The organism is Salinicoccus luteus DSM 17002, from assembly GCF_000712035.1.
GTDB lineage: Bacteria > Bacillota > Bacilli > Staphylococcales > Salinicoccaceae > Salinicoccus > Salinicoccus luteus.
The window spans coordinates 285,153-342,823 of record NZ_JONV01000008.1 but is presented as its reverse complement, the minus strand read 5'-3'; the positions used below and the strand labels follow the sequence as shown (position 1 = coordinate 342,823).

Here is a 57,671-nt window from a genome sequence, read left to right as displayed (position 1 = left end):
ACTCTTATAATACTACCTTACTTCTCAAAACTATTCAAGCGTTAATTTTACACTTTCGAATATTTTTTTGAAATAAAATGTTTTGTTGTCTGTATCGGCTGTTGGTGTGTTCCTCAAATCAGCGACTTTCATATCATACCAAGTTGGCTGTTCGGTGTCAACGACTTTCGAAAACTTTTTTAAATCTTTTCGTTTGCGTATGTTGTTCACCAAATGCTAAATATTAGATTATCATAAATGCTATAACTTGTATATAATGAATTTCAGAGGTGAAATGTTTTATGAAGAAACCAGGAAACAAAATACTGCGTATCCGTGGCTATGCACTGGCCCTGATCTTTATAGGTATGGGAACAATGTATCTCGGCGTATTCTTCAGGGAATACCAATGGGTTTTCAGCATCTTCCTTCTTATAGGACTGCTGCCGATCCTTCTGAGCTTCGTCATCTATTTCTGGGTGGGCTTGATCAGTACGCGTGCAGTTACTGTACAGTGTCCGAATTGTGAGAAGCATACGAAGATATTGGGACATGTCGATTTTTGCCAGCACTGCAAGGAACCGTTGACCATCGACAAGGAGCTGGAGGGGGAGGAATTCTCCCTGGACTATAATGTGGAACACCGCAGGAAAAAGGCAATCGAAGAAAAAGAATCTGAACAGAAAAAATGAGCAGGGGTCCACTCCCCTGCTCATTTTTTCTTTTTGGGCTATTCCGCTTTGCGGCACTCCGGACAGACACCATAGATTTCAAGCCTGTGATGACTGACATCGTACGAGGTGACTGACCCTGCAAGATGTTCCACTTCCTCCAGGCCGGGATAGTGGAAATCCGTGATCTTCCCGCATTCACTGCAGATGATATGATAGTGCGTGTCCGTAATGAAGTCGAAACGGCTTGAAGCATCTCCGTAGGTGAGCTCTTTTACAAATCCCGTTTCTTTGAAGAGTTTCAAGTTATTATATATAGTGGCCACACTCATATTTGGATATTCATTAGAAAGCGCCTTGAAAATATCATCAGCAGTCGGATGTTCTTCTGTTTCTATCATGTACCTGAGCACTGCTTTTCTCTGTGGCGTAATACGAACACCGGTCTTTTTCAGCGCATTGATCGATTCAGTGAACTGGTCATGGGCATCCATCATCTTCATATTGATACCTTCCTTCTATAGCAGACTACTGTAATATAGATATTGTACTTTGTACTGAAATTGTTTGTCAAATCACTTTCCATCAATATCCTTTTTTATTATCGATGATATTCATCATCGATTCCTTTTCTTCCATATACTGCAGATTGTGGGCGAAGATTTCGAACCCCCGCTTCAAGTACCCTTCCGTCTTCGATGACGCGTGTGGTGTAATCGTCAGGTTGTCATACGTATAGAAGATATGATCCGACGGCAGGGGCTCCTCATTGAATACATCAAGTATCATATGGCGGATCATGCCCTCTTCAAGGACATGGGATATCGTTTCATCCGTCATGACGTCTCCACGCCCGATATTGACGAATACTGCTGTCTCTTTCATTCTACCAAAAATCCCGGCATCAAGCAGTCCTCGCGTCTTATCGGTGCTCGGCAGAATATTGATGACGATATCCGCTTCACCGATGTGCCCCTCCAGCTCACTGATTGCATAAGTATGGTCGAAGGCTTCCACCTCGTGTCCCGTAGTGTTGTAGCCGGCGACTTGTGTACCGAATGCCTGAAGCACTTTCGCCAGGTGCGAACCGATGCTGCCGGTACCGAGAATGTGCACGACCTTATCATATATCTCCTCTGTCTTCGCATTCTTCCTCCAGTGGGCATTTTCCTGATCCACCTTCAGCTGATGGAAATCCTTATAGAAATCGAGCAGCAGACCGACCGTATACTCGGTCATCTGTATCTTGTGTATGCCTTTGGCATTTGTAATATGCACGTGCTCAAGTGCTTCCAGCGGCAGATCATCGAGCCCCGCACTCATGACCATCATCCATTTGAGGTTCTTGAACAGGCGGACGTCCTCCGAATCAAAATTGGAACCGTAGGTGATGAATATCTCACACCATTCCTTGTCCGCTTCCGTAAGATCTCGTGTCTTTGAAAAACGGTACTCCATATCCGGGTAGTGCTGATTGATGTGTTCGATCATATGCGGCTTCAGATTGACTGTCGATAGTATATTCCTCATCTATGCTTCCTCTTCCAGATGGGACTTCAATTCATCAATGTGGTCCTTGGCCTTGACGTTGTCCCACCTTTTCAGGATATTGCCGTCTTCATCGACCAGGAATGTCGTCCTGACGATGCCTTTCGACTCCTTGCCGAAAACCTTCTTCATCCTATAGACCCCGAGTGCTTCTGCGAGCTTGAAGTCCTCATCGACCAGAAGATCGAAATTCAGGTTGTTCTTCTCGATGAAGTTCTTATGCTTCCTCTTTGAATCTCCGTTTACACCATACACCTTTACGCCGAGTTCATTCAGATGATTCATATTGTCCCTTAGATCACACGCCTGGGTCGTGCACCCTGGTGTATTGTCCTTCGGATAGAAGTAGATCACCGTCTTTCCTTCGAAGTCCTTATTGCCTACTTTCTCCCCATCCTGGTTTTCCAATTCAAATTCCGGAAATTTCTCCATTTGTCTGCCTCCTTGGTTGTATATGTATATATTGATAATACCCAAGTTTATCCCTGCTCTCAATAGAAGGATCTTCCTTAATTATGTTCCCGGGATGTGGTAGAATACTCATTGTGAAAAATTACTGACTAAAGGATGGGAAATATGTACAGTCATGAAAAATCTCAAACACTTCAAACTCAGGCAGAAGATGTGATCCTCGGTGGAGTGAATTCCCCTTCCCGATCATATAAAGCTGTGGGTGGCGGCGCTCCGGTAGTCATGGACAGGGGCGAAGGCGCCCATTTCTTCGATGTGGACGGCAACCGCTACATCGACTACCTGGCAGCCTACGGCCCGATCATCACCGGACACGCCCACCCCCGCATCCACGAAGCGATTGCAGAACAGAGCAGCAAGGGCATCCTGTACGGTGCGCCGACGGAGCTTGAAATCAGTTTCGCAAACAAGATCAGGGATGCGATTCCTTCACTCGAACGCGTCAGATTCGTCAACTCCGGCACCGAAGCCGTAATGACGACGATCAGGGTGGCAAGGGCATATACATCCAGAAACAAGATACTCAAATTTGAAGGATGCTACCACGGCCACTCCGACCTTGTGCTCGTTGCAGCCGGTAGTGGCCCATCCCAGCTTGGCACACCCGATTCCGCAGGCGTGCCGAAAGGGGTCGCAGAGGACGTCATCACTGTGCCTTTCAATAATCTGGAGGACTTCAAAACGGCCATTTCCCACTTTGGTGATGAAATAGCAGCTGTCCTCGTCGAACCGATCGTCGGCAACTTCGGCATCGTGGAGCCCATGGAGGGCTTTTTGGAGGCAGTAAATGACATTGCGCATGATAACGGCTCCCTCGTTATCTACGATGAGGTCATCACTGCGTTCCGCTTCATGTATGGAGGCGCCCAGAACCTTCTCGGTGTTGAACCGGACCTGACTGCCCTCGGCAAAATCATAGGGGGCGGCACACCGATCGGTGCCTACGGCGGCCGCAGGGATATCATGGAAAGCGTCGCTCCGCTCGGCCCCGCCTACCAGGCCGGCACCATGGCGGGGAACCCGCTCAGCATGGCAGCGGGCATCGCCTGTCTTGAAGTGCTTGAGAAACCTGGTGTATATACCGAACTGGACCGTCTCGGCGCCATGCTCGAAGATGGCTTGATGAAACTGATAAATAAATATAGTATTAAGGCAACGATAAACCGCCTCGTCGGTGCGTTGACAATCTATTTCACAGATGAAGAGGTCACGAACTATACAATGGCCGAGGCAAGTGACGGCGAGGCATTCTCAAAATTCTTCAATGGGCTGATCAGACGCGGCATCAACATCGCTCCGTCAAAATATGAAGCCTGGTTCCTGACGACGGAGCATACTGAAGAAGACATCAGGGAAACATTGTCCATTGTGGAGGAAGTATTCAAAAATGAATTTTAGGAGATGGTGCCGTGCGATTTGGTGCTAGAGTATTCAAAACCGGTGTAACAGTCATACTTACATTATTCATCACCAACCTGCTTGGGCTTGAGCCTTCGCTCATCGCAGCCATCGCTGCGGTATTTGCCCTGCAGCCGAATGTCCACCGGTCTGTCATGCGGACATGGGAGCAGTTCCAGGGCAACGCGCTCGGTGCCGTATCGGCCATCACCATGGTGCTGCTCTTCGGCAACAATGTCATCGTCATCGGACTGACCGTCATTCTGGTGCTCGCCATACTGCTGTTCTTTAATCTGCAGAGCGTCTCCACACTGGCTGTCGTGACGATGATTGCAATCATGGACGCCCCGACACTCATGGAAAATTCTACGACCATGGACTTCCTGGAAGCGGCCGGCATCCGGTTTTCACTCGTCATGATCGGTGTGCTGTCGTCCCTCGTGGTGAACCTGCTGTTCATTCCACCGAAGTACGAAACGAAGATGTATCACAACTGCTTCAACATCACGAGTGACATATTCAAATGGATCCGGCTCGAACTGAACGCCGTCAGCGAATACCAGGTCGTCAAAAAGGATATCGAATCGCTGCGGACACGCGTCGTCACCCTGGAGACGATGTATCTGTGGTACCGGGAGGAGAAGAACTACTTCAAGCGGAGCAGCTTTGCCGACGCACGGCGCAAGATCCTGTTCAGACATCTGATCGCCTCGACCCGACGGGCATTTGAACTGCTGAGGAAGCTGAACCGGTATGAAAATGACTATAATCATCTGGATGATGATTTCAAGTATCGCATCCGGCATGAGATGGATCAGCTCATGGCCTACCATGAACAGATCTTCATGAAGATCACTGAAAAGATCAGGCCCGAGGCCGCATTTGAAACCTATGATAACGACGAGCAATTCGAGCATTCCATGATGGATGATTTCGTCCGCCTCTATTATGAAGCGGATACCCTGGAAGAGAAGATCCAATATGAGAATATACTGGAATTCATCTCATCCATACACGAATATTCCAATTCATTGGACCGCCTCGACCGGCTCGCTTCAAGCTTCTTCCGCTTCCACGCGGATAAGAACAAGATCAACATACAGGACGAGACACTCGATATATAAAAACAGGTGCAGGGAAATTCCCTGCACCTGTTTTATTTCCAGCCGTTGTTGTCCGCCGGCCTGCCCCGGAACCTGCTGACATGCGGGTTGCCTTTGACGATGAAGCGGTATGGATAATCCACTGCTTCCTTTTTGTTGTCGATGCCTATCCTTTTCGTCTCTTCGATTTCGAGCGGGATCCTGCCGGGCCTAAGAGTCAGGATGCCGTTGTTCAGTTCCATGCCATTGTGCAGTTCACGACGGATGCCGAGGGACTTGGTCAGCTTGCCCGGGCCATCCGTGAGGCCGGTCTCCCGGCCCCGCCTTTCAACCATGATTTCCCTGCCGGCATGGGGTTCGATGCCCCGGATGAGGATACCTTCCGGATGTGCCTTATCCTTCGTCAATATATTCATGCAGTGATGGCCGTGCATCGTATAGACATACAGGTGGCCGAAGTCGTTGAACATCATGCTGTTCTTCTTATTCTTCCTGCCGCCGAATGTATGTGCAGCCCGGTCATCCACCCCAAGATATGCTTCCACTTCTGTAATGAATCCGCTTGTTTTAACACCGTCGATACAAGTGATGATTTCGACACCGAGCAGTTTTCGGGCAGCGCCCAGTGTATCATCAGCCAAAAATCCTATGTCCAATGTATCAGCCATGATGACACCCTTCACTTATAGATTCTGGATACTATAGAGTTTATAGTATTCCCCTTTTTTCTTCATCAATTCAGCATGCGGCCCGGATTCCCGGATCTGTCCATCCACCATGACGAATATGCGGTCCGCATGGGTGATTGTCGAAAGGCGGTGCGCGACGACGATCGTCGTCCGGTTCTCGGAGAGCTCGAGCAATGTGTCCTGTATGATGCTCTCACTCTCGAGGTCGAGTGCACTCGTCGCTTCATCAAGGATCAGAATCGGCGGGTTCTTCAGGAAGACGCGTGCAATCGCAATCCGCTGCTTCTGCCCGCCCGAGAGTTTGACGCCGCGCTCGCCGACCTCGGTATCATAGCCCTCCGGAAGTTCCATGATGAAATCATGGGCGTTTGCCCGTTTGGCAGCCCCTATCATTTCCTCTTCCGTCGCTTCCGGGCGGGCAAGCAGGATGTTTTCCCTGATTGTGTCGGAGAACAGGATGTTATCCTGCATGACGAGTCCGACATTATTCCTCAGGGATTCAATCGTATAGTCCCTGATATCTGTCCCATCGAGCATGACTTTCCCCGAAGTGACGTCGTAGAACCTTGGGATGAGCGTCACAAGGGTGGACTTCCCACCTCCGCTCATTCCGACGAATGCGACGGTCTCTCCACTCTTGACGTCAAAATTGATATGTTTCAGCGCACTGGTGTCTTCACCGTTGTACCCGAACCCGACATCCCTGAATTCGATGTTGCCGTCAGTATGTCTGAGTTCGCGCGCACCCGGCCGGTCTTTGACATCGTATTTCTCATCGAACAAATCGAACACCCTGTCCATCGACGCGATGCTCTGCGTCAGCGTCGTGGAGGAGGAGACCAGGCGGCGCAGTGGCCCGTACAGCCTGTCGAGATAGGCGATGAATGCAGCCAGCGTCCCGACGGTCAGGTTGCCCTGGATGACCTGGTAGGCGCCATAGCCGACCACGAGCAATGGACCGATATCGGTGATCGTATTGACGACCGAGAAGCTTCTTGCGGTCCACTTGGCGTGGTCTGTCGCCTTGTTCAGGAAATTGCCGTTGCGTTTATTGAAGTGCTCTGCAGCGTGGCTTTCCACAGCAAAGCTTTTGATGACATTGATGCCCTGTATGCGCTCATGCAGGAAGCCCTGGACTTCCGCAAGTGCCTGGGACCTCTCCCTGGTGAGGCTGCGCAGTCTCCCGAAGAAATACCATACGCCGAAAATATAGAATGGAAAGACGATGATAGATACCAGCGTCAGTTCCCCATTCAGCGAGAACATGATGGCAAGCGCGATGATGATCGTCACCAGGTCGAGCCATATGTTCATCAGCCCTGTCATGATGAAATCCTTCGTCTGCTCCACATCATTGATGACACGGGAGATGATCTCCCCCACTTTGCTGTTCGAATAGAACTTCGCACTCAGCATCTGCAAGTGCCCGTACATCTTCTTCCTTATGTCATAGAGTATCTTGTTGCTCGTCCACTGGGCCAGATACTGCCTGAAGTATTCGACAGGCGGCCTGATGATGACGAATATGAAGGAGAAAATCAGGAGTACCTGGATCAGCATGTTTATCCTGTCTTCTGTCGTCAGCCCATCGGGCATAATGATGTCATCGATCGTATACTTGATCAGAAGCGGCAGCAGCAACGGGATGCCGAATTTCAGTATGCCGATGATGATCGTCAGGATGATCAGCCATTTATACGGTTTGACGAATTGCATATAACGTCTAATCACAAAAAAACTTCCTTTTCTTACATAAAAAACAATCAACCGGTTAAGTTGATTGATTTTTAGTATGATTTGTAATCATTATTGAAACGGCCCTGCCAGACTTTAATGAAGTCGGGAGCAAACGGCCCCTTTTTCCTTTCGATCCATTGCTGAAGCACATCCACATTATGCCTGAGTATCTTGTCGATATCCTCCGGATATTTCATCCGGCTCTTGTGAAGCTTGTATTCATCTTCATCAAGCAGATGATACTTGCCGTCCGGATAGACTTTGATATCCAGGTCGTAGTCGATATATTTCAATGCTTCTTCATCATAGAGGAAAGGCGATGACAGATTGCAGTAGTAGTATACCCCGTCTTCCCTGAACATGCAGATGACGTTGAACCAGTAATCGACATGGAAATAGACGATTGCCGGTTCCCGGGTGACCCAGGTGCGCCCATCACTTTCCGTGACGAGTGTCCGGTTGTTCCCTCCGATGACGACATGGTCCGTCCCTTTCAGGATGGTCGTCTCGGACCACACCCGGTGAATGCTTCCGTCATGCTTATAGCTCTGTATCTTGACCTTGCTGCCTTCTTTCGGTATGGATTCCAAACCCATATTCCACACCACCTTTAAAATAATACTTTTATATTATATCATAGGTGGGAATATATTCACATTCTTTCGCCCGGGACTTCAAATTGTTCGTATATCCTCTGCATTGCCCTGCTCATCGGCAGGTTTCCCACATCCTCCAGCGATATGAAATCAGGATGCCGGTCCCGGGTATGGAGCACATATCCCTCCATGTACCATACCTGATGGGTGAACACATGCTTCCCGCTGCCGATGTGCACTCCGGATGTATCGATGGACAGCCCGAGATCCTCCTCTATCGCCTCGACCGATGTATCCACATCATACTTGGGCAGTTCATACATGCCCTGGAGCAGTGTGCCCTCCTGCTTCCTCAGCAGGATCTCGTTCCGGTCATTCAGGATGAAGTACACATTATAATAGATTTCGTTCTTCCTCTTCGCCTTCTTCTTCACCGGCAGCTCCGATACGATGTTTCGGCTGTAGGCCTCGCAATGCTCCTGCACCGGACACATGATGCATTTGGGCGCCCGCGGGGTGCAGATGGTCGCTCCAAGTTCCATCAGTGCCTGGTTGAAGTCACCCGCCTCAAGCGGAATGATCTCCTCTATCCGTTTCTTGATGTCCTTTTGGACAGAAGCCTTCGTCATGTCCCGATCGTCAGCATCAAGCCGAGAGATGACACGCAAAACATTTCCATCCACTGCAGCAAGCAGGTGGTTGAAGGCAATGCTCTGCACTGCACCGCCAATATAGGGACCCACCCCCTTCAGACTGAAGAACGTCTCCGGACGCTCGGGAACGATGGAATTATAGTTGTCCCTGACCTCTTTCACAGCAGCCTGGAAATTACGGATCCTGTTGTAGTATCCGAGCCCTTCCCAGTCCTTGAGCAGCGCCTCTTCATCCGCTTCTGCAAGGCTGTCTATATCCGGATATTTTGTTACAAATTTCTCGTAATAGGGTATAACAGTAGTGACCTGGGTCTGCTGGAGCATCACCTCGCTCAGCCATATCCGATACGGGTCACTTGTCTGCCGCCATGGCAGCGTTCTTTTGTTGGACTGGTACCAGGCCAACAGGTTATGATTGAATTCTGAACTTTCCAGCATGAATGACACCTTCCTCTGCTTGATTATTCCACTTGAACGGGGAGAATGAACATGGATACTTTAACACATACATTAATGGGGGGTACAATCGTCGGTCTTGCTGCCATCGATCCTTCCATCGACCCCATTTCCGTCGGTTTCATTACAACTGTAGTCGGTGCTTCGCTTGTACCTGATATAGATACGGTCATGAAAATGAGAAACAATGCAGTCTACATTACGCATCATCGGGGCATCACCCACTCGCTCCCGTTTACATTCTTCATCTGGCCGGTACTGCTCACGGCACTCAGTGTGCTGCTGTTCGACCTGCCTGCACTGAATATGTACCTGTGGATCCAGTTTGCGGTCTTCCTGCATGTATTTGTGGACATATTCAACTCGTACGGCACCCAGGCCCTTCGACCTATCAGCCATACATGGATCCAGCTCAGCGTCATCAACACGGTGGATGTGCCGATCATCGTCATGCATGTACTCTACTTCGTCCTATGGTATTTCGGGGCGGCGCCGGTGCCGCTGTTCATCGCCCTCTACATGGTGCTCTTCATATACTATACGATACGGTTCATCATGCAGCGCTCCATTACGGCAAGGGTCGACAGGCGGCTGCCGAATGAATATGTAACACGCACATTCTGCATGCCGACCATCCATTTCTTCGAATGGCGTATTGTTGTAGTGACGCAGACCGCCTATTATGTCGGACGCAGTTTCCGCGGGAACATCATATTCTATGACCGCTTCAACAAAAGCGGTCCGTTGGATGAGGAGAAGTTCCAGAGCATCAAGGAAGACCCGAACTTCAAGGCCTTCACCTTCTTCTCATCGATATACACCTATGAAACGCAGGAGATATCCGAAGACCAGGAGGAGATCCGGTATATCGACCTGAGATACCTAAAGGAAGGCCACTATCCATTCGTGTGCATCATGCTGTTGGACAAGAATACCAACGAAGTGCTGCACAGCTACACGGGATGGGTCTTCTCGGAAAGCAAGCTTCAGAAGAAGCTGCTCGACAGCTGACAGAAAGACAAAGCGACTGGGCTATGCGCCCGGCCGCTTTTTTAGGTGGTGGTATATCGAAAGCTTCATTTTGCTGTAGTATTCGAACATCCACAGGTAGAGCAGGATGATCTGTGCGAAAAACAGTATGTCATGTGGCAGACGGTTGATATTCCACGAGATGTGCACCGAGTTTGCCTGGAGGCCGTTGATGACATAGTAGAACGGATTCAGGCTGAGCAGGTGCTGCATCCACGGGACAAGATTCTCGGGCAGATACAGAACCGGCACCGAGATCACCAGTATGATGAACACGAAAATATTCACTGTTCCAATCCTGTCCATCTTCACTGAAAGGTATATCAGTGTAAAGGGAATGATCAGGAGTATACCGAGCAGTACATAGTACAGCAGGGTGAATATGTCTATCAGCCAATCATCGACGACCAGTGCGGTGAGTGCACTGTACAGCACGACATACATGAGGAAGATGAAAGTCTGGAATATGATCGTTGGAAGTATCCGCATATACAGTGGTATGTAGTTCACCTTGAGGACGGAATCCTTATAGAATGCCGTATTCTTGTTCAGCACGGTCATGCTGAACAGCCATACGGATGCCATCAGCCCCACCATTGTATACAGGTACTCCATGACGCCCCCGGCATCCATCAGCGGCATCGACACAAGCAGGAATACGAGCCCGATCGTATAGATCAGAAGCGGTGTCAGGTTGTGTGTGGAAAAATAGGCCGTCTGTTTGAAGAAGTGGCGGAACAGATATTTCATTTTGTAATTCATAGCACCTCTCCTAACGCTGTATATATAGCCATGTCTGATTTGATGCATCGAGGATCATATAACCATTTGGCAGCCTGAATATCGCATCTTCTGTCTCTATGCCAAAAACCTCGTACATGCCCTCTATATTCCGGGCTGGGAAAGACATCGAGAATATAAGACCGTCCCTGAACTGGTACGAGATCGGTATGCCTGAGAGTTCAGCATGCCTGGCACTTGAGGCGGACAGGTTCATGTTATCAGTCACTGCACCCGACTCCCTGTTCATGAACATTGAGTAATAGAGATAGTTGTTCTCGAACACTTCATCAGTGTAGGGCAATAGCGCCTCCAGCGTCGTCTCAGGGTACAGGCTTGCCGGGTTGAAGTAGATGAAGGAGGAACCATCCATCTCCACTGTCGCACCGCCGTCTACGATGGTGTATGTCCCATCCTCCCTGTCACTCACCTGGAGGAGCGACATGTATGGATGGCTTTCCCCATTGACCTCAAGGCTCCCTTCGGTGTTTACAGCGTAGGCGATCCGGTCATCCTCTTCCGTCTCCGGGACGGCGACAGTCTGATCCTGTCCCGTATTTGCCGAGCCTGTAAACGATATATCCATGAATATCACGACGCTCGCCATCAGCATCGTAAACATCAAGAGAAGTGAAATGATGACCTTCCTTATGTTCAGCCCGTCAATTGGGCTCGCCTGTTTCCTGCTGAGACGCTTCAGGCCATGTGCATACCGTCCATACTCATTTACATTCCGCTTCCACTCGAGGTCGAACTGTGCCTCTTCATCCACACTCTTGAGCTGGCTCTTCTTTTTCATATAGGCATTATATTGAGCAATCCCCTGTTTGACACTGCCGTCGTAGCGTATCTGTCCATAGCTCAGCCACAGAAAATAGTTGGCCAGTGACTCGATCGGTTCTATGCTGCTCTCAAGCAGCAGCACCCCGCGCTCCCTGTCCTCCTGTCCATTGATCGTCTCCTTGAACACAGCAGTATCCCGGCTTTTCAGATGCCGGTACATGTTGCAGTAGACGATGATTTCAGCATCTGTGAACTTGGACAGTTCCAGCAGCACCAGGGCAATATCCCTTCGTGTCAGCTCCCTGACCGGGGTCGACCAGTATTTTCTGAACAGCGGCAGGGCCATGATCTGCCCGACCGCTTCCTCCACGTCCTCAGTCCGCATATATTCATCCAATATTTCAGAGACGAAGATGTTCAATGGATGCGGGTGGTTGATGTGGTCGAGGACATCCAGACTCAGAATCGAGCTGTCGGTCTTTATTCTCCCCTCTTTGGGGTCCAGGCTGCCATTGACCATCTCTTTCAGATAGTGCAGCGTCCTGTAGTCCGAAAGGATGCCGAGCACCTCCCCCTTATAGAGGTGGAAGGTGACATCTTTAAGCAGCAGACCCTCCTCCCGGCCGAGCATCCGGTCGGTGAATTTCTTCGATTCCTTGGCATATGTCAGGTTCAGTGCCCTGAGCAGAATGATGTTCTGCATTCAATCATCCCCTCTTGTTCAACTGCAGCATGCTTACAGGAATGGCTGTCTCTTTCTCTTCTCCTCCGACGAAGAATCCCCAGACAAAGGTGCCCTTGATGTATTCCACTTTGAAGTAGTGGTTCTCGTTACTGATCACCTTATAGATCTTACCCGGTTCGATCAGCGAGAGGTCGATGAAATAGCTTTCGGCTATGAGCACCTGGCGCTCCAGGACCCTGTATTCATTTTCGACGCCCATCATCTCCGCTTTTCTCATCGCTTCCCGCTTCTCTGCAATATATGCTTCAAGTTCACGTCTCGTCATAGTGTTCAAAGGTCTCATCATCTATACCGCCTAACTTTTCTTGGATCAGATCATAGCCGTACCCTTTTCTCATGAGCGCCTGTATCAGCTTCTGCTTCAGGGCGTGGCCTGTTTCCTTTTTCCGATATTTATTTAAGTACTTCTCGAAATCCTTGTCGAAATGCGAAGCCTCATCGTAATCATCTTCGAAATCGATCATCCCGACATGCTCCTTGTCATAGCCTTTCTGGTACAGCTTCTCAGCCAGCTTCATTTTGAACTGGCGATAGGATCCCTTATGCCGCTTCAACTGCTTGTCCTTGAGCTTGTTCATCCGTTCGGCATCCACTTCCCTGCTGAAAGCGTCCACGTTCTCCCGGATGACCCCCTCATCGATGCGATGCTTCTTCAGCTCCCGCTCCAGTGCGAAAGGACCCTGGTCCGTCGTGGCAACCATGGTGTTTTTCAGCGCTTTGGCATAATTCGCATCATTGACATATCCTTCCTCCCTGAGTCTGAGGATGGTTTTGTCGATCATTTCGGGATGGTAGTCCTCTGCGAGGTACTGCCTCATCTCCGATTCGGAACGCAGCTTGTAGCTGATATAGCCGAGCGCCTTGACATAGGCCTGATCATACTGGATGGCCTCGAGCACCTGCTGGTATTCATCCGCTTCAAGCTGACGCTCCGGAATCAGCCGGTACTTCACCACCGACTCCTCATGCGCCTTGAATGAAGAGCCGTCATCCATGTGTATTTCATACATGCTGTTCTTCAGGAGCGCCACTTTCTTTATCTGCATCTGATCCCTCCTAGTCAAAAAGATCTGTCGCAAAGAATTCGCGCAATGCTTTTGAACGTTCCCTTCTGTGACGACGGTGCTCCGAACGCTCTTCGCCTGTCTCATCGAGCCATTTCAGGCGTTCGTTATCGGGAATCAGTTCAGGCACTTCCATGGGATTGAGGTCATCATCCAAGGCAACGAAAGTGAGGAAACTGAACGCCGCAAGCTTCTTGTCGCTGCCGTTCTCAAGTGTCTCCTTCGATACTTTGACCAGAATCTCCATGGACGACTTCCCCGTATGGGTTACGAGCGCCTCCAGGATGACCACATCCCCCAGGTTGATCGGCTCCAGAAAATCGACCGAGTCGATTGAAGCCGTCACGACCTTCGACCTCGAGTGGCGGCGTGCAGCAATTGCTGCAACATCATCTATGTATGCCATCAGCCTGCCGCCGTACAGTGTATGATGGTTGTTCGTATCCGGCGGCATGACATTCGAAGTCTTCACCGTATAGGATTCCGACATTTTCTTTTCCATAATTTATCCTCCATTCCAAGCACTACTATAATAGCACATTTTCGGCACTAAAAAAGAAGGGATAATGTTATCCCTTCCTGAATTTTTCCTATTGGAAACTGCTAATCCTGACGCTCCAGCGCCTCTTCCGGTGTATCAATCACAAGCGCATCCTTGCCTGGGAGCGCCTTGGACAGGAAGTGGTGGAGCACCAGGGCAAATGCAAAGATGGCAAAGAGAAATGCCAGCATTACAAGAAACATCATTGCAAAACTCATGAAAACCCTCCTTATGGTACTTTTCCTATTAATTATATTTTAACACAAAAGACGGCGCTTGTACTATTGTAATTTAAAACGCCCAGTTGCCTTTTTCAAATACTTTCTCTTCCGTGCCATCTTCAGTGATGCCGTATATATCCAGTTCATCGGAACCGATCATGAAGTCGACATGGGTGATGGAATCATTAAGGCCTGCCTCTTCCAGCTCTTCGCGGGACATGGACTTGCCGCCCTCGATGCAGAATGCATAGGCACTGCCGAGTGCGATATGGCAGGACGCATTCTCATCAAACAAGGTGTTATAGAATAATTTACCCGCATTGGAGATCGGTGAATCATCCGGCACAAGTGCCACTTCACCCAGGCGCCTCGCCCCTTCGTCCGTATCAAGTATATTCTTGAGCACTTCGTATCCCCTGCCCGCTTCAAAGTCCACAACCCTGCCGTCCTTGAACGTCAGCTTGAAGTCATCGATGACATTGCCGCCATGGCTGAGCGGCAGCGTGTTGGAGACATGCCCATCCACGCGTGTCCGCTCCGGTACACTGAAAACCTCTTCAGTCGGCATGTTCGCTATGAACTTCTCGCCGTCCGCATTCAGGCTGGAGGCGCCGGCCCAAAGGTGCCCCTCCGGAAGCCCGATTGTAAGATCCGTCCCGGGCGCTTCGTATCTGAGTGCCGTGTATTTCTTCCCATTCAGGTAGTCGACTTTCTCGTGCAGCGTTTCGTCATGCTTCTGCCATGCAGATACAGGATCTTCGAGGTCCGCCCGGACGGTATAGAAGATGAGGTCCATGAGCGCGTCGACTGCCTCCGCATCATCCCTGTCCGGAAATACAAGCTTCGCCCAATCGACGGAAGGGTATCCCGCTACGCACCAGCTGTGGTAGTCCGACTGGATACGATTGGAGAAATCTTTGAAGGCCCGGCCTGAGGCCACCTGCATCGCCTGCAGCTTCTCAGGATCCACATCCTTCAACAGTTCCGGGGAAGAGGACGTGATGCTCAGGAATCCGGCCTTTTCATCGGAATAGAACATCCGTTCATCAATCGCCCACTGATGGATCGTACTCAGCTCCTCCTTCGACTGGTGCTCTGCATGCAGCTGTGCCAGCCTGTCGTCGGAGAGTACGACTTTCACTTCCTTGGCCCCTTTCAGGTAGGCCTTCTCTGTTACGAGCCTGATCAGCGGCAGCGCGTCCTGTGCACCCCTGATGAATACCCGGCCATCCGGCTGGACATTGAGGCCCACATCGACCAGAAGGTCTGCATATCTTGCAAGTTTCGTTTCGAATTGTGCCATATGTAATCCTCCTCTATTTCCTCAATTTTGAGAGTTCTTCGATGATCGCCGACTGTTCAATGGCCGTTATCTGGTTCCTGCCCGTCACCATTTCATGGATCTCCCTGATCTCCTCCGTGTTCTCATCATCGAAATCATCCGCATTGAAAAGCCCCTTGTTTACAACATTCAGCGATTCTTCTATCTCTTTCAGCATATCTGCCTTATTCATTTGAATTCCTCCATACCAATATATTAAATACCATTACAATAGTACCAAAGTTCATAAGATAATAAAATTTATAATCCGGTTATTCGATGAATAAAGTTTGAAGATAGTTTAAAATGGTTATAAGCAACTATAAATCACATAATAAAGGAGAATTCTACATGGAAAACAAATTGATACCTGCCGTTCTCATTGGAGCGATAGTAGGTGCTGGAATCAGCCTGATTGACAAAAATACAAGACAATCCGTACTTAGCCGCTCGAAGGACTTGAAGTACTATGCCCAGAACCCTGATGAAGCGAAGGAAAAACTTTCTTCGGATTCCGGCCAGTCCTCCAAACTGCAGTCATTGAAGGATGAAGCAATGTTCTGGAAGGAAACAATCGAAGAGATCAGACAGAACAATCCTGAACTTGAACAATCCATCAAGGATGCCAAAGAAACATTCCAGAAGAAGCGTGAACAGAAGCAGTTGAATCAATAATTATACGGAAGGGCTGACGTCGGTTGGCCCTTTTGTTTATAAAGGAGTGAGGACATGGCTAAAAAACCGACCAATTCGGACTATCTGAACCAGGCGAAACAGGACAGCAAGGAAAGCAAAGCGAAAAAAGCAAAGAATGCGGAAGGGGAGACCTTCGTCGAGGATGTGGAATTCAAATCCAAGACTTCCAAGAAGCCTGATGAGGCCTTTTATGTATCGAAGATCAACAAGCCTGCCAAATACAAGGAAGATCCGAACTTCTTCCAAAGTCTTATGTTTCAGTTTTCAAAGGATAATACATCCGGCATGGCGGCACAGCTGGCATACTACTTCCTGCTTGCGATCTTCCCGCTGCTGATCTTCCTGCTGACGCTGGTCCCGCTGTTCCAGATCGATCAGCAGATGATCACCCAATTCATCCAGGATTATGCACCATCACAGATTTCCGGTATGCTTGAAGGCATCATTTCCGACGTCATGAGCGGTTCCAACGGCGGCCTGCTCTCCGTGGGTCTGATTGTAACATTATGGTCTGCATCGAATGGTATGACAGCACTCATGAATGCCTTCAATGTCGCCTATGATGTCGAAGACAACAGGAACTTCTTTGTGGCGAAGTCATTATCCATAGTATTTACGATCATTCTTTCCCTATCTGTACTCCTTACTTTCGTACTGATCGTATTCGGAGAGCAGATCGGCAACCTCATGTTTGGAACCATCGGCCTCGACCAGCAGTTCCAGACGGTTTGGAGCTGGATCAGAAGCCTGCTCCCTGTACTGCTTGTGTTCATCGTCTTCGTCGTCATCTATACGACGGCACCGAATATCAAGCTGCAGGTCAAGGCGGTCATACCAGGCGCCATATTTACGACAATCGCCTTCCTGCTCGCATCATGGGGATTCAGCATCTACACTTCAAATTTCAGTAACTACAACGCGACATATGGTGCTATCTCTGGTGTCATCATTCTGATATTATGGTTATATATCACCGGGATCATCATCATACTCGGTGCCCAGATCAACGCCATTATGCATAAGCGTGCAATGAGAAAACAAAGAGAGGGAAATGCGAACAATGAGTCTACTGCATGATCTGCTTGAATTCAACGAACAGTTTGTAAACAGCAAGGAATATGAAAAGTATGTAACCACCAAATCACCGGACAAGAAGCTCGTCCTCATCTCCTGCATGGACACGCGCCTTACGGAGCTGTCTACGAAGGCACTTGGTCTGAAGAATGGGGACATCAAGCATATCCAGAATGCCGGTGCAGTCATCTCCCATCCATATGGGAGTACGATGCGCAGCATACTCGTCGCAGTCTATATGCTTGGTGCCGACGAGGTCATGGTCATGGGACACCATGACTGTGGCTTTGGTGCCCTGAAGCCAGAACCGATGATCGACAACATGAAGCAGCGCGGCATCTCCGACGAGACTTTCGAGACGCTCGAACACTCGGACATAGACATCAGGAATTGGCTGAAAGGTTTTGACAGTGTCGAAGAGAGCATCACCGAAAGCGTCGGAAAGATCAAGCACCATCCCCTGATGGTTGCAGATGTGCCCGTCCATGGTACGGTCATCAATCCCGAAAACGGAAAGGTCGACCTTGTCGTCAACGGCTACAAAAGCTAGATGGACCAATCCCCTGACTGGGTATATATCGCTCATACAGGGGATTTTTTCTGCATTAATTAACTGATTATTCAGTTTAAAAGGTTTGAATTTTCTTCTGAAAAGGGTATAATGTAACCAAAGGAGGGGATAATGATGACAATGAGCAAAAGAGGTAGTCAGAACGTTGATGTGGATCGTATGATCAACGAAGGCGGTGGTGGATTCCTGCACTACTTCGATGAAGAACATCATGAGATTGAAACTCCCCACCCGGATGACACTGATGACGCTGTGTCTCATCCAGAAGAGAACGAAGCTTCACCAGAGTATAAAGAAGCCGGCTGATGGCCGGCCGCCGGGAGAAGGATGTCCTACCGCAAAGAAGCGTGGCATATAGCAGTATGCCATGCTTCTTCTTATTTTAGTCTTCTACGAGAGTGAGCAGTTTCGGCCCTTCTTTCGTAACAACAATCGTATGTTCCTTCTGGGCGACATAGCTGCCGTCCTTTGTCTCAAATGCCCAGTCGTTCTTGCCATCTGTGACAAAAGCGGCTTTCGAGGAAATGAAAGGTTCCACTGCGATGACCATGCCCTCCTTGAGCAGCTCACTGTTTCCTGGTTCGTAGTAGTTCATTATGTGCTTCGGCGCATCGTGAAGGCTCTTTCCCACACCATGTCCTGTGAGGTTCTTGATTACCGTCAGCCCGTTCTGCCTCGCCACTTTATGGACGGCACGGCCGATCTGGCTGACTTTGGTGCCGGGCTTGATCTTTTTCAATGCTTCCTCGAAGGATGCCTCGCACACATCAACGACTTTCTGCTTCAGTGGATCTGAAGATGTACCCACCACAAAGGAGATTCCGGTATCTGCGAAATACCCGTTTTTCTTCGCGGAGACATCGATATTGACGATATCCCCTTCATTGACGACACGATTGCCTGGGATGCCGTGTGCGACCTCTTCGTTCACACTGATGCATGTGTATCCCGGGAATTCATATTCACTGATCGGTGCACTTTCGGCGCCCATTTCTTCAAGGAGCCTGCCCCCCAGATCATCGATTTCCTTCGTCGTCATTCCCGCTTTCGTCGTTTCAACAAGTGTTTTCAGCACTTTGCCGCAAATCTGCCCGATTTCTTCGAGCTGCTTCATTTCTTCATCAGTTTTAATGATCATTTGCTACCCTACTTACTTTAAAAATTTTTCTTCTATCGATTATTATAACAAACTCTTCGTGCTATACTAGATTGTATACTCAAAATTATTGAAAGAAGCATGAATATGAAATTTGACATCCGTAAAATAATTGGTCCAAGAATCATAAAAACAGGACTATCGACCTTTCTGACGGCCCTGATCTGCATGGCACTCGACCTGCCGCCGATATTCGCCGTCATCACGGCAATCGTTACGATCGAGCCGACGGCATATGCTTCCCTGAAAAAGGCATATGTACGTTTCCCGGCGTCCATCATCGGTGCCTTCATTGCGGTGACCTCCCTGTATATCTTCGGCGAGAATGCATTCACCTATTCCCTGGCGGCGACACTGACGATCCTCGTCACATATCGGCTGAATCTGCATTCGGGGGTGCTCGTTGCGGCCATCACTGCAGTCGCCATGGTCCCCTCAGTACAGGATGCCTATGTCTTCAATTTCCTTTCCAGACTGGCAACCACAACCATCGGACTTGCGACAAGCACACTGATCAACTTTCTGATACTGCCGCCGAAGTATGCCGGGCAGATCGAGGAAATCACAAAATCGACGACCAGACAGACCCACAGCCTGCTGATCCAAAGGCTCGGGGAACTGATTGCCGGCAAGTACGAATCCGACAAGAGCGAGAGGGCCTATACCAAGGTGCAGAACGCCATCACCGATGCCGAAAAACTGCTCAAATACCAGCAGGATGAATACCGGTACCACAAATCAAATCGTGAAGAGATGCGCCTGATGAACCAGCTGGAGCGGGAGCTCCAGTTCAAAAAGCTGTACTTCACCCACCTCGGCAACCTGATCTACCTGCCCGAAGACATCTCGATGAAATTCACTTCCCAGGAAACAGCGGCAGTCGAAGAGATCATCGACTACCTCAACCGTGATCTTGACGAGCTGACGATGACCAACTCCGCCGTCCGCTTCATCAGACGCCATATCAGGAATCTGGATGAAGAGGCGGACGCCTTCAAGATTCATATCCTTTATGAAATCATCATCATCTATCAGATGGTGGTGCAGCATCATAAGGCAGGCTCAAGTGCGAATAAAAAGGTGCCGACCAACAGCCGGCCCAAGAATAAGACTACATGAAGTCGTAGATCGTCAGGTTGCGGTATGTCCTGTCGGAAAGCTGCGACACAGTCACCCCGATGAGCCTGATGGGCACATCGGGGTCTTTCAGTTCATGGTAGAGGCTGTAGGCATAACGGTACACCTCATCCTCCGTAAAGACCGGATTGTTCGTCATCATCTGCCTGGAATGCGTGACATAGTCCGCCGTCTTCATTTTAACGGTGACCACCTTCCCTGCATACTGCTGCAGTTCGAGCTTGTCACTCACCTTCCGGCACAGTTCCCCGATCACCTTCAGAATTTCTTCATCATCATTGATGTCGTAATTGAAGGTCGTCTCTTTTCCGATCGATTTTCTGATCCGTTCCACTTTGAGTTCGGAGGTGCCGATGCCCCTCGCCTTCTGATGGAGACTCGTCCCCTTCTTCCCGAACTGCTGGACGAGCGAAGCTTCACTCCATTGGTACAGGTCCTCCCCTGTATGGATATCCAGTGACTTCATCTTTTCTTCCGTCACACGCCCCACTCCCGGAAATTCCCCGATATCCAGTCCGAACAGGATATCCTGTACATTATCGTAGTGGATGACCGTCGTACCGGCCGGCTTGTTCATGCCCGAGGCAATCTTGGCCAGATATTTATTGTATGATATGCCGCTTGATGATGTCAGGCGTGTCGCATCAAAAATATCCCGCTGTATATCCAGTGCCACCGACTGTGCAGAGCGGTCCCTTGAAACGAGGTGGGTGATGTCCAAGTACGCCTCATCGAGCGACAGCGGCTCCACTATTTCGGTATAGGACAGGAAGATGTCCATGATCTGCTTCGAGACCGCCTTGTACTGGTCGAATCGCGGCCTGACGTATATACCGTCCGGGCAGAGCTTGTATGCCTGCTTTGTCGGCATCGCCGAGTGCACACCGAATTTCCTCGCTTCATAGCTGGCTGTCGCCACTACACCCCGGCTTGCGGACTTGCCGCCGACGATGACCGGTTTCCCCCGGTATGACGGATTGTCACGCTGCTCCACCTGGGCATAGAACGCATCCATATCGATATGAATGATCCTTCTCTCCATAGCATCCACCTGTTTTAAAATTATTTGTCCAAATTATAACACAGAACGAACAGATGTTCCTATTATGAATCTGCTGGATTGGCTTCATACATCGTCATGCCGACTTCCGTATCCTCCACATACTCCATATTCCGATGCTTCATTATAAGATACACATAGTAGAAGTCGCCTGCACATGCCCCCGTGTGGAGCGCCAGCAGATATTTGTAGGCCCCGTGGGGCACTGTGAACATCATCAGCAGCATCACGGAAGTAATGACGACGAACGGCATCAGGACCGCGATGACAAACTGTCTTCTCGTAAATACCTCCCCCGGCGCCGTGGCATAGAACATGCCCGATTTGTAGCCGAACCGGACTTTCCCTTTCGGATGGAAAAGTTTGAAGAACAGGCCATGGATGCCTTCGTGCACGGTGATGATTGCAAACAGGATCGCCATGATCAGGAGGACCGCACCGATGATGCCGAAGGACTCCATTCCAATCAGGGCGGACCCTGCATCATCGGCCAGAAACAGGTCCAGCAGATAGAACACGATGAAGGATAGAACGGTGATCGATATGGACAGGATGTTCAGCGCCTTCATGGCAGATGTGTCCTTGAAGATGTCGAGTACATATTTATTTCCCAATATCCTCTCCCCTTTCAAAAGCACTGTAACACAACCGGCACAAATAATGTTAGACTATCCTATAAATGATATCGTCCAAACAACTGACAGGAGTGAATCGAATGGCAAGTTTTACAATCGTCGGCGGCGGCATCGCCGGTGCTTCGACAGCCTATCATCTGGCACGGAAAGGCCACTGGGTCACGGTATACGACCGTGCCGATACCGGTCAGGCGACGGACGCCTCGGCCGGAATCATATGCCCCTGGGTCAGCCAGAGGAGAAATAAGAAGTGGTACCGCCTGGTCAAGGAAAGTGCCAAATACTATCCAGATTTCATTGCAGGGCTCCAGAAGGAGACGGGCCTCGATACCGGTTACCGGCGGGAAGGGTCGATCAGCCTTTTCAAGGATGACCACATACAAAACCTCGCCTACGACAGAATACGTTCAAAACAGCCGGATGCTCCGGAGATGGGCGAAGTCCGCATGGTCTCGAGGGAAGAAGTGAAGCGGATGCACCCGGATCTGACAGACCTCTATCCCGGCGTATTCGTAGAAGGCGGCGGCCAGGTGAAGGGAGCCAGTCTGCTCAAGGCGCTGAAGGCGGGGTTCCTGAAATATGGCGGCCATTGGATCACTGCAGATTTTGATGCCGAAAAAGCCGAAGGCACCGTCATCTATGCAACAGGTGCGTGGGGCATCGAACAGGATACCGATCCTAAAATCCGCCACCAGCGGTCTGAAGTGCTGCACTTCAGACTCAAGGATGGAAAGAATGAAAGCCACACCCCGGTCGTCATGGCCCTGGGTCCAATCTATATCGTCGAGATGGGATTGAACCAGTACGCCATCGGTACAACACACGAGGATACAGAAAGCTTTTCAGCAGAACCTTCAGAGGAAAACTATGAATATCTGCGGGGACTCGCCCACCGCTACTTCCCCGACTCCGAAATCGAGGATGTCAAAATGATGGTCGGACTCAAGCCCTATACACGCGACTTCCTCCCCTTCCTCGGACAAGTGGAAGAAGACGTTTTCGTCATCAATGGCATGGGGGCAACCGGTCTGACAGCGAGCCCCCTCGTCGGCCGGGAAGTCGCCAGGCATCTAAACGGTGAAGAAACGATACTCGACTTAAGCGACTACTCGTATATCTAAAGGCAGATGCACTCTGCCTTTTTATTTCCTGTGGATTTGTGCGAATAATGAAAGAACTTTGGCAAAGCCTCCGCATCTGTCATATAATGAATGAATATACTGGCTGCCCCTATAATACATATCCATCGTGAAAGCAGGTATTACATTGAATATACTCTACAATCAGACCATACTAAGGAATTTCTTCTACATATATGCCGTCCTGTTCATCCTATTCCTGATCTATTTCTTCAGTGGCGTCGGGGTGCTCGGAAGACTCGTGGACTATCTGGCCGTCGGCGTACTGATCGTCTCCTGGCTCTTCAGTTCCAGGCTGTTCAAACTGATCGGCGGCCTCTTCATCATTGCCGGGGCCGCCTTCACCCTCACATCCGGCGGGAGCATCGGTACGATCATCAGCAACACGACAAGCAACCTCCCCCTCCTGCTCTTCTTCAGCACCCTGCCGTGGATCGGCACGGTCGTTAAGGTCGGGGGCCTGGACGACAGCATTACGGAAATGATACAGGACCAGGCGAACAGGGTGGAGAAGATCTATGGCAGAAGCGTGATCACCTCCTACTTCCTTGCGGTATTCCTGAACTTGTCGGCCATCTACATCATCCAGCAGGTTCTGCGTGAACTATTCAAAAAGACGACGGTCGGATTCAGGAATGAATTCATCATCAAATCCACCCTCCGGGCATTTGCGCTTGCCGTGATATGGAGTCCGCTCGAAGTCATCGTCGGCCTGACGGTCGACTCGACGGGCGTCTCCTACTTCACGCTCCTGCCATGGCTGCTGGTGACATCAGTAATCGTCGGTCTGACCGAAGTCTTCCTGACACGCCGCGAGTTCAATGACATCACACTTGATGCCCCATTCAATGAAATAGACCGCCAGGCACTTGGGCGGTCCATCATCAAAATGGTCATCCTGCTGATCAGTTTCCTCAGTGTCGTGATGCTCTTCAACACGAACTCGGATCTTGGGTTTGTCATGACCGTGGCACTGATCATCATCCCGTTTTCCTTCGTCACGGCATTCGTCATGAAGCGGTTCCCCATATTCATCAGGACGGGATGGGCCACATGGAAGAACCACAACAACCACCTTCAGAATTTCTCCGTGCTCTTCCTGTCACTCGGCATCTTTTCGGGCGGCTTCAACAGCAGCAGCGTTCCTGGGATGATGCAGCAGGTCTTCGGCTATGTCGATTCATTCCTGATACTGATCCTCCTGCTCATCATGGTCGTCATCTACGGACTCGCCATGTTCGGTGTCCATCCCGTCGCTACACTCGCCATACTGGCGGAAGTGCTCGTCCCGGTCATGACCCCGGAGAATGTACTTTCCATCGGCATCGCCATGGTCGTCTGCGGCATGGGCATATCCGCTGCCGCCCCGTACGGCATCAACGCCACGATGACCGCCCAGAGCATGGGCATCAATCCCTACAGGATCACGAAAATGAACATGGGCTTCTCGCTCAGGATGGGTCTGACCGGGATACTGATCGCAATGATCGCCCTTATGATATGAAAAAGAAGCATCCATGGAGGCATTGCCTCCATGGATGCTTCTTTTTACGCCTGTACCAGGTAATAGAAAAGTATGGTGAAGATGAACAGCAGCAGATAGCCGAATATCATAAGGTTGAAGAGTCCCACAATACCGAGTATGATCATCTGCCATCTCTTATACACCTTGATGAATCCCAACAGCTTGTATCCGATCAGCATCATGAACGGAATCACATAAAGATAGGCGAAGACCAGTATGCGCCGGGCCGCATCTTCACTGACATCCATTATACCGATCAGAACCAGGCTGATGAGGAACAGCACTGTAATGAATCCGAAATATCCGAGGATGCCTCTTCTTGTCCTGGCTTCTTCCCTACGCGCCATCAGATATGTAGAAAGCAGTATGCCTGCTATGTATAGGATGCTCAAAAAATAAATCATGCAGCTTTCCTCCTTTTCAACGGGCCGCGGTGGCCCGGGCATGGATAATCCAGTACGATTATACCATTTTCACAATTAAAAACGGAAAGCATGGATGCTTCCCGTCCGTTCAGTCGTTTTTTATTTTGTTGTGCCTTTGAGCTCCACTTCGATGCCATCACGGGACATCTTGGAGTATGGGCATAATTCATGCGCATCTTCCACATATTGCTGGGCTTTGTCCTGCTCCACTCCATCGAATTCCACTTCGATTTCAGCTGAGAGCTTGAAGCCGCCATCCGATTCGTCCTTCAAGAGTCTTGCTGTTGCTTTGACCACACGGTCGGTATTTTCCTCTTTTGCCTTCTTCAAAACACCATCCAATGCACTGTTGAAGCATGCACTGTATGCCGCTGCGAAAAGCTGTTCCGGATTCGTTTCCTTAGTGTCTTCTCCCGACATCTGCTTCGGCTGCTTGACATTCATTGAAAATGACTTGTCTTCACTGTGGACTTCTCCATCCCTACCGCCAGTGTTGATCATTGTTACCTCATATAAAGGTTTCATTAAAGCTCAACTCCTTTTGTAGTCTATCTACATTGTATGGGATTTTCGCCGGACTATCAAATAAACGGCTTCGGATCATTCACATGCAAAGCCGTCCCGGTCGCCATCCATCCGCAGCATATAGGCAGGATGCCCTTCAGCAACACCCTCCGGGTGGACCTCCCTCAACTCTGTACAGTTTTGGAACGCTCCACCCCCCGTTTCGGATTCCGCTCCGTCTTCCCCGGAGTCGTATGGACGCTCCAGCGACCATATGCCAAGGCCTTCCGACTCAGCTTTTTCTTCCGCCTCCTCCAACAGGTCCAGATGGGTAGTGTTCGGCGGATTGATGTATTTGACCTGGGCCAGACCTTCCCTCACAAGGATTTCATTGACCATCTCCCCATCTGCATAGACATAGGCCAGATACCTCTCGTAATGATCCTGTCTCGGACCGACATCGAATTCAACTTCGATTTCATCCGCATCTTCGAGAATCTCTTTGGTCCGGGCTGATGCCTCTTCCCCGAATGGCTGCTCCCCGATTCTCGGGTGGTTCGTCTCCGGCGTATCAATGAGCAGATATCTGAAGGAGGCCGCTTCCCCCTCAAAGTGGAACTTTGTCGTATCGCCGTCGATGAACGAAGCCACCTCTACCGGAATCCTGTCTGCACTCCTCTCTTCAGAGCCGAAAGTTTCATTGATTTCCCGAACCGGGTTCTCAGCGTTATCCATCATAAACAGCGGGATTATCATAACTGCAAGTGCAGCAAGCAGCGTGATGGCGGCATACCTCACATATCCCTGGGCATTGTCATTTTTAGCTTTTTTGACGATGTACACCAATAGAATGCCCACTGCAGTCAAAAGGAGGTATATGCCCATCACCACGAATCCCATCCCAAGGCTCAGACCGGCATCCATCAGGGTCGCCATGAGGGCAAGCACAGAGGCGATCGTCATCATCATGAGCGACATCTGCCATGTCTCCCTGTACTTCCCCCGTCCGACATATTTGAACAGGCCCACACCAAAAACGACTACAGCCGCCAGCGCAGCCAGAAATGATAATATAAGAAATAACAAATCCATAAAATCCCTCTAATCCATGTACTTATATCAGCTACTATAACATGGGATGCATCCGAAGAGTGACAGGGGTTGCCATGAGGTGTGTGACCACTCTAGCTGGACGTTTCTGCGGGTCGCATTCCTTCGTCAGGTCATAGAGCGGTTTGAAGTAGTCATAGGCACCCTCTTCTTCAGAAGCCGGCTCGTTCGCAATGCTCCAAAGGACGACGGAAGCATGGTTCTTGTCGCGCTTCACGAGAGCTTTGATGACTTCCCTGTCGGCGAGGCGCATCATCTCTTCAGAATGCTTGTAGATGATTTATCATATTTCAATATTTATTTATTGATAATCGATAAATAATATATTATTATAATTGTATAACAACTTGTGAGGTGTATGAAATGGAACGTGGATCGTCATTATTCCTGAAAGCAGCTGTCGCCCTGATGGCCCTGCCCGTCCTCGGGGGTGCCGGGTTCGCAATATACTTTCTGCTGCGAAATCCATTCAATTCCGAGTATGCAATGATACTCTACCCCATCGTCATCGGCGTACTGCTGACAGTCATCCCCTTCATATTCGCGCTGTATCAGTCTTTCAAGCTGCTGAACTACATTGATGGCAAAAAGGCATTCTCAGACCTTTCCGTCAAAGCGCTGAAGAAAATCAAATTCGCCGCTTTTTCAATCAGCCTGATCTATGCAATAATCCTGCCCTTCATCTATATCGTCGCAGAAATTGATGATGCACCCGGCATAATCCTCATGGGGATGGTGCCCATATTTGCCGCCCTCGTGGTCGGCGTCTTTGCTGCGGTTCTGCAGAAGCTTCTGAATGAAGCAATAAATATCAAATCCGAAAACGATTTGACGGTCTGAGGTGTAATGATGGCAATCAGAATAAATATCGACGTAATGCTCGCCAAAAGAAAAATGAGTGTAACGGAACTGTCCAACCAGGTGGGCATCACCATGGCAAATCTCTCAATACTGAAAAATGGCAAAGCCAAGGCAATCCGCTTCTCTACACTAGAGGCATTGTGCAGGGCGCTCGAATGCCAGCCCGGGGATATACTTGAGTATGAAGCCGATGAAGGCGCAGAAGAATAGAATCAGCGATCCGTTGAATGATGAAGAGCCAACAAATTGTGAGGTGAATGAAATGAAGCGAGGATTATCCCTGTTTTTAAAAGCAGCGCTGATACTCATGGCTCTGCCCGTACTGGCGGGGGCTGCGTTCGGAATATACTCCCTGTTGAGAAATCCGGTCAATCCGGATTATGTCCTGATGCTATACCCTATATTCATCGGCGCCCTCCTGTCGGTCATTCCCTATCTCTTCGCACTATACCAGTCATTCAGACTGTTGAACTACATCGACCGGGATGCCGCATTTTCCGGACAATCCGTCAGCACCCTCCAAAAGATCAAGATTTCAGCGTTTCTTTTCAGTATGGTGTATATACTGATAGCACCGTTTGTCTATATAACGGCGGAAGTGAGTGACACACCGGAACTCATCATCATGGGCATGGTCCCGATATTCGCGTCACTGGTTATTGGAGTGTTTACTGCTGTCCTGCAGAAGCTTCTGAACGAAATAATCAATATCAAATCTGAAAACGAACTGACCGTGTGATCATACGATACGTTTATGGACAACTCTGCTGAAAAACTCCAAAATATACAAGTACACATAAGAATACTCCCTTCAAAATGTACATTTTGAAGGGAGTATTCTTATGTGTGACTTCAAATCATGGGATAATCCTACACTTTTTTCAACTCCGCCTCTTTCTGTTTTTCGATTTCCATCCTTTTCAGTTCACGCCTCAAAATTTTGCCGCTGATCGTGGTCTTCGGCAGTTCCTCCATCACTTCGATCTCCCTCGGTGCCGAGTGCGCGGCCAGATTGTTTCTTACAAATATACGGATATCTTCAAGAAGGCTGTCGGACTGCTCGTACCCTTCCCTGAGGACGATGAATGCCTTGACGAGCTCTCCTCTTACAGGATCCGGCTTCCCGACCACTCCCGCTTCCTGTACAGCTGGATGCTCGATCAGCTTGCTCTCCACCTCGAATGGCCCGATACGCTCACCGGCAGAGTTGATCATATCGTCGTCGCGGCTCTGGAAGAAGACATAGTCCTCATCGTCCTGGTATGCCAGGTCCCCTGATACATACCATCCTTCATATTTGAAATAGGAATCGAACTTGTCCCTGTTCCCCCATATCTCCTTCATCAGTCCCGGCCATGGTGTTTTGACTGCAAGCTGTCCGACAGACCCCCGTGGCAGCTCGTTCCCCGCTTCATCGAGGATGCCGACTTCTATGCCGGGAAACGGCCGTCCCATGGAGCCGGGCTTTATTTTTTCACCCGGAAGATTCACGATCAGGTGCGCACCCGTTTCCGTCATCCACCACGTGTCATGTATTCTGACACCGAGACGTTCCCACGCCCAGTATATGACTTCGGGATTCAACGGTTCACCAACGCTCAGAATGTGCCTCAACGAGGACAGGTCGTAGTCTTTCAGGACATCCCCCTGGGAGAGGAGCATTCTGAAAGCCGTCGGCGCACTGTACCATACCGTCACTTTCAGGTCCGCTATCAGCTGATACCAGTTTTCCGCTTTGAAACGCCCACCCTGGATGACGATCGTCGCCCGGTTCAGCCATGGGGCGAACAGGCCGTATACGCTCCCTGTCACCCAGCCCGGGTGCGAAGTGCACCAGTATACATCATCGTCCCTGATATCAAGCACCCACTTCCCTGATTCATACTGATGGGTCATGACACGGTGCGCATGCAGCACGCCCTTTGGCTTTCCAGTGGAGCCGCTTGTATAGTGGATCAGCATGCCATCCTCCAGATCCACCCATTCCACCTGTTCTCCGCCGTTCTCCACCGGTGCCGCTTCGATATCCTCGGCATACAATATGGTTTCCAGCGAAGGGATGTCATTTTGCGGCACACGGGAAACCATGTCCCTGTTCGTAATCAGCAGCGTCCCCCTGCAGTCGTTGATCCTGTCCCTTACCGCGTCTTCCATGAAAGCTTCGAAAAGCGGTCCTGCAATCGCGCCTATCTTTATGGCCGCCAATATCGATATGTAGCATTCAGGCGTTTTGGGGAGGAAGATGAAGACGCGCTCGCCCTTTTTGACCCCATTGCTTCTCAGAATACGGGAATAGTGGTCCGTCTTCTCCTTGACTTCCCTGAAGGTCATGGACGTCCTTGTCTCCCCATCCACATAGTGGAGGGCAACCTTGTCCCCATATCCGTCCTCTACATGACGGTCGATTGTCTCATAGGCGATGTTGACCTTTCCTGTCTCCCTGAAGCGCAAATCCTCTCCCGCCTGATGCCAATCGTACGCGTGGCGTATTTCCTCATAGTTGGACAGATTGTATGTGTCCTCTATTGGATTGATGACTTCTGAAATTCTCTGTGACATGGTATGCACTTCCTTCCTCATGAATTTATCCGCTGTTCATACTGTGTCGACTGGTTCAGATCCAGGCTGCCCAGTATTTCTTTCTTATACTCGGCCAGCTGTCTGCTTCCCCGCTCTCTCGGTCTTTCCTGTTCAATCGGAATCACCCTGTCCATCTCTCCCGGCTGTCCCCGCAGAGTGATGATCCGGTCACAGAGATAGGTCGCTTCGTCAATATCGTGTGTCACCAGAATGATTGTCGTCCGATACTCCCTCCATATTTCCATCAGGAGATCCTGGAGCTGCATCTTGGTGAATGCATCCAATGCACTGAAAGGTTCATCCAGGAGCAGTATCTCAGGGGAGGTGACGAGTGCCCGTGCAATGGCGACACGCTGGGCCATCCCGCCAGAAAGGGCTCTTGGATACAATGCTTCGCTCCCACCGAGGCCGACACTTTCCAGATATCTCTTTCCTGCCGCCTCTTTCTGGTCCCTGCTTCCCTTCAGGCCAAAAGTGACATTCTCAAGGACGGTCAGCCAGGGCATGAGACGCGGCTCCTGGAAGATGAAGCCGGTTGTATCCTCCACCTTCCTCGAGACATTCCCATTGATTTCTATCCGTCCGTCATACGCATCATCCAGGCCGGAAATCGCCCGCAGAATCGTGCTTTTTCCGCAGCCGCTCGTACCAAGGAGCCCGATAATTTCACCCGATTCCGCAGTGAAAGATACGTTTCTGACCACTTCCCTGCCGTCAAAAGTCCGCCCGACATCCTGTAAGTTCAAGTTCATGCGATCCCTCCTATGATTTGACCATGCCATCCTGCCAATGCAGGGCACGCTGCTCCACAATCTTCAATATCCAATCCGTCAGCTTTCCTATTATTGCGAACAGGATGATGCTGGCAATGATGATTTCCGGTGAAAGTGTATTCTGTCCAAGTACGAGGAGGTATCCGAGACCGGTGCTCGCCCCCATGAGTTCAGCCGCGACCACGAACATCCATCCCAGTCCAAGTCCACTTCTGAGCCCTGTCAGAAAAGAGGGCATGGATGCCGGAAGGATGACCCTTCTGATCAGCTGGAAAGTATTCAGTCCATACATCTTCCCGACTTCAATCAATTTACGGTCGACCCCGGCAATCCCACTGACTACATTCAGATAGACGGGAAAGAATACGCCCACAGCGATCATGGTCACCTTGGACGGCTCACCAATCCCCATCCAGAGTATGAACAGGGGCACCCACGCCAATGAGGGGATGGAACGGAAAGCCTGGATCATCGGATCGAAGATCTGTTCCGCCTTTTCATAGAATCCTACAATCGATCCCAATACAATCGCCAATAGCGTCCCGATGATAAATCCCGCAAACACCCTGAAAGTCGTAATCCCGACATGGCTGTACAGGCTCCCGTCCTGGGCCATTTCCCTTATCGTCGAAAGGATCGTGGACGGGGCCGGCAGCTGGTAGGCGGGGAAGACGCCAGTGCGGCTCAATACTTCCCACACTGCAACAAGGAGAACGGGCAGCAGACTGCCAAGCAATATGGCCTGCAGCCTTTTAGTATCCCTCTGCTCCCGCTTCCCTCCCGTACTGCTTTCATCTGCAACTTGCCTCCCAACGAATCGGCCAGCGCTTTTTTCCATCATCTCCACTCCTTTAGTCATCTATTCCGCACTTTCTATCGTCTCTTCGGCAAAACTCGGCTCAATGAGGTCTGAGACCAGAGCCTCTATATCCGCATCAGGATCGATTACGTCCACTTCCTGCAGGATATTGCCCGATTCGACCAACGCTTCCTGATGGACCGGTCCCGGAACCGGGTTTGAAAAATCATTGCGTTCAAGCTGCAGTCTCGCCACTTCAGGCTCGATCTGCGCTTCCTTCACCATTATTTCCACAGCCTCGTCGGGATTTTCCTGAATCCATTCCCTGGCTTTTTCATACACTCCGATGACACGATTCACATATTCCGGATGATCCGCCGCGAAGTCTTCCCTTACATTCAGGAAGCCGTATGTATTGAAATCCGGGTTGCGGTAGAACAGCTCTGCCCCCGATTCCACTTCCAGGCGGGCCATATGCGGGTCGAGTCCTGCCCATGCATCCACACCCCCGTTTGTCAGTGAAGTGGCGCCGTCGCTGTGCTGAACATTTACAATCTCGACATCATCCTGGGAGATGCCTTCTTCATTCAGGGCCCTGAGCAGGAAGATGTATGGATCGGTGCCAAGTGTCGCAGCCACCTTTTTGCCCTTCAGGTCTCCTATGTCCTCAATGCCGGAATCCTCCGTTTTCACAAGAGCTGTCCATTCCGGTTTGGAGGCGATATATACATTCTTTATCGGTGCGCCATTGGCCTTCGACATCAGCGCAGCGGCGCCGGCAGTCGAGCCGAAATCGACACTGTCGCTATTCAGGAATTCAAGCGCCTTGTTGCTTCCATGGCTCAATGTCCATTCCACTTCTATTCCTTCCTCTTCGAATTCCTCTTCTGCCCATCCGAACTCTTTCAGCACGAGGCTTGTAGGGGAATAATATGCATAGTCCAGTCTGATCTTCTCTGGCGCGCCTGAAGACTCAGCCGACTCAGCCTCTCCTGAACCACAGCCGGCAACCACGGCCACCAGGGCGAGCACGATGAGTGCCCACACCCTCTGATTGAATATTGATGATTTCATTTTTATGACCTCCATTCTATATTTCACATGCGTATGTGGAAATCGTGCCCCGCAGACGCTGTGCCTCTTTGTATGTGCAACGGTTATGCACCACCTGTATGCCCCCGTCCCTTGCGATTTCCGCAGCTTCCGGAGAAACGACGCCTTCCTGGAGCCAAAAGACTCTCGGGTTCACTTCGAGTGCTTCCTTCGCTATTTCAATTGCCGCTTCAGGACTTCTGAATACTTGGACGACATCGATGGCATCGGGAACGCTTGAGAGATCCGGATAGGCCTTTTCACCGAGTATTTCCGTCTCCCTCGGATTGACTGGAATGATCCGATAGCCGAGGCGCTGCATCTTCCGTGCAAGACGGTAGCTCGGTCTGGCTTCCTTGCCGCTTAATCCGACCACTGCCAGCGTCTTCTGCCGTACCGTTTCCGCCCCGTCCTCCCCGATGACCTTCTCCGTCGGAGAGTCCAGTGCCCATCTTATGACACCTTCGTCATTGATGACTGCCGCATCTGTTGACCCATCGCTGATTCCGGTGGCCTTCTTCAGCGCCTGTCCCAGATCTTTTGTGATATCCCTTACGGATTCAATGCCCACCGACAGACGGATGAGCTCTTCCAGCACACCGGTCTCCTCAAGCTGTTCCTTCGTCAGCTGCTGGTGGGTCGTGGATGCCGGATGGATGATCAGTGACTTCGCATCGCCGACATTTGCAACATGGGACCATAGCGAGACATTGTCGATCAGTTTCTTCCCTGCCGGTTTTCCGCCCCTGATGCCGAAAGTGATGATTGAACCATATCCATTCTCGAACTGCCTCTTCGCAACATCATGCGACGGATGGTGCTCCAGACCAGGATATGTCACCCACTCGACCGCCGGATGCGCCTCCAGGAAGCGGGCAACCTCCTGCGCATTTTCATTGTGCCTTTCAACACGTATATGCAGAGTCTCCAGCCCCTGAATCAGCTGGAAGGCATTCTGTGGGCTGAGGCTCGCCCCGAAGTCCCGCAACAGCTGCACGCGGATTTTCGTGATGAAGGCAAGGGTTCCGAAATCCACAGCATAGCGGATGCCGTTATAGCTTGTGTCGGGTTCGGTGAATTCAGGGAACTTTTCGGTATTCCAGTTGAACCGTCCACCATCGATGACCACACCGCCTATTGAAGTGCCGTGGCCGCCGATCCATTTTGTTGCCGAGTGGACGACGATGTCCGCCCCCCATTCAATCGGCTTGAAGACATGTGGTGTGGCGAACGTATTGTCGACGATCAATGGCACGCCGGCTTCATGCGCTACTTCGGCAACTGCGGCGACGTCAAGGACCTGAAGTCCGGGATTGCCGATCGTTTCGGCGAATACAGCCTTCGTCCGCCCTGTGATTGCTGCCCTGAAATTCTCCGGGTCGTCAGGATCAACGAATTTGACGGTGATGCCGTATCTGGGCAGAGTGACCGCAAAAAGATTATATGTACCGCCGTAGAGGTTCGAACCTGCCACGATTTCATCCCCTGCACTTGCCAGGTTCAGTATCGACAGTGTGATGGCCGACATCCCGGAAGATGTCGCCACTGCCGCCACTCCGTCCTCAAGGAGTGCCATCCGCTTTTCGAACACTTCCACTGTAGGATTTCCGATGCGTGAGTAGATATTTCCCGGTTCATCCAGAGAAAACAGGCTCTCTGCGTGATCCGTGTCGTGAAAGACATATGATGTCGTCTGGTAGATCGGCACCGCCCTTGCGCCTGTTGTCGGATCCGGCGCCTGTCCGCCATGGAGCGACAGCGTCTCCAGGTCATAAGTTGCATTTTTCTTCTTCGTCAATATAATCTCCTCCTGATTGTAATAATAAAAAAACTCTCTTCCTATATAAGAAGAGAGTCTCCGCCTCCTCTTATCTTTCAGGAAAATCTCCTGCAGGAATTAGCACCTTATCAGACTCGATTGCCTGATGGTTGCCGGGCGTCATAGGGCCTGTCCCTCCGCCACTCTGGATAAGTGATAGAACTATATTATCGATAATGTATACTACAATACTATGGATTGTTATATTTGTCAAAACATTTTTCAAATTTAAAATACTTTATTTTCCACTACTTTTCATGCCGAATATTTTACGCCCAAGCTGGGTAGGTGGTGGGAAAGAAGGGAGGTGGCGACAGTGGCGGATATGATGTCTGCAGAAAAGAGGAAACGGACGATGAGCCGGATCAGGTCCCAATCGAAACTCGAGAACAGGATTACGAAAGCTTTGTGGGCTGAAGGCTACCGGTTCAGGAAGAATGTGCGCACATTGATGGGGTCTCCGGATATCGCAATCCAGAAATACAGGGTGGTCATCTTCATCGACTCCTGTTTCTGGCATATGTGTCCCGACCATGGCAACTGGCCGAAAAGCAATCAGGAATTCTGGAACAGGAAGCTCGGGAGGAACATGGAGCGCGACCGGGAAGTGAATGCCTATTATCATGAAAAAGGTTGGCATATTATGCGGATGTGGGAACATGAATTCAAGGAGGATTTCAAGGGAGCCATAGACAGGATGACGGCTTTCATAGAAATGGCAAAAGCCGAGACCATGAGAGGGAAAAAATAATACCCGGAATCGTCATTTCGTTATTGACAATTCCGGGTTAACATTGTAAATTTGAATATGTAGTTTTTAAATCGTGACTCCGTAGCTCAGCGGGAGAGCACTTGCTTGACAGGCAAGGGGTCGGTGGTTCGAACCCACTCGGGGTCATTATCAAACATCCAGTCAATAGACTGGATGTTTTTTTATTTATGGGCAAGCAGTATTCTCGAAGCGAGGCCCAGTATCGGCAGTTCGATGATGGGACCGATGACGAGGGATAATGCGATCAGCGGATGCTCGGGAAATGCAGTGATGGCGATGGCGAGTGCAAGCGGAGAATTGCGTGCCAGTGTCATCATGACCAGACTGACGGATTCCTTCTGGTTGAACCGGAACAGCCTCCCTGCGGCATTCCCGACCACGAAGGTAATCACAAAGAACAGCAGCAGTGGCGGCAGCAGCAGGAGCACGACATCAGAGTTCTCGAGCAGCGTATCGCGTTCCGCAGCGAACATCGCAGTCACGGCAAGCCCCAGAAAAATGACATTGAAGGTGTCGAAGAAGCCCTCCACCCCGCTCTGTTGAGGCAGGAAGCGCTTTGTCAGCAGTGCAAGCACAAAAGGGATGCCGACCACAATCAGCACACTCTGTATGATGCCCGAGAATGACAGCCCGATGCCCTGTTCAAATCCAAAGAACAGATAGAGATAGGCAGGCAGCAGTATCAGCTGCAGAACCAGGTTGATCGGAAGCAGGGACGCCGACAGCACCGTATCCCCTTTCGCGAGGCCGGTGAATACAAGGTACCAGTCGGTGCACGGGGTCACCGTCAGCATGACGAACCCGATCCATATCAGCGGATGGTCGGAAAGGAAGACCATGCCGATCGCATAGGCTAGGAAGGGAGTCCATAAAAAATTGATGCCGAGTGAAACGAGTACGAACTTCACCTTTCTGAATGAAGTGAATACACGTTTCAATGGCATCAGTAGAAACAATCCATACAGCATGAGCATGAGGAACGGGACGATGAAGGTGCCGGCATGCTGCTGGATGGTGTTGATGCCGCCCAGCAGCATGCCCATAAGTATGGCGATAAGCAGGATCAGCGGCTGATATTTTTCAAGGCTGTTCATGGCGCCCCCTATGCCAGCAGATTGGCGACATCCCAGGATTCCCGTTTATAGACCTTGAACATGAAGTACATGAGGACGAGAATCCCGAATTTGAGGGAATGGTCATCCAGATGACTGTCCGCCAGGATGAGGGTCTCCCCGCTCGCCACATCCTCCTTCACCGTCGCAATATGGTCGCCATGGAAATAGACTTCCATGTCTCCACTCCAGTTTTCCTCGATGCTCATGAACTGGTGGTCTATCCGGCCATCGACACGGAAGTGGAGCAGGCTCGTTCCGGGTCTTTCCTTGAATACAAGCTCAAGATCATCCGCCACGATGATGTATTTTGAAATGTTCATATCCCTGAATTTGCGCTTCTTCAATCCCAGTATGAGGGAATCACCCTGGGTGGATGTGTAAGAATAGGTGTTCCGCTTTTCACAATTCCTTAAGACTGCCTTTTCAACATAACCGACTGGATCATCATGATCATTTTCTATCGCTACCGATTTTCTGTTTGAATCTACGGAAAGCTTGAATTGATATTGCTTCATAACTGCCTCCTCCATAATCTATCCACCCCACCCATGCATATGTCTATACTGTTGAATCCGTTTTTCTTAACAGGGCGACAAGCTCCACATGCACCGTATGTGGAAAAAGGTCCACAGGCTGCACGCGTTCGAGTGTGTACCCATATTCCCTCAACCATGTGATGTCGTGGGCAAATGATTCCGGGTTGCAGGACACATAGACGACCCGATTGGTCCCGAGACGGCCGATTCGGCGCATGACCTTGCCTCCTGCTCCGGAACGCGGCGGATCGAGCATGAGCAGGTCCGGCCTGCCCCATGTATCGAGTACCTCATCCATGCCGCGCCTTGCGTCCTTCGCGAGGAAATATGTGTTGTCGAGCCCATTGTCCTCGGCGTTCCTCTTCGCGGACTCGATTGAAGTTTCAACGATTTCAATGCCTGCCAGCGCCTCGACCCTTTTGGCAAAAGGCAGTGAAAATGTACCGACACCGCAGAACAGGTCGATCATCCGTTCCTCGGATGTGACTTCGGCCATCTCAATCGCCAGATCCACCAGCTTCTCCGCCTGGAGCGGGTTCGTCTGGAAGAAAGTATCAAACCAGATCCTGTATTTGTAGCCGTACATTTCATCATTGATATAGTCACGGCCATGGAGTACGTGCGTCTTCTCCGACTGAGCCATATCCGCCCAGTCCCTGTTCTCCATCCACATCAGGCTCTTGAGGTTTTCAAACTTTGATGTCAGCCGTCCGACGAGATCGTCCACTGCCGCCTGGTTCTCCTCCGGAGTGCCGGTGGAAAAAATGGCAAGCATCAGTTCCCCGGTCTTCTGTGACTGTCTTGTCATGAGGTTTCTGAGCAGTCCCTCATGCTTATCCTTGTCATATCCGCTGAGTCCATGGTCGCGGGCCCATTCGGAAACTTCAAGCATCGCCTCCACCATCTCGTCTCCAGCAATCAGACACGTATCCAGATCGATGACGTTGCGGAAATTCCCAAGTTCATGCAGGCCAAGGGCACAATCCTTGCCAAAGGTGAACTCCATCTTGTTGCGGTACTCCCACGGTGTTTCCATGCCAAGCGCATCCGCCACGACAGCGGAGTCGAACCCCTGATCCTCAAGGAATGATTTCACTTCCTCTGTCTTATAGGCCAGCTGCCCTTTATACGTCCAGTGCTGCCACACACATCCGCCGCACTTCTCGAAATGCGGACAGGGCGGCGCAACCCGTTCCGGATGCTGGGTGACGATTTCATCCGGCAGTACACGTGCAAGCTTCCTGTCGGGATTCGGGACGGTGACCTTCGCCTCCTCCCCGATGAGTGTCTGGGGGACGTTCAGCTTCAGTTTCCGCGGGTTGCTGCCGCCGGCATCACGCCATACATGTCCCATCCCGGACCCCTTCTTATCAAGCTTATCTATTTTTACATTGTGCGTTTCGAATTCTTGATTGGACACAACAGCATCTCCTATCCTTATCTCTTTATATTCATTCTACATTATCCATGATCGCAATCACAAATGCTCCAAATATTTTAAAGAGATTATACCGTTTTCGCAAGGTGGGAGGATGACTTTATACCCATACGCTGATCAGAAATCCCACCGACAGCCCGAATATTCCGTGGCCAAGCGTCCAGTAGAGCCAGGCCATGAAATCGTACGGCGCAGGCGGCGTCTCCGTCAATGCACTGAGAAAGTAGAGGATGCCTCCGCCCACAGTAAAAACAAGGATATATGGCCATATCTCCATCTCCCACCCGAATGGAATGAGCAGATAGTATAGTATGACCGCACTCGCTATGCATGTGCCATAGTGGAACAGTATGCCTGTAATCTTTTTGTCGCTCCACCGCTTAAGTATCGGAATATAGTCCATGTTATAGAGCAGTATGTCCGCTTTGCTGCCCGTAATTCTGCAGATGACCTTCATAACCGCTGCCAAAATCACCCCCGAGATTGCACCGATCACCACCAGCTTCAAAAAAGTCCCCATCCCATCACTCCAATCCATGAGTACCATTGCCATCAAATAAAACACTGGAAAATGTTCATAGACACTATACCCATTGGAAAAGATCATTATACTCCCCAGGAAAAAATAATGGATGGGTCAGCTGAAACCTCTAAATGGCATTCAGAGAATATTCATGACAAAATGGAATGAAGAGGTGATTGTAATGGCCAACATCGGACTACAGGAATACGCGGATGCGATCAAATTGAACGATCCATTCGAACCGAAACTTGCTGAAACGACGGACAGGGAAGCTCTGGTGGATGACGTGCTGGTAATTCTGCGCAATGAGCAGGCGGGCACCCAGGACATCGACATCCCCACTGACTATGAAGCGAAAAGGCGGCTCATCCGGGCGCTTCTCAACATCCGGCAGCCGAAGCCGCTGAACAGGGAAATGATGCTGAAGCTGGACACACTGCTTCAGATTGAAAAGAGGGAAAAGCAGACCGTCGCTGCCCACGAACTGCCTGTCATCAGCCAGGAGTATCCAGAAACGGATGTGTCTGGGGCGGACAGGATGGCCCTGTGGCAGGGCGATATCACTGCCATTGAAGCCGATGCGATTGTGAACGCGGCGAATGAGAAGCTGCTCGGATGCATGCAGCCCCTGCATGACTGCATAGATAATGCCATCCACTCAGGTGCCGGTCCCATGCTCCGGGATGACTGTGCGGAAATCATCCACCGCCAAAAATCGGATGAGGAGACGGGCAATGCCAAAATTACACGCGGATATCATCTGCCTGCCAAATATGTCATTCATACAGTCGGCCCGGCCCTCGGCCAGGACGAAGTGCTGACGGAGGCCCACGAAGCCGCACTCGCTTCAAGCTACCGTTCCTCTCTTGATCTTGCTGACGAAATGGAGGATATCCGAACCGTCGTCTTCCCTTCCATTTCTACAGGCGCCTTTGGCTTTCCGAAAGAGCGGGCGACCGAAATTGCCCTCGAAACGGTGGCCAACTGGCTCAAGTCGCATGATCATCATTACGATATGATCGTCTTCAACGTGTTCAGCGAAGCCGACAGACAAATCTACGAAGCTGCAATCCAGCCGTAAAAAGAGCGGAAGGTCTTCCGCTCTTTTCTTATGTCCACTCCTCAATTGGGCGCAGATGTGCTTCGATTTCTTCCCGCTGATCTTCCAAAAACGGCGGGAGGTCGAGTCCTGTACCCAGTTCCTCCACTGGGCGGTCTGCGGTGAAGCCTCGCCCTCCAGGACCGACGATTTCGAACATGATACCATTCCCCTCCCTGAAGTACAGGCTTTCAAAATAATAGCGGTCCTTTACTCCTGTCGTCATATAACCCGCTTCCTTCAGTATCCGGTCCCATTCATCAAGCGGGCGCGCCTGCGACTCGATCGCAAGATGGTGGACGCTCCCCCGTCCCGCACGCGCATTGCCGCCCGACTCCGACCTGATCAGGATCTCCCCGAAAACCTCATTGGTGACGGCTTCAAGCAGCGTTCCGTCCTGTCCTTCATCGGCAACCGAGTAGCCGAACATATTTTGGAGCATGGAGACGATGCTGTCCTTGTCCTCCACCGTGATCTCCACAGCGCCCATGCCGAGGATGTGGTGCGCTGCGTCTATTTCATTTTCATCCCATGGTTCCCAAGCCTCAGGAATATCCTTATTTTCATGGTTGATCAGAATCAGCGACAGGCCATCCGGGTCCCGGAAGCGCAACGCCTCTCTGCCGGCATATTGCACTATGCCATCGTGCCCGATATCATAGGAGGCAAGCCGCTTCCGCCAGTATTCCAAGCTTTCGTAGGAAGGGACGAGGAGGGCGATTCCGGATATCATATTGGTGCCCGGATGTGTGCGGCCGATATTCGGAATCTCAAAGAATGTCAGATCATTGCCGGGACTGCCTTCAGTATCCCCATAGAAGACGTGGTACATCCCCACATCCCCCTGGTTCACCGAGACTTTGACCCGTCTCAGGCCGAGCACTTCCGTATAGAAATGATTGTTCTCCTTGAGGTCTTTCGTGAACATCGAAATATGATGATGGCCTGATATCATGCCTTTCCCCTGCTCTCTTTGGCCAGCCTTTCCACTGACATCCATGGACGGCCGCCTTCCCAGTGCAGATTGATCGGAATCTTATAGGCCTCGGTCAGATTTTCGCTGGTCAGTACATCCTGCTTCTTCCCCTGCGCGATAATCCGGCCATCCCGAATCAGCAGCACGTGGGAGATGGCGTCTGTAATCTCCTCTATATGGTGGGTGACGTACAGCAGCGGCCGCGTCTCCTCGGCCACCTGCTCCGTCATCGCCAGTACATCCTCCCGTGCCAGCACATCGAGTCCTGCACAGGGTTCATCCAGAATCAGCAGTTCCGGCTGGCTCATGAGGGCACGCCCCAAAAGCGCCCTTCTCTGTTCCCCCTGGGAGAGCACAGAATAGCGCTGGTCCGATATGTATTCCAGCCTGAGTTCCTTCAGGATGTTTGCCGCACGCTGTGCATCTTCCTCTGTGATCTCCTGATAGATGCCAAAAGAGGCGAATTTTCCGCTCAGTATGATATTCTCCACCGTCTCCCGGTTCATAGTCTGTGCAAATCTGCCGAGGGCATTGCTGACGAATCCGATCTTCTTGCGCATTTCAGGCAGGCTTGCCTTGCCGAATTCCGTCCCCAGTACGTTGGCCCGTCCAGCTGTAGGATAGTTGTACCCCGTGACAATATTCAACAGGGAGGTCTTTCCGGAGCCATTCAGACCAAGGATTGCCCAGTGCTCCCCTGGATGCACTTCCCAATTGATGTCCTTCAGGATTTCCTTGCCGTCCCTTCTCCATGATATATCTTCAAGCTTGATGATCTGGTTCATATGGCACCCCTTACATACTTAGTGTATTTGATTGTCAATATACACAAAAAAGACGATAGAATCCAATCTATCGCCTTCATCACTATTATTCTATCAATCCCATGCTCAAGTAGCGTTCGCCCGTATCCGGCGCAATCGCCACGACGCGCTTGCCTGCACCGAGTTTCTTCGCCACGCTGATTGCTGCAAAGACGGATGCGCCGGCGGAAGGGCCTACAAAGATGCCTTCTTCCGTTGCCAGCCTGCGGAACATGTCGATCGCATCCTCGTCGGCAATCTGGATGATCTCATCATATACATCCGTATTCAGTATGTTCGGGACGAACCCCGGGCTTGTGCCCACAAGCTTGTGCTTACCCGGTTCTCCTCCTGAGAGTACAGGGGAGCCCTGCGGTTCCACAACAGTAATATGGAGATCCTTGAGATGCTGCTTGAGCACCTCGCCGGTGCCTGTAATCGTGCCCCCCGTGCCCGCTGTCGCCACAAAGGCATCGAGATCATAGTCGAAGTCCTCCAGAATCTCCACCGCCGTCGTCGTGCGGTGGATATCCGGGTTCGCATAGTTTTCAAACTGCTGGGGGATGAAGCTGTTCGGGATTTCCGCCTGAAGCTCCTTGGCTTTCCTGATGCACCCGGGCATCTTTTCATCTGCAGGTGTCAGTACCACTTTTGCACCGAATGCTTTCAGCAGATTGATCCGTTCGCTCGTAGAGCTGTCAGGCAGGACGAATATGGCTTCATATCCCTTGGCTGCTGCGTTCATCGCCAGACCAATTCCGGTGTTGCCGCTCGTCGGTTCGATGATCGTGCCGCCCGGCTCGATCAGCCCATCTTCTTCTGCCTGCCTCAGCATATTGTATGCTGCACGGTCCTTCACACTTTTGCTGGGGTTGAACATTTCAAGTTTCACATAGACATCCGCTGCCCCTTCGGGCACCAGCCTATTCAATTTCACTACAGGTGTATTTCCTATCACATCAACAATACTATCGACCCTATCCATATGGATGCTACCTCTCTTCTCTATTAATCCTATTTCATTAGTATACTATAACATTTATGTCTTGGGGGTCAAAGAGAGGCGCTCCCTGAATTCACTGATATGGGTGGGGGCTATCGTACTCGACTTCCGTCACTTCGAAATTGAACCAGTTGAAGTCTCCAGCATCCAATTTCCAGATCACTTCACCTTCAGTCGGGACCCTCACCCCTTCAAACTCCCTGTACGACTTCAAAGGGATCGCCCATGTCTCAAGACGCGTCTCACCATCGAATTCCCCATACCGTTCCGCCTCGAAGTGCGTGGGATCCCCCTCACTGTTGAAGGTGAACACACCTGTTGCTGAAATGTCGCCATATGTCATGGTTGCCTCCGCATTGTTTTCATCGATATGTTTCCATATTATATAGTCATTCAGCGCAGCACTCGGAAACCATATCGTTTCCGCCAAGTACCTCAGCATCGTCCCCTGATCGATTTCGGGGCCGCTCGAGTCGGCGACTGTAAACATGGAAAGCACCTTGATCATCATATTCCCCCGGGCATCATCATACTTGTCCCTCCCTGAAATGTGGATGAAGGGCGCCATGCGGATATCCGCCTTCCAGATGAACCCCGGCTGGTGGGGAATGAAATACTGTTCCGCCCGGACAGGCATCCATGGCTTGTCTTCAGCCAGCCGCATCTCTGCATTCTGCCTGAGCCGCACCGCCTTTATATCCCCACGCGCCATGGTGCCGGAATTTCCAAGCCATCTCCGGACCGCATCAGGCAGCCCTTCGAGGTCTGCTTGCGATATCTTCCGGATATCTTTTTCCACCTTTTCAAAAAGTGCTTCCACTTCCTTATCGACCTTCCTGTCAAAAAGCCTCCTGACGGCAAAAGAACCACCGAGAAGCACGATTGGAAGTGCCCCGATGCCGATCAACGCCTTTGTTTTGGACATGATGGATCTCCCCTTTATGAAAGTCATTTCAACTCCGCCCCTCTGCCATAAGTGCATGGATTCTGCGGGCAGTATTCACGTTCCTTACAGTCATCATCTTAGATACTTTGGTCTTTGCAAGTTTCGCTAGCCCGATTCTTGAAAAGCTCTTTTGATTCACCGAGAATCTTCTTTAATGATCCACACTAGAATTAAATCTAATACATAAACTATGCTGTTAGTATTAATAGATATTATAATAGATCAAATTCATTATAATTTTTGGTATAAGTTGCATATAGGAAATAATTTCAGTTCCTCTTGAACTTCAGAACTTAAAGAGTCAAATACTGCTTTTGCCTTAATTTTACTTTGCAACAATACTTCACAAGCAAAACGCATACTGTTGTCATTATTATTTTCCGCAATTTCCAAAATTTCTAAAATAGTTAAGATCTCATCCTCATTTAGTTCCCCATTTCTTCTTAAATTGATTTGAAATTTGTTAATCTTTGCATAAGAGTCTTCGGGATTGTCTTTTAAAAACCTTGTTACCAGATCATTAGAAACTTCTATATAATCTTGATTATTGTTCACATCAAAATTCCAAAGAAAATCCATAGCAATATGCATTGTATAGGGAGAATTAACATCATGATATTTATCTTCATAAGATTTTTTAACAATATCGAAATTAAAGTTATTAAACTTTTTTAATTGATCTAACTTTTCATTAGAATATATACTTACTCTCCAATACTCTTCTTCTATATCTATATCATTTATTTGTTTCTTATTATCTTTAGGTAATAATCCATTTAAATTATTCAATGTCTCTTCACTGAAAAAGTTGATATATTTATTATTTTTAGCATCATAAAAGACAATTACTTTTAAGTCTTTTGATAGAGTTATCGCTTTTACTGAATAGTCTTTTGTATTCATGTTCTCATTATTAGTAAGCATATTGTGCTGATTATGTTTAAATATTTTTATTGCAGCATTAAATAGATTCTCAATATTTTCTTCTTTATTAAAAGTATAGTCTTTATTTACCCCAATACTTGCAAAAACTTCAGCTATTTCTTCAAAAGCAGTTATATTTTCTTCTATGTTCAACAAATCTTTTTTACTTTTTATGTTTACCCCTTGAATAGACTTGCTGAATGGCAACTCATTATAGTCACGTATATATTTTAGAACTTTCAAAGCTTTTATAAATTGCTCTAAATTTCCAATTTTCTTCAATGAAAATTTACCTTGGAGTGATTCTTTATCCAAGGTAATATATAAAGAATTTTCAACTAAGAAGATTAGTTCTTGGTTTTTATTAATGATTTTGTATTGAATATTTAAAATTTCTTCTCCTAATTCAACTTCTACTTCTGTCGATGATGCTATTTCTTTTAATTCCACCACTGTTAAAGGTGTCTCTTGACCGTTATTTATTCCATAAAGATACGCAACTTCATCAAAAAAGTTAAAATTATCTTCTCTTTGCAACAGCCCATAATCTATTTTGTATTCATCAAATTCTTTTTTTAAATTTGTTTCAATATATGCTTTTGGTTGTTTTTCTACAATTCTTAAAAACTTTTTACATATATATTCCAAACCTCCATTTTTAACTTTTTTGAATAAAATACTTGTAGAACTTTCTTCTCTCAATCTAAGGTTGTCTAACAAGACTTTTAAGTCTAATGGAGCTAAGATTCTATAATATGCTTGCCTTTTAAATGTATTAGGATTAATTGTTACTACAATATAAAGTACTCCATTTCCATTAGCGTAATAGACTTCTAAATCTTCTTTTTTTATATTGTGTTTTATTTTATTTTTCTTTATTTTTTTTTTGAATGTTTTTGTTCCTTTGATTTGTAGAGGAACTATTCCTATAAATTCCTCTTTTTTAATCTGCTTAGAATACAATGTTATATCTCCATCGAATGCCAAACCCTTATCATTCCACTGCACATTACTTATTAAGTGGAATGGTGGTTTTAGAATCTGTTCATTTACTTCTGTACAAGCAAGATGTTCAATAATAATGTTATCCAAAGGCTTCTCCTCCTCAATATTCATACTAAGAACTGAAGTTATGTTTGTATTAAAAATACATTATTTTTTATTAGGGTAAAGATGCTAATTAATTTCACTAATTTTTTGAAAATTAACAAAAATAAGGTGTGCAGCGTAAGTCTAATACCTATCATATGAATCCCTGTAATAATTTTAATTGCTTAAGAACTATAAAATGATTTCTATTTTTTATAGTTCTTTTTTTGAGTATTTAAATATTTTCTGTATCTTAAGTATTCGTAAATATTATTTTTTACTATAAAGGTTAACCCTGAATTTTTCTGTAATTCTATATATTCGTACATACGTTTCCCAATTAATTGAGGAGATTGAGAGAGAGTTGAATATAAGCTTTCCATCTTACTATCTACTGCTATATACACATTTAACTGTGAGTATCTTTCTTTTAACTTTAATAACTTTACATAATTTAATATATTAATATTTTTATCAGAATTGAGGGTTATTCTACCATTTAAATAATCTATTTTAAACTCAATACTGTCACCAATCTGCTCGTTGTATGGCATTGTAATCGGAGACAAAGTAGTTTCTCCCTTTCCTTCATAGGACTTATTACATGCTGTACACGAAGGTATGAGATTCATTGCATTCATAGATAGAAAAGGAAACTTAGACTTTGGTAAAAAATGTTCTACACTGTTATTAGATATAGAAATCGTCGTATCGATGTCACAGTAAGGGCATACCATTATTTTATTCTCTTTTTTGAAGTTTTCGTGAAACGTTTTCCTTGTAAACTCCCCCTTACCTATTAATGCCCATATATCCACGTTATCGAAAAATGCAGTATAGTAAAACTGATTAAATAATATTTTGAATGTCTCTGGTATATTTTTAATTTCAAGAGAATAACATTTTTGATGTACTTTGTTATTTTGATTAATATAAAGTCTATACAACTTTAATAGATCTAATAGCCCCTCTTCCTGAACAATTTTGGCTACTAAATCAAATAGAACTATTTTAGAAACCTTTTTTTTCATTAAATTAGAAATTAGCTTTTGCACTTCTAAAGACTGGTCCTTATATGTATTCGTGTATTTCCATAATTGCTCTTCATTTATATTTAATGGCTTTTCACTTTCCAATTCAAGTCTTTTTAAATCTAATATAATTTTAAAAATTGGTCTTATCACTAATTTTTCAAACTCTAGAAGGAACTCATCATTTTTTTTGTTTTCAATCTTCCACATCCTTATCTTCATCCAATCTTTCTAAATTTTCGTTTTCATCCAATTTACTCAATAAAATATTAAAAACTTTTAATTTAGTATATGACTCTCCTAAGTAATTTAGTATTTTCTTTAGTTCCTCTTCATTAGCTTTCGCAATTTCTTCCCATAAAATTTTCTCAATGATATTCAATTTTTTATTGTTTTCAAAAAAGATGTTATTAATTTCTATTTCTTGAGCTAGGAAAGTATTAATGTCTGATTCAAGTTTTGTAAAACCATTCTTATTTGATAATAATATATTTTCAGGGAACACAGTATTTATAAATTCTTGGCTATGAGTTGCTATTATAAAATGAACTTTATATTCGCTAAATAACATTTGTAACATAGTTATTATTTGTTTTGACCAGGAGGGATTTAAATGGAGTTCTGGTTCTTCAATCAAAATTATCGCATTATCGCTCACCGAAGATAAGATTGAAAGAATTCTGATAAATATCATTTTTTCACCAGAACTCATATTTCCTAATGAAATAGCGCTCTCACCTTTTTGAAACTTTATATCGTTAATATATATTAATCCTTTCTCTTCATATTCAATTAATTTATTATAGTTTCCTATATTTATATTTAACCAAATTGCCTCAGGATCATTATTAAATAATTGTGAGGTAGAATCTTTTATAAACTCTTCTACTTTTAAGTATTCTTTATAATTACTTAGGGATTCTTCATCTTCTTTTAAAAATTTGAATAAACTTATATTTTCTCTTAATCTTATTAATACTTGACCTCCATATTTCAAATTCATACTTTCTAAAAAGTTACTAGATTTATGACTATCCTCTAAAACAATCTCTATAAAGCGACTAATTCCTTTAGAAAGAGAACGAAAATTATAATGATTTGCTCCATATATACTTGCTATATCATAATAATCAACCAACCGATCTCCAATAGTATTATGGTAATAATCTTCATATTCATTATGTATTGAAAAAATAGATGCTATTACTTTAGTTGGCAAAAACCTACGAATTTCATCATACGTAATATTTTTTTTATATTTCTTTTGATTATTTTTTACCACATATTCTCTTTTTCTTATGTCATACTCTAACAATAACGCATCAGAAATATACTCTTCTATGGATACAAATATATTTTCATCTTCTTTTTTTAAGTTTATTAAACGCTTATTGTTATCAGAGGTACGATAATAGTATTTTAGATTAAAGTCTGATGCAATCCTGTTATGATACCTATGCAAATTCTTGAATATGTTGCTAATGAAGCTCATCAATGTCGTTTTACCAGTACCATTTTCTCCAACGAGTACTGTAAAATTATTTTTCTTAAAATAATTATGATAATAATCTGGGTATCCATCACTTGGAATGAACTCAATATATTGATTTTTTAACATTTTATAATTCTTAATATACAAAGATTTGAGTTCCATAAAATCATCCTATACTTTTAAATTTGTCATCAGTCGATTAAAAATCATGCTTGGCATTTCTGACAGAGTATTATGTAAAAGGGTAAAATTTAATTTATAATATATTAACCTTTTATATAATTATGAGAAGAACCTATTACATTAAATATAATTATTACTCCATTCTAGCGAAAGAATTACCCTGTACTATACCATTTCCAATGCTTAGACTTCCATAGTTGTTCTAAGAAACTACTGATGTAAACACAGATTATTAAGCTGATTGCTCTATTGATTCCCCGGCCCTGCCACGCTTCTGCGACTGCGATATTGAATACTTCCGCCCTGTCCTCTGAAATTTTCCGTGTCACATAAGTGCCGACTACGGCATCATCAGCTTCAGCAATAAAGCATTCGGCTGTATCGAGATAGGATGCCACAGCCTCCTCAGACGGGTCCGCCAAAAGCAGCAGCGCCATCGGCGGCGCCTCGCCCGGTGCAATCTTCCGTATCCTCATCTAATCCTCCGTCCCGACCGTCAGCCGAATTCCTTGCTGCTGACCTTCTTTACGAGTCTGCAGAATGCCTCCCATTCTTCGGGAAACATGTTGCTCCCGCTCTTATAGAGGTTCCGTCCGCTTTTGTGGACGACGATCTCCCACTGCGTGCCGTCCAGTATATATGGCTCATGATAGCTCCGCTTCCAATTCAAGAGATTCACCGCTTTCAACTCATCTCTTATCCTCTCCATCTCAGACGACTCGAACCTTGCATAATGGATCTCCATCGGTGTCAGAAGCCCATGCTCCCACTTCACAAGATTCCTTTCAAAATTGATGGTCACTTTCGTATCACCGCTGAAATGGCTGCCTACTGTCGCTTCGAGCACTTTAATGCGCCTGTATGAATAATCGACGGACTCCTCTCTCGTCCATTCGTTTCCACAGCTGTTGCAGCGATAGTCGGGCATCCGCGATTTTTGGTATGACGCATAATGGGCATCCGCCCTTAAGATGCGCCGGGTCTCCCGTGCTTCACATTCCGGACATTGATAGTAATTGATCGCCATAGTATCATCCTTATCAATATATATTCTTCTTCATTCTAAAGTCTTTCCGTAATGTGCCACTCTGCTGCGTGCCAATAGATCACCCAGATGCCGTCCGTCCTCCCGCGCCAAGGCCATGAATATGAGTACGAGAAAGAGTCCCAAAGACAATGTCAGAAACAACATTGAAGATGGTGTAGTGTAGTCATGATAGATGCCATCAATCGTACTCATATGCCCAAGCTGCCAAGGCAGGAACTTGATTGTATTCCTGATGATGGCGCCCGTTATGGGCGAACCCCCATAGTGTACTTTGATGCCCGATCTCCGCTTCCCCCACGAGGCGAAGGGTGCTTTCCCTTCCATGAAGGAAAAGATGATTATGATCGGAATCACTGAGGTGAAGGTAGAAATAAGTTGGGATTCCATGTGTGTATATTCCGGGAATGTATCCAGAACAACTGCAAAAGTGATGAGATTGAGGATGAGCAGCAGAATCAGATACCCACATATGAAAAGCCAATCAAAGAAAAGCGCTTTGATCCTCGATAAAGTCGACGGTCTGATCAGACCACTGTCACTTCGTCCTTTTGTCATGTACCCACCCTGTTTCATTCTGTGGCATTTATTCCAGACAGCTATTTTTCTTCTGAAGGTTCTGCATGTGATTCTTCCTTCCGTACTCAGTCTAGTGAAACACGACTCTCATTTTATTTACATTTTACCATATTTTCATTATCTTATGAGATTCCAGAAAAATATAGACCAATATTATATGTATTCAAACTGATGTCACTCCTTAAGGTTGTACGAAAAGAAGACTCAAGGCAGATGCCCTGAGTCTTCCGATATTGATCGTATTTTTGATACTAAGCCACTGGCCCGGGGAACACGCTTCGTCAAGAGTGCTGCGTCTCCATCTCTTCTTCCGACAGGTTCTGCTCGAACTGGTCGATCAGTTCCCGTGCCTCGTCCGTCGCCTTCGTCTGCATCAGTGCATTCCGTAGGGCACTCGCGCCCCGGAAGCCTTTGATGTATATCTTGAAGAAGCGGTGGAGTGCCGTATATTTACGGAGGCCGAGATGCGCGTACTCGTCATGAAGATCAAGGTGCAGCCTCAGAAGGTCTAGGAGTTCGCGGCTTGTATGGTTCTTTGGTTCCTTCTCAAAGGCGAACGGATTCTTGAAGATGCCCCGGCCGATCATGACGCCATCAATGCCATATTTCTCGGCAAGTGCCATGCCCGTCTCATAATCCGGTATATCTCCATTGATCGTCAGCAGCGTCTCCGGAGCGATTTCATTCCTCAGCTGCTTGATTTCAGGAATCAGTTCCCAGTGCGCATCGTATTTGCTCATTTCCTTGCGTGTACGCAGATGGATCGACAGGTTCGCAATATCCTGCTCCAGCACATGCCTGAGCCATGTCTTCCATTCATCGATCTCCGTATAGCCGAGGCGCGTCTTTACACTGACCGGCAGACCGCCCGCTTTCGCCGCTTCGATGAGCTCAGCCGCTACTTCGGGACGCTGGATGAGCCCGCTGCCCTTTCCGTCTCCGGCGACGTTCGGGACAGGACATCCCATATTGAGGTCGATGCCCTTGAATCCCGCTTCAGCCATACCGATGCTCATTTCTCGGAAATTTTCCGGCTTGTCCCCCCATATGTGGGCCACGAGCGGCTGTTCATCTTCTGTGAAGGTCAGCCGCCCCTGGACGCTCTGCCTGCCCTTCGGATGGCAGTAGCTGTCCGAATTGGTGAACTCTGTGAAGAACACATCAGGACGTGCCGCTTCCGCCACCACATGACGGAAGACCACATCCGTCACTTCCTCCATCGGCGCCAGCACGAAGAACGGGCGCGGCAGTTCCTTCCAAAAATTATCTTTCATATCAAAATTCAATCCCTCTCATTACGGTATATCTCATCAATCATTCATCATCTTATAAGAACATAAGTAATTTTACTCTCTTAAGTCTTCCATATCAAGAGAGGAATCTTACGGAAAAAAGAAACCTGGAGATGGGAAAAAGTACTTCCCCGCATCCAGGGCCTATATGGAATATATACTGGTTTTAAAGCTCATTTTTATCCATTTCTTTTTTCTCCATATATTCTTCACGGATTTGTGATAACAGTTTTCCAGTTTCTTTGTGTCTCGCAAAAATACAAGTACGGGTACTTATAACAAGCATAGATGATTAAACCAAAACCCGTGCTTTTCTATTTGGCAATTTACTTGCTTTTTTGTTTTAAGTCAATTGCTCTTTCTCGCCGTTCTTTAAAGTGAATAGGCGGTTCGTTATTTATTGTTAATCGTTCAATTGCTTCGTCTAATATGGCAATTTCATTGTCGTAGTCTTTTAATTTTCGATAAGCCATTGCATATGATTTATATAGGACTGGAGCAGAATAGCCATTATAACGAGATTTATCGAATAGCTCAATTGCTTTTTCGATGTTTCCTTTCTTTCGCTCTTTATCACCTTGTTCCCAATAAGGATGGCCTTCATCAAAGCCCTTTGACCAGTCATGCAAATTCCGTATATCTTTCAGTAGAACCCGATGATGTACTGGTTGAATTTCAATTTCTTCTGTCAACTCGATTTCTATATCGTCAAACTTTTCTTTTAATAGCTTCCACACATCTATCAGATGATACGTTGGAACGTTTCTTCCAATCTTTTCCAATGCTTTCTTTTGTTCTAATTCATAATTCGTTATATAGTCATCCCCGATATATATCCAAGCGGTAACAGATTTCGCATATTTGGTTTTTAGTATTTTAGTTCCATTAAATTCTAAAAAGGCTTTTGTTTCACTTAGATAGTTGTCTAAATTTCCACCATATATTGCTTTGGTGTGATGAATATTCCTATAATCGAAGACTATCCTCTTTAGATTGTTGTACTTCACTTGATCAAAGGCTCTAGGTTTTATTCCAAAGTAATGTTCTTCAATCTCACTTGGGTAAAGATAAGGAGCTGTTTCAAATTCTAATTCGGGTGTTTTGGGACTCCTATCGTACCCATTTCCCCTATTCGTCATCAAGGGGGTAATTCGATTGGTTAATCGGTGGTTAGTGTCATTTAAGATTCGTGTCATTTCTTGAGACTCTAATTCTATTGCTTCTTCTTCGGTTAGATCCGTTTTTACAAAACGAGTATCCGTGTCATACATTTTTCGGATTTTTTCAGCTTCATAGGTTCGTTCATGATACCTTTTATATCTGTCTTTACGCCCTTTTCCCACATAAAATATCTCACCCGTATCTTTAAGGTACCAATGATACACATAGTAATCCTTTGCGGCACTTCCAGTTGAAACTCCCACAGGGGATGAAGATATAGATATGCCTACATCAAAATCCTCATTAATCTTTGGGCTTATCGGTTGAATCGGTTCCCGTATTTCGTAATTTTCTTCACTTTGCTTCTCTCTGTTCTGTCGTTTTGTTTCCTTTTTTCCAAAAAACAGTTTTCTAAACAATCCCATTAAAGCCCCCCTTATTTAAGTCCACAACTCCTAGTTTTATTATACCAAATTATAGAATCTTACTATAAAATCTACTCTTTTTAGGCGTTGGATGTAACGATTTGGCCCATGGATTAAACATGAGTCATATACAAGGTATATTAGGCCTAATTTTTCCTAAAATCTCTTCCCACTTTGCTTGTTAGGATATTACAAAGCTACTGTTAGACCACGGAGAAATAATAGGGGGGTACATGGACGGAAAAAAGATTCAAAATTAGATAAGTATTGACTTTTATTAAAATTCGTTTGTCAAAATAAGCTAAACAGTTCTTTCTCAACCATGTAACTCAAAAAGACTTCCAATGGTGTCCGGTAGTTCAATGATTTTCTTGGGATGTGGTTTCTTCTGGCGGCGACCGATGAGACAAATATCTGATTGACCGTATTGAAAACCATGTTTTTGGGTAGCTCACCCTTTCTGAGCAGTCCATTAAAATACTCGTTCAATCCTTGTTGCGATGGTGTTCCCGGATCAGCAAAGTAGATGGCCAGGTCATTCCGGTTGCTCATGGACTGCCAGTTGGAGAAATCCTTGCCATAGGCGAAAGTGATGGATTTGAAAATATTTTTCGGTATCTGATAACACCTTGTGTTGATGGCTGCCTCAATTGTCTGTGCCGTCCGGCCTTCAAACTTTAATGTGATGATGACTTTCGATAACCGTGCAATCAACGTGATGACGGCACTCTGATGACGGACACCGACAATAGTATCCCATACCAGATGAACGAATTCTTCATTGAATGCCGGATAGTCATTTGTTCTTTCAGAGATATTGCGTCTGAACAGCTGACTCGCCCATCTCATCGGCCGATGATGACATCCGGTGCCCAGCCTTCGGCCACTTTTTCTTCGACATATGTCTGCTGGTCTTCCGGCAGCCCAGGCTGTTTCCAGCCACAACGTCGATGATAGTCCATCGCAGTGTGTCCGTCCCTGAAATATGAGACAACATTGTGGACTGTCTAGAGAGCACGGCCAATCTGTCGCGCAATCTTTAAAACTGGGATATTCTGATGGAAATAGGCTTCTATAATTACTTGTTAGTCTGTGATAATATGGGTGGCGGTCATGCATGATCACTCCTATGATTTCTTTTGTCAGAAAATCAGTTTGAGTGTACGATGTGTGACCGTTTTTATGTGCCCTGGCTTAATTTTAAAGTCATCGCTATTAAAAAAATCATTAGTTTATCTTAAAGTAAGTCACCAATTTGATTGGTAATTTTCAATTTCACCTACCATAAATTCAGATGTTTCTCCATTAATGAAGGACTGTGAACTCGTCTGAAACCTTTTAGAGCTAGTAGTTAGAAACAATGCTTTTTTAGCTCTGGTTACACCAACATAATGTAAATTTAGAGAGTCTTTATAAGCTTCTATGTCCCTTTTCACAATCCAATCATAACTCGGCAAAATAAATTGATATAAATCCAAATGAATAACAATATCAAATTCTAAGCCCTTTGATTTGTGAAGGTTCATTAACTGGATTTCATTATCTCTTGCGGGAATAAAATCATATAAGAGCTCTTTATTTTTCAACAAATGTACAAAGTTAGCTTTTGCTCTGTGTATGTCCGCATGCGGATATATATGTGTAGCTATTTCACTAAATATTTCGATTAGCTCTTTATATTCAACCCTATCTCTATTGTAATATTCACTCAATTTTTGCTTAAAAATCTTGACTAATCTTGTCATTTTTTTGATTAAAAGATTTTGTTTTTTGTTCTCTCTATCAAAATAATTATTCACAAAATTATACACGGTTTTGTTCTTATCAAATACTAAACTTATTAGTTTTGACAATAATACTGAGCATGAAGTCTGATCTTGATCTAGAATATTTTTTTTGTAAAATTTATTTGGTATGTCTAAGTTGTATAAAAACTGCTCTAGCGTAATATCTTTTGCTGCCAAAACTCCGATAGAGGAATTTTTATTAATATCAAATTTTTGTTTCATGTCTTCAATTTGATTTTCAAACCAATTCCCAATATCCCTCTCTGTACCGTCGATATGAATTTTATAGACGCGACTATTTCCTAATGACTCTTTCTCTTTATATCCCAATAACTTTCTACTATATAAATCAATTGAAGGATGACAACGATGATTAATATCCATAGGTAATTTATTAAAATTTTCATTTGTTAACAGTTCTCTTAAAAAATCAGCACTTTTATTCGCAAACCTAAAAATAGATTGATTGACATCACCTATTGCCCAACATTTGACTCCAATTTCCGAAATTCTCAAAAACAATTCATACTGGTCTTTTTCAGAGTCTTGGAATTCGTCAATAAACAAATACTTAAACCTCGATTTAAAGTAGTTTCGACAAGATTTAGAGCTTAAAAATATTACATTTGAAATTGAGCTAACTAGCCTTAAATCAAATGACCCCGTTTGAAATTGTCCAGAGATAAATTCTATATATTCACACTTAATTTCGTCGATGAGTTTAAAGTTTTGCTCTTCTATCTTTTCAATTGCCATTTCCTGATATCGTTCCAACACTTCATTTACATTACTTAGAATATCTTGCACATATTCGTCTTTATTACCATCAAATTTGTCAATAACAATATCCTTCGGTGGAGTTCCAAAAAAACGTTTTCCAAATGGAATAAGTATATTTCCAATATAAAAGGAGTCAATAGTTCCGAAAAATGAGTTCAATACATTGATACCTAAATCACGAGATTTTTGACTTAACTCATTACTAGCTTTGTTTGTAAATGAAATTGCCGCTACTCCTTCATACCAATGTAAATCCTCAGTTACTCTAAGGATTTTCTGAGCAATTGTGGAGGTCTTCCCACTACCCGGTCCAGCTACCACAACACAGTTTTCATTACAATTCAAAATTTGCTTTTGTTGTTCTGTTGGATTATACACGTCTTAACCCCTCGATTTTTTCTTTACACTTATATAAAGGGTCAGTTAGTTGTACATCTTTAATATATGATAAACACTCTATATAGTTTTGCACAAAATGGAACATAAAGGTTGACTTCTTCTTTTTCATAGCTTCAATGACTTCTTCGTCTTCATACTCTTCATCTTCCATCTCAAAGTATTCCCGTATATTTTCAGAGACCTCCGCAGAGGCGTTATACAAATCTTCCTCTAAACCTATTTTGGCTAAATAAATATTATGACTAACTAGCTCATCATAATATTGTTTATACATGCTTTCTCGATGCTCCTCAGTAGGTGTTGGGATCCCTGTTAAATGTCTTTCAGTGGCTTGTATTATTTGTTCTAAATGACTTAAATCAACTTCTCGGTTTAACTCTTTTCTCAAATGTGCAAAGTCTAGTGCTCTCTGAATTCCAGCAAGTCTATACACTACTTTTGGCTCTTTTTTCTTTCTAGTGACCTTAAAATAATCATTATCGGTTCTCACAAACCAAGGAATATCCAATATTTCGAAAAGTTCAATATAACGTTTAAAACCCACTCCTTCTACAGATAAAATACTTATGTTCAACTTATCCAAATCAATTCCCAATTGTTGAGCTAGAGCTTTATAAAAGATAACTTCTGATGAACCTTCTACCAATAAAACACAATCACTAAAGTAAACTTCAGAAGAAATAACATTTAGTCTAAACTCTAACTTTTTTATTTTCTCGGCCACTTCGTCTGAAGTTCCACCTTTTGCAGCCACTGTTGATTTATCTAATGAAGTGTACAACCTAACGATAGACGTAGGATTGAAATCTGTTGCAATTGATGGAGCATGTGTTGTTAATAACACTTGTGTATCGATATCATGCACTAAATATTCAGAAAGTTTTCTTTGTTGATGTGGATGTAAATGCGCCTCCGGCTCTTCTATACAAAAAATCGACACCTCATCTAATTGGTCTTCGCTATATTGTAATTGATTCATTGCTGACCACAAAGCAATAAAAGCCTGATTTTTCCTGCCTTCTCCACCAACTTGTATGGATTGCTCATTAACATACGAGAGAAGCTGTACTTTTTTGAATAAATCATTGTTTTTAGGAATATCAATTCCCAGCTTAATTTCTTGAGAAATATGGTGCTCTGCAAGATTGTTTAATTCATCACTTACTCGTGTACCAGCTGATTGAATATACGAAAGACTATCTATTTCAGATTGAACATTGTTCATTAATTGTACAACTTTACCCAGTTTTTCATTATCTCTAGTAATCCGCTCAGCGGTTCTATTACTCTTTAACGCTTCCAATAATTTGTTTTTTTCGCTTTTTAAGAAATTGTCTACATTACGGCTAGCCTTTATATACTTCATATTTAGCACTTTAAGATAATGTCTACCTTGCAGTTCTTCAAGTAATTCAAGAGAGGGGCCTGCTTTAATAGTGTAGTCCCTAACTCCTTTTTCAATGTCTCTAGTAGCATAGTAACTTAAAAACATACTATTATTATCATCATCAATGTATTGTCCTAACTTTGCG

General features: G+C 46.8%; 60 protein-coding genes, 1 tRNA gene, 2 pseudogenes and 1 riboswitch (1 of these 64 only partly in view). Of the genes and pseudogenes, 17 read left to right on the top strand and 46 right to left on the bottom strand.

Annotation, left to right across the window (positions count from 1 at the left end; genetic code table 11):
* Positions 1–281: 281 nt before the first annotated feature.
* Positions 282–671 (top strand): DUF2614 family zinc ribbon-containing protein, encoded by a 390-nt coding sequence (locus BO53_RS0106550; RefSeq protein WP_031546724.1) that lies wholly within the window; start codon positions 282–284, stop codon positions 669–671.
* A gap of 38 nt (positions 672–709) precedes the next feature.
* Here the strand turns inward: BO53_RS0106550 and perR are convergent, their stop codons facing one another.
* The 3 genes from perR to bcp form a co-directional block, all read right to left on the bottom strand.
* Positions 710–1,153, bottom strand: a complete 444-nt coding sequence (perR, locus tag BO53_RS0106545) for a peroxide-responsive transcriptional repressor PerR (protein ID WP_281174447.1) — start codon at positions 1,151–1,153, stop codon at positions 710–712.
* Between the two features lie 82 nt (positions 1,154–1,235).
* Complete coding sequence (locus BO53_RS0106540; protein ID WP_031546721.1) at positions 1,236–2,180, bottom strand: D-2-hydroxyacid dehydrogenase; 945 nt, start codon at positions 2,178–2,180, stop codon at positions 1,236–1,238.
* Positions 2,181–2,630, bottom strand: a complete 450-nt coding sequence (gene bcp, locus BO53_RS0106535; RefSeq protein WP_031546719.1) for a thioredoxin-dependent thiol peroxidase — start codon at positions 2,628–2,630, stop codon at positions 2,181–2,183.
* 144 nt (positions 2,631–2,774) lie between these two features.
* Here bcp and BO53_RS0106530 point away from each other — a divergent pair, with 144 nt between their 5' ends.
* Positions 2,775–4,067: a glutamate-1-semialdehyde 2,1-aminomutase gene (locus BO53_RS0106530; protein ID WP_031546717.1), complete on the top strand. Its 1,293-nt coding sequence runs from the start codon at positions 2,775–2,777 to the stop codon at positions 4,065–4,067.
* An 11-nt stretch (positions 4,068–4,078) separates the two neighbouring features.
* Positions 4,079–5,191 (top strand): FUSC family protein, encoded by a 1,113-nt coding sequence (locus BO53_RS0106525; protein ID WP_031546715.1) that lies wholly within the window; start codon positions 4,079–4,081, stop codon positions 5,189–5,191.
* A gap of 32 nt (positions 5,192–5,223) precedes the next feature.
* Here the strand turns inward: BO53_RS0106525 and BO53_RS0106520 are convergent, their stop codons facing one another.
* Genes BO53_RS0106520 through mutY form a run of 4 tightly spaced genes read right to left on the bottom strand, consistent with a single transcriptional unit; the run spans position 5,224 to position 9,283 of the window.
* Positions 5,224–5,838: a DNA-3-methyladenine glycosylase gene (locus BO53_RS0106520; RefSeq protein ID WP_031546713.1), complete on the bottom strand. Its 615-nt coding sequence runs from the start codon at positions 5,836–5,838 to the stop codon at positions 5,224–5,226.
* Positions 5,839–5,853: 15 nt separating this feature from the next.
* The gene (locus BO53_RS0106515) at positions 5,854–7,590 is read right to left on the bottom strand and encodes an ABC transporter ATP-binding protein (protein ID WP_031546711.1); all 1,737 of its coding nucleotides are present in this window, start codon (positions 7,588–7,590) and stop codon (positions 5,854–5,856) included.
* 56 nt (positions 7,591–7,646) lie between these two features.
* Entirely contained in the window at positions 7,647–8,192 is a 546-nt protein-coding gene (gene ntdP / locus BO53_RS0106510; RefSeq protein ID WP_031546709.1) for a nucleoside tri-diphosphate phosphatase, read from the bottom strand.
* Between the two features lie 56 nt (positions 8,193–8,248).
* Positions 8,249–9,283, bottom strand: coding sequence for an A/G-specific adenine glycosylase (gene mutY / locus BO53_RS0106505; RefSeq protein WP_031546707.1), 1,035 nt, complete (start codon positions 9,281–9,283; stop codon positions 8,249–8,251).
* Positions 9,284–9,334: 51 nt separating this feature from the next.
* On the opposite strand from mutY, the gene BO53_RS0106500 reads away from it, so the two are divergent.
* Positions 9,335–10,312, top strand: a complete 978-nt coding sequence (locus BO53_RS0106500; RefSeq protein WP_031546705.1) for a metal-dependent hydrolase — start codon at positions 9,335–9,337, stop codon at positions 10,310–10,312.
* A 21-nt stretch (positions 10,313–10,333) separates the two neighbouring features.
* Here the strand turns inward: BO53_RS0106500 and BO53_RS0106495 are convergent, their stop codons facing one another.
* The 8 genes from BO53_RS0106495 to BO53_RS0106460 all read right to left on the bottom strand — a co-directional run bounded on the left by BO53_RS0106495 (position 10,334) and on the right by BO53_RS0106460 (position 15,978).
* The gene (locus tag BO53_RS0106495; protein WP_031546703.1) at positions 10,334–11,092 is read right to left on the bottom strand and encodes a hypothetical protein; all 759 of its coding nucleotides are present in this window, start codon (positions 11,090–11,092) and stop codon (positions 10,334–10,336) included.
* A 10-nt stretch (positions 11,093–11,102) separates the two neighbouring features.
* Complete coding sequence (locus tag BO53_RS0106490) at positions 11,103–12,596, bottom strand: hypothetical protein (protein WP_031546702.1); 1,494 nt, start codon at positions 12,594–12,596, stop codon at positions 11,103–11,105.
* 4 nt (positions 12,597–12,600) lie between these two features.
* A complete protein-coding gene (locus BO53_RS0106485) occupies positions 12,601–12,924 on the bottom strand; it encodes a DUF1811 family protein (protein WP_342665366.1) in 324 nt (107 codons plus the stop codon).
* Complete coding sequence (locus tag BO53_RS0106480; RefSeq protein ID WP_031546698.1) at positions 12,890–13,684, bottom strand: RecX family transcriptional regulator; 795 nt, start codon at positions 13,682–13,684, stop codon at positions 12,890–12,892. The genes BO53_RS0106485 and BO53_RS0106480 overlap by 35 nt, the downstream gene beginning before the upstream one ends.
* 10 nt (positions 13,685–13,694) lie before the next feature.
* A complete protein-coding gene (locus BO53_RS0106475; protein WP_031546696.1) occupies positions 13,695–14,204 on the bottom strand; it encodes an acyl-CoA thioesterase in 510 nt (169 codons plus the stop codon).
* Positions 14,205–14,305: 101 nt separating this feature from the next.
* A complete protein-coding gene (locus BO53_RS14055) occupies positions 14,306–14,461 on the bottom strand; it encodes a hypothetical protein (protein WP_169738734.1) in 156 nt (51 codons plus the stop codon).
* Positions 14,462–14,534: 73 nt separating this feature from the next.
* Positions 14,535–15,767: an aminopeptidase gene (locus tag BO53_RS0106465; RefSeq protein ID WP_031546694.1), complete on the bottom strand. Its 1,233-nt coding sequence runs from the start codon at positions 15,765–15,767 to the stop codon at positions 14,535–14,537.
* Between the two features lie 13 nt (positions 15,768–15,780).
* Positions 15,781–15,978 (bottom strand): DUF1128 family protein, encoded by a 198-nt coding sequence (locus tag BO53_RS0106460; RefSeq protein ID WP_031546693.1) that lies wholly within the window; start codon positions 15,976–15,978, stop codon positions 15,781–15,783.
* A gap of 158 nt (positions 15,979–16,136) precedes the next feature.
* Between BO53_RS0106460 and BO53_RS0106455 the strand changes: the two genes are divergently transcribed.
* From BO53_RS0106455 to BO53_RS0106440, 4 genes are all read left to right on the top strand, one after another.
* Positions 16,137–16,460: a hypothetical protein gene (locus BO53_RS0106455; RefSeq protein ID WP_031546691.1), complete on the top strand. Its 324-nt coding sequence runs from the start codon at positions 16,137–16,139 to the stop codon at positions 16,458–16,460.
* Positions 16,461–16,514: 54 nt separating this feature from the next.
* Entirely contained in the window at positions 16,515–17,558 is a 1,044-nt protein-coding gene (locus BO53_RS0106450) for a YihY/virulence factor BrkB family protein (protein ID WP_031546689.1), read from the top strand.
* Positions 17,542–18,105, top strand: coding sequence for a beta-class carbonic anhydrase (locus tag BO53_RS0106445; RefSeq protein WP_031546687.1), 564 nt, complete (start codon positions 17,542–17,544; stop codon positions 18,103–18,105). Before BO53_RS0106450 ends, BO53_RS0106445 begins: the two co-directional genes overlap by 17 nt.
* Positions 18,106–18,240: 135 nt before the next feature.
* Complete coding sequence (locus BO53_RS0106440) at positions 18,241–18,432, top strand: hypothetical protein (RefSeq protein WP_156956106.1); 192 nt, start codon at positions 18,241–18,243, stop codon at positions 18,430–18,432.
* A 76-nt stretch (positions 18,433–18,508) separates the two neighbouring features.
* Here BO53_RS0106440 and map read toward each other — a convergent pair whose 3' ends face one another.
* Positions 18,509–19,264 carry a type I methionyl aminopeptidase gene (gene map, locus BO53_RS0106435; RefSeq protein ID WP_031546683.1) on the bottom strand — a complete coding sequence of 252 codons (756 nt, stop codon included), beginning with the start codon at positions 19,262–19,264 and terminating at the stop codon, positions 18,509–18,511.
* A gap of 105 nt (positions 19,265–19,369) precedes the next feature.
* Here map and BO53_RS0106430 point away from each other — a divergent pair, with 105 nt between their 5' ends.
* Complete coding sequence (locus tag BO53_RS0106430; RefSeq protein ID WP_051683041.1) at positions 19,370–20,401, top strand: FUSC family protein; 1,032 nt, start codon at positions 19,370–19,372, stop codon at positions 20,399–20,401.
* On the opposite strand, the gene dinB is transcribed toward BO53_RS0106430, so the two are convergent.
* Both dinB and BO53_RS0106420 read right to left on the bottom strand, forming a co-directional pair.
* The gene (gene dinB, locus BO53_RS0106425; RefSeq protein ID WP_031546679.1) at positions 20,394–21,461 is read right to left on the bottom strand and encodes a DNA polymerase IV; all 1,068 of its coding nucleotides are present in this window, start codon (positions 21,459–21,461) and stop codon (positions 20,394–20,396) included. The genes BO53_RS0106430 and dinB overlap by 8 nt on opposite strands.
* A 62-nt stretch (positions 21,462–21,523) precedes the next feature.
* Positions 21,524–22,093 (bottom strand): DUF3267 domain-containing protein, encoded by a 570-nt coding sequence (locus BO53_RS0106420; RefSeq protein WP_245608208.1) that lies wholly within the window; start codon positions 22,091–22,093, stop codon positions 21,524–21,526.
* A 101-nt stretch (positions 22,094–22,194) separates the two neighbouring features.
* On the opposite strand from BO53_RS0106420, the gene BO53_RS0106415 reads away from it, so the two are divergent.
* Positions 22,195–23,235 (top strand): NAD(P)/FAD-dependent oxidoreductase, encoded by a 1,041-nt coding sequence (locus BO53_RS0106415; protein ID WP_031546675.1) that lies wholly within the window; start codon positions 22,195–22,197, stop codon positions 23,233–23,235.
* Positions 23,236–23,380: 145 nt separating this feature from the next.
* Complete coding sequence (locus tag BO53_RS0106410; RefSeq protein ID WP_031546673.1) at positions 23,381–24,757, top strand: hypothetical protein; 1,377 nt, start codon at positions 23,381–23,383, stop codon at positions 24,755–24,757.
* A gap of 44 nt (positions 24,758–24,801) precedes the next feature.
* On the opposite strand, the gene BO53_RS0106405 is transcribed toward BO53_RS0106410, so the two are convergent.
* From BO53_RS0106405 to BO53_RS0106390, 4 genes and pseudogenes are all read right to left on the bottom strand, one after another.
* Positions 24,802–25,182 carry a hypothetical protein gene (locus BO53_RS0106405; RefSeq protein ID WP_031546672.1) on the bottom strand — a complete coding sequence of 127 codons (381 nt, stop codon included), beginning with the start codon at positions 25,180–25,182 and terminating at the stop codon, positions 24,802–24,804.
* 120 nt (positions 25,183–25,302) lie between these two features.
* Positions 25,303–25,728, bottom strand: coding sequence for an Ohr family peroxiredoxin (locus tag BO53_RS0106400; RefSeq protein WP_031546670.1), 426 nt, complete (start codon positions 25,726–25,728; stop codon positions 25,303–25,305).
* A gap of 75 nt (positions 25,729–25,803) precedes the next feature.
* Positions 25,804–26,799, bottom strand: a complete 996-nt coding sequence (locus tag BO53_RS14125) for a thermonuclease family protein (RefSeq protein ID WP_245608206.1) — start codon at positions 26,797–26,799, stop codon at positions 25,804–25,806.
* Between the two features lie 64 nt (positions 26,800–26,863).
* Positions 26,864–27,061 (bottom strand): annotated as a pseudogene (locus tag BO53_RS0106390) (glycoside hydrolase family 2 TIM barrel-domain containing protein); the annotation flags it as partial.
* Between the two features lie 119 nt (positions 27,062–27,180).
* On the opposite strand from BO53_RS0106390, the gene BO53_RS0106385 reads away from it, so the two are divergent.
* Genes BO53_RS0106385 through BO53_RS0106375 form a run of 3 tightly spaced genes read left to right on the top strand, consistent with a single transcriptional unit; the run spans position 27,181 to position 28,417 of the window.
* Positions 27,181–27,657: a DUF2975 domain-containing protein gene (locus BO53_RS0106385; protein WP_031546665.1), complete on the top strand. Its 477-nt coding sequence runs from the start codon at positions 27,181–27,183 to the stop codon at positions 27,655–27,657.
* Between the two features lie 9 nt (positions 27,658–27,666).
* The gene (locus tag BO53_RS0106380) at positions 27,667–27,888 is read left to right on the top strand and encodes a helix-turn-helix domain-containing protein (RefSeq protein WP_031546664.1); all 222 of its coding nucleotides are present in this window, start codon (positions 27,667–27,669) and stop codon (positions 27,886–27,888) included.
* Complete coding sequence (locus BO53_RS0106375; protein WP_306438687.1) at positions 27,860–28,417, top strand: DUF2975 domain-containing protein; 558 nt, start codon at positions 27,860–27,862, stop codon at positions 28,415–28,417. The genes BO53_RS0106380 and BO53_RS0106375 overlap by 29 nt, the downstream gene beginning before the upstream one ends.
* 131 nt (positions 28,418–28,548) lie before the next feature.
* Here BO53_RS0106375 and acsA read toward each other — a convergent pair whose 3' ends face one another.
* Genes acsA through BO53_RS0106350 form a run of 5 tightly spaced genes read right to left on the bottom strand, consistent with a single transcriptional unit; the run spans position 28,549 to position 34,723 of the window.
* A complete protein-coding gene (gene acsA / locus BO53_RS0106370) occupies positions 28,549–30,237 on the bottom strand; it encodes an acetate--CoA ligase (RefSeq protein ID WP_031546660.1) in 1,689 nt (562 codons plus the stop codon).
* Positions 30,238–30,254: 17 nt separating this feature from the next.
* Entirely contained in the window at positions 30,255–31,010 is a 756-nt protein-coding gene (locus BO53_RS0106365; RefSeq protein ID WP_031546658.1) for an ABC transporter ATP-binding protein, read from the bottom strand.
* A gap of 10 nt (positions 31,011–31,020) precedes the next feature.
* Positions 31,021–31,869: an ABC transporter permease gene (locus tag BO53_RS0106360; protein ID WP_031546656.1), complete on the bottom strand. Its 849-nt coding sequence runs from the start codon at positions 31,867–31,869 to the stop codon at positions 31,021–31,023.
* Positions 31,870–31,890: 21 nt separating this feature from the next.
* On the bottom strand, positions 31,891–32,904 hold the full coding sequence (locus BO53_RS0106355; protein ID WP_031546655.1) for an aliphatic sulfonate ABC transporter substrate-binding protein: 1,014 nt from the start codon (positions 32,902–32,904) through the stop codon (positions 31,891–31,893).
* A gap of 16 nt (positions 32,905–32,920) precedes the next feature.
* Positions 32,921–34,723: a PLP-dependent aspartate aminotransferase family protein gene (locus tag BO53_RS0106350; RefSeq protein ID WP_425414481.1), complete on the bottom strand. Its 1,803-nt coding sequence runs from the start codon at positions 34,721–34,723 to the stop codon at positions 32,921–32,923.
* A gap of 64 nt (positions 34,724–34,787) precedes the next feature.
* Positions 34,788–34,897: riboswitch (SAM riboswitch) on the bottom strand.
* 169 nt (positions 34,898–35,066) lie between these two features.
* On the opposite strand from BO53_RS0106350, the gene BO53_RS0106345 reads away from it, so the two are divergent.
* Entirely contained in the window at positions 35,067–35,492 is a 426-nt protein-coding gene (locus BO53_RS0106345; RefSeq protein WP_306438688.1) for a very short patch repair endonuclease, read from the top strand.
* 75 nt (positions 35,493–35,567) lie between these two features.
* Positions 35,568–35,639: transfer RNA gene (locus BO53_RS0106340), tRNA-Val, on the top strand.
* A 35-nt stretch (positions 35,640–35,674) separates the two neighbouring features.
* Here the strand turns inward: BO53_RS0106340 and BO53_RS0106335 are convergent.
* The 4 genes from BO53_RS0106335 to BO53_RS0106320 all read right to left on the bottom strand — a co-directional run bounded on the left by BO53_RS0106335 (position 35,675) and on the right by BO53_RS0106320 (position 39,122).
* Positions 35,675–36,607 (bottom strand): arsenic resistance protein, encoded by a 933-nt coding sequence (locus BO53_RS0106335; protein ID WP_031546652.1) that lies wholly within the window; start codon positions 36,605–36,607, stop codon positions 35,675–35,677.
* Positions 36,608–36,615: 8 nt separating this feature from the next.
* Positions 36,616–37,143, bottom strand: a complete 528-nt coding sequence (locus BO53_RS0106330) for a hypothetical protein (RefSeq protein WP_031546650.1) — start codon at positions 37,141–37,143, stop codon at positions 36,616–36,618.
* Between the two features lie 43 nt (positions 37,144–37,186).
* On the bottom strand, positions 37,187–38,584 hold the full coding sequence (gene rlmD, locus BO53_RS0106325; RefSeq protein ID WP_031546648.1) for a 23S rRNA (uracil(1939)-C(5))-methyltransferase RlmD: 1,398 nt from the start codon (positions 38,582–38,584) through the stop codon (positions 37,187–37,189).
* Positions 38,585–38,702: 118 nt separating this feature from the next.
* Positions 38,703–39,122: a hypothetical protein gene (locus BO53_RS0106320; RefSeq protein ID WP_031546647.1), complete on the bottom strand. Its 420-nt coding sequence runs from the start codon at positions 39,120–39,122 to the stop codon at positions 38,703–38,705.
* Positions 39,123–39,276: 154 nt separating this feature from the next.
* On the opposite strand from BO53_RS0106320, the gene BO53_RS0106315 reads away from it, so the two are divergent.
* The gene (locus BO53_RS0106315) at positions 39,277–40,206 is read left to right on the top strand and encodes a protein-ADP-ribose hydrolase (RefSeq protein WP_169738733.1); all 930 of its coding nucleotides are present in this window, start codon (positions 39,277–39,279) and stop codon (positions 40,204–40,206) included.
* 28 nt (positions 40,207–40,234) lie between these two features.
* Here the strand turns inward: BO53_RS0106315 and BO53_RS0106310 are convergent, their stop codons facing one another.
* The 15 genes and pseudogenes from BO53_RS0106310 to BO53_RS0106240 form a co-directional block, all read right to left on the bottom strand.
* Positions 40,235–41,224: a VOC family protein gene (locus BO53_RS0106310; protein WP_245608205.1), complete on the bottom strand. Its 990-nt coding sequence runs from the start codon at positions 41,222–41,224 to the stop codon at positions 40,235–40,237.
* A complete protein-coding gene (locus tag BO53_RS0106305) occupies positions 41,176–41,985 on the bottom strand; it encodes an ABC transporter ATP-binding protein (RefSeq protein ID WP_031546642.1) in 810 nt (269 codons plus the stop codon). The genes BO53_RS0106310 and BO53_RS0106305 overlap by 49 nt, the downstream gene beginning before the upstream one ends.
* An 85-nt stretch (positions 41,986–42,070) precedes the next feature.
* On the bottom strand, positions 42,071–42,988 hold the full coding sequence (gene cysK, locus BO53_RS0106300) for a cysteine synthase A (RefSeq protein WP_031546641.1): 918 nt from the start codon (positions 42,986–42,988) through the stop codon (positions 42,071–42,073).
* A 91-nt stretch (positions 42,989–43,079) separates the two neighbouring features.
* A complete protein-coding gene (locus BO53_RS0106295) occupies positions 43,080–43,931 on the bottom strand; it encodes a DUF6544 family protein (RefSeq protein ID WP_031546640.1) in 852 nt (283 codons plus the stop codon).
* Positions 43,932–44,183: 252 nt separating this feature from the next.
* The gene (locus BO53_RS0106290; RefSeq protein WP_084184933.1) at positions 44,184–45,968 is read right to left on the bottom strand and encodes a DUF4365 domain-containing protein; all 1,785 of its coding nucleotides are present in this window, start codon (positions 45,966–45,968) and stop codon (positions 44,184–44,186) included.
* Positions 45,969–46,171: 203 nt separating this feature from the next.
* Positions 46,172–47,206, bottom strand: a complete 1,035-nt coding sequence (locus tag BO53_RS0106285) for an HNH endonuclease family protein (protein WP_031546637.1) — start codon at positions 47,204–47,206, stop codon at positions 46,172–46,174.
* Entirely contained in the window at positions 47,193–48,650 is a 1,458-nt protein-coding gene (locus BO53_RS13365; RefSeq protein ID WP_037341846.1) for an AAA family ATPase, read from the bottom strand. The genes BO53_RS0106285 and BO53_RS13365 overlap by 14 nt, the downstream gene beginning before the upstream one ends.
* Positions 48,651–48,826: 176 nt before the next feature.
* Positions 48,827–49,147, bottom strand: coding sequence for a GNAT family N-acetyltransferase (locus BO53_RS13360; protein WP_051683039.1), 321 nt, complete (start codon positions 49,145–49,147; stop codon positions 48,827–48,829).
* 20 nt (positions 49,148–49,167) lie between these two features.
* A complete protein-coding gene (locus tag BO53_RS13565; protein ID WP_051683038.1) occupies positions 49,168–49,698 on the bottom strand; it encodes a hypothetical protein in 531 nt (176 codons plus the stop codon).
* 30 nt (positions 49,699–49,728) lie between these two features.
* Complete coding sequence (locus BO53_RS0106265; RefSeq protein ID WP_031546633.1) at positions 49,729–50,274, bottom strand: RDD family protein; 546 nt, start codon at positions 50,272–50,274, stop codon at positions 49,729–49,731.
* Between the two features lie 302 nt (positions 50,275–50,576).
* Positions 50,577–51,569, bottom strand: coding sequence for a tRNA dihydrouridine synthase (locus BO53_RS0106260; protein ID WP_031546632.1), 993 nt, complete (start codon positions 51,567–51,569; stop codon positions 50,577–50,579).
* A 344-nt stretch (positions 51,570–51,913) separates the two neighbouring features.
* Positions 51,914–53,173, bottom strand: coding sequence for a GIY-YIG nuclease family protein (locus BO53_RS0106255; RefSeq protein WP_031546631.1), 1,260 nt, complete (start codon positions 53,171–53,173; stop codon positions 51,914–51,916).
* Positions 53,174–53,464: 291 nt separating this feature from the next.
* Positions 53,465–54,252, bottom strand: a pseudogene (locus BO53_RS13355) (IS30 family transposase).
* 168 nt (positions 54,253–54,420) lie between these two features.
* The gene (locus BO53_RS0106245) at positions 54,421–56,118 is read right to left on the bottom strand and encodes a UvrD-helicase domain-containing protein (protein ID WP_031546629.1); all 1,698 of its coding nucleotides are present in this window, start codon (positions 56,116–56,118) and stop codon (positions 54,421–54,423) included.
* Positions 56,111–57,671, bottom strand: the 3' portion of a protein-coding gene (locus tag BO53_RS0106240; RefSeq protein ID WP_031546627.1) for an ATP-dependent nuclease. The gene runs 257 nt beyond the window's last position; the window shows 1,561 of its 1,818 coding nt (coding positions 258–1,818); its start codon lies off the right edge, out of view; the stop codon is at positions 56,111–56,113. Before BO53_RS0106240 ends, BO53_RS0106245 begins: the two co-directional genes overlap by 8 nt.

Coding starts and splice junctions, on each gene's coding strand:
- BO53_RS0106475 (WP_031546696.1), bottom strand. CDS start 14,204: ATGGAAAAGAAAATGTCGGAATCCTATACGGTGAAGACTTCGAATGTC.
- BO53_RS0106405 (WP_031546672.1), bottom strand. CDS start 25,182: ATGATTTATTTTTTGAGCATCCTATACATAGCAGGCATACTGCTTTCT.
- BO53_RS0106480 (WP_031546698.1), bottom strand. CDS start 13,684: ATGCAGATAAAGAAAGTGGCGCTCCTGAAGAACAGCATGTATGAAATA.
- BO53_RS0106440 (WP_156956106.1), top strand. CDS start 18,241: ATGACAATGAGCAAAAGAGGTAGTCAGAACGTTGATGTGGATCGTATG.
- BO53_RS13565 (WP_051683038.1), bottom strand. CDS start 49,698: ATGGCGATCAATTACTATCAATGTCCGGAATGTGAAGCACGGGAGACC.
- BO53_RS0106315 (WP_169738733.1), top strand. CDS start 39,277: ATGACAAAATGGAATGAAGAGGTGATTGTAATGGCCAACATCGGACTA.
- perR (WP_281174447.1), bottom strand. CDS start 1,153: ATGAAGATGATGGATGCCCATGACCAGTTCACTGAATCGATCAATGCG.
- BO53_RS0106485 (WP_342665366.1), bottom strand. CDS start 12,924: ATGATGAGACCTTTGAACACTATGACGAGACGTGAACTTGAAGCATAT.
- BO53_RS14125 (WP_245608206.1), bottom strand. CDS start 26,799: ATGGATTTGTTATTTCTTATATTATCATTTCTGGCTGCGCTGGCGGCT.
- bcp (WP_031546719.1), bottom strand. CDS start 2,630: ATGGAGAAATTTCCGGAATTTGAATTGGAAAACCAGGATGGGGAGAAA.
- BO53_RS0106305 (WP_031546642.1), bottom strand. CDS start 41,985: ATGAACCAGATCATCAAGCTTGAAGATATATCATGGAGAAGGGACGGC.
- BO53_RS0106330 (WP_031546650.1), bottom strand. CDS start 37,143: ATGAAGCAATATCAATTCAAGCTTTCCGTAGATTCAAACAGAAAATCG.
- BO53_RS0106265 (WP_031546633.1), bottom strand. CDS start 50,274: ATGACAAAAGGACGAAGTGACAGTGGTCTGATCAGACCGTCGACTTTA.
- BO53_RS13365 (WP_037341846.1), bottom strand. CDS start 48,650: ATGGAACTCAAATCTTTGTATATTAAGAATTATAAAATGTTAAAAAAT.
- BO53_RS0106385 (WP_031546665.1), top strand. CDS start 27,181: ATGGAACGTGGATCGTCATTATTCCTGAAAGCAGCTGTCGCCCTGATG.
- BO53_RS0106360 (WP_031546656.1), bottom strand. CDS start 31,869: ATGGAAAAAAGCGCTGGCCGATTCGTTGGGAGGCAAGTTGCAGATGAA.
- BO53_RS0106465 (WP_031546694.1), bottom strand. CDS start 15,767: ATGGCACAATTCGAAACGAAACTTGCAAGATATGCAGACCTTCTGGTC.
- map (WP_031546683.1), bottom strand. CDS start 19,264: ATGATCATTAAAACTGATGAAGAAATGAAGCAGCTCGAAGAAATCGGG.
- dinB (WP_031546679.1), bottom strand. CDS start 21,461: ATGGAGAGAAGGATCATTCATATCGATATGGATGCGTTCTATGCCCAG.
- BO53_RS13360 (WP_051683039.1), bottom strand. CDS start 49,147: ATGAGGATACGGAAGATTGCACCGGGCGAGGCGCCGCCGATGGCGCTG.
- BO53_RS0106355 (WP_031546655.1), bottom strand. CDS start 32,904: ATGAAATCATCAATATTCAATCAGAGGGTGTGGGCACTCATCGTGCTC.
- cysK (WP_031546641.1), bottom strand. CDS start 42,988: ATGGATAGGGTCGATAGTATTGTTGATGTGATAGGAAATACACCTGTA.
- BO53_RS0106450 (WP_031546689.1), top strand. CDS start 16,515: ATGGCTAAAAAACCGACCAATTCGGACTATCTGAACCAGGCGAAACAG.
- BO53_RS0106295 (WP_031546640.1), bottom strand. CDS start 43,931: ATGTCCAAAACAAAGGCGTTGATCGGCATCGGGGCACTTCCAATCGTG.
- BO53_RS0106365 (WP_031546658.1), bottom strand. CDS start 31,010: ATGAACTTGAACTTACAGGATGTCGGGCGGACTTTTGACGGCAGGGAA.
- BO53_RS0106540 (WP_031546721.1), bottom strand. CDS start 2,180: ATGAGGAATATACTATCGACAGTCAATCTGAAGCCGCATATGATCGAA.
- BO53_RS0106455 (WP_031546691.1), top strand. CDS start 16,137: ATGGAAAACAAATTGATACCTGCCGTTCTCATTGGAGCGATAGTAGGT.
- BO53_RS0106520 (WP_031546713.1), bottom strand. CDS start 5,838: ATGGCTGATACATTGGACATAGGATTTTTGGCTGATGATACACTGGGC.
- BO53_RS0106530 (WP_031546717.1), top strand. CDS start 2,775: ATGTACAGTCATGAAAAATCTCAAACACTTCAAACTCAGGCAGAAGAT.
- BO53_RS0106400 (WP_031546670.1), bottom strand. CDS start 25,728: ATGAAACCTTTATATGAGGTAACAATGATCAACACTGGCGGTAGGGAT.
- BO53_RS0106430 (WP_051683041.1), top strand. CDS start 19,370: ATGAAATTTGACATCCGTAAAATAATTGGTCCAAGAATCATAAAAACA.
- BO53_RS0106500 (WP_031546705.1), top strand. CDS start 9,335: ATGGATACTTTAACACATACATTAATGGGGGGTACAATCGTCGGTCTT.
- BO53_RS0106445 (WP_031546687.1), top strand. CDS start 17,542: ATGAGTCTACTGCATGATCTGCTTGAATTCAACGAACAGTTTGTAAAC.
- BO53_RS0106260 (WP_031546632.1), bottom strand. CDS start 51,569: ATGAAAGATAATTTTTGGAAGGAACTGCCGCGCCCGTTCTTCGTGCTG.
- BO53_RS0106550 (WP_031546724.1), top strand. CDS start 282: ATGAAGAAACCAGGAAACAAAATACTGCGTATCCGTGGCTATGCACTG.
- BO53_RS0106255 (WP_031546631.1), bottom strand. CDS start 53,173: ATGGGATTGTTTAGAAAACTGTTTTTTGGAAAAAAGGAAACAAAACGA.
- BO53_RS0106495 (WP_031546703.1), bottom strand. CDS start 11,092: ATGAATTACAAAATGAAATATCTGTTCCGCCACTTCTTCAAACAGACG.
- BO53_RS0106380 (WP_031546664.1), top strand. CDS start 27,667: ATGGCAATCAGAATAAATATCGACGTAATGCTCGCCAAAAGAAAAATG.
- BO53_RS0106415 (WP_031546675.1), top strand. CDS start 22,195: ATGGCAAGTTTTACAATCGTCGGCGGCGGCATCGCCGGTGCTTCGACA.
- BO53_RS0106375 (WP_306438687.1), top strand. CDS start 27,860: ATGAAGCCGATGAAGGCGCAGAAGAATAGAATCAGCGATCCGTTGAAT.
- acsA (WP_031546660.1), bottom strand. CDS start 30,237: ATGTCACAGAGAATTTCAGAAGTCATCAATCCAATAGAGGACACATAC.
- BO53_RS0106490 (WP_031546702.1), bottom strand. CDS start 12,596: ATGCAGAACATCATTCTGCTCAGGGCACTGAACCTGACATATGCCAAG.
- BO53_RS0106335 (WP_031546652.1), bottom strand. CDS start 36,607: ATGAACAGCCTTGAAAAATATCAGCCGCTGATCCTGCTTATCGCCATA.
- BO53_RS0106310 (WP_245608205.1), bottom strand. CDS start 41,224: ATGGATGTCAGTGGAAAGGCTGGCCAAAGAGAGCAGGGGAAAGGCATG.
- ntdP (WP_031546709.1), bottom strand. CDS start 8,192: ATGGGTTTGGAATCCATACCGAAAGAAGGCAGCAAGGTCAAGATACAG.
- BO53_RS0106460 (WP_031546693.1), bottom strand. CDS start 15,978: ATGAATAAGGCAGATATGCTGAAAGAGATAGAAGAATCGCTGAATGTT.
- BO53_RS0106285 (WP_031546637.1), bottom strand. CDS start 47,206: ATGTGGAAGATTGAAAACAAAAAAAATGATGAGTTCCTTCTAGAGTTT.
- BO53_RS0106345 (WP_306438688.1), top strand. CDS start 35,067: ATGATGTCTGCAGAAAAGAGGAAACGGACGATGAGCCGGATCAGGTCC.
- BO53_RS14055 (WP_169738734.1), bottom strand. CDS start 14,461: ATGAGTTTTGCAATGATGTTTCTTGTAATGCTGGCATTTCTCTTTGCC.
- mutY (WP_031546707.1), bottom strand. CDS start 9,283: ATGCTGGAAAGTTCAGAATTCAATCATAACCTGTTGGCCTGGTACCAG.
- BO53_RS0106320 (WP_031546647.1), bottom strand. CDS start 39,122: ATGGGGACTTTTTTGAAGCTGGTGGTGATCGGTGCAATCTCGGGGGTG.